The following is a 55451-nucleotide window of genomic DNA, read 5'->3' as shown; positions in this document are numbered from 1 at the left end:
AATCAACGATTCAATCAAGGGTGGCGGGTGAATCCATCCGGAGCCCTTAGCGGGCCGGGACGCCTTCGCGGAGGCCGACTTCCTTCAGCGCCGCGGCGAGGAAGCCCACGGTGCGGTCGACGTTGTGCAGCTTCTCAAGGCCGAAGAGGCCGAGGCGGAAGGTCATGAAGTCCGGGCCCTCGTCGCACTGGAGGGGCACGCCGGAGGCGATCTGGTAGCCGGCGGCCACGAACTTCTTCCCGGACTGGATGTCGGGGTCGGTGGTGAAGCTGACCACGACGCCCGGGGCCTTGAAGCCCTCGGCGGCGACGCTGGGGAGGCCGCAGCTTTCCAGCAGGTGGCGGGCCTTGGCGCCCAGCTCGGCCTGCTCGGCGCGCAGCTTCTCGAAGCCGTAGGCTTCCATCTCCTGCATGACGGCGCAGTCCTTGGCCAGGGCGTCGGTGGGCATGGTGGCGTGGTAGGCGTGGCCGCCCTTGAGGAACGCGTCCATGATGGACGACCACTTCTTGAGGTCGCAGGCGAAGCTGGAGCTGGTGGTCTCGGCCATGACGGCCTTGGCCTTCTCGCTCAGCATGACCATGGCGGCGCAGGGGCTGCCGCTCCAGCCCTTCTGGGGGGCGCTCACGATCACGTCCACGCCCAGGGCCTCCATGTCGACCCACATGCAGCCGGAGGCGATGCAGTCCAGGACGAACAGGCCGCCCACGGCGTGGGTGGCCTCGGTGACGGCCTTGATGTAGCCGTCGGGGAGGATGATGCCGGCGGCCGTCTCCACGTGGGGGGCGATGACGACGGCGGGCTTCTCGGCGGCGATGGCGGCGACCACCTCGGCGATGGGCGTGGGCGCCCAGGGGGACTGCTTGTCGGTCCCCATCCGGTGGGCCTTGAGCACCACGTGGGAGGAGGGGATCGCGCCCATGTCGAAGATCTGGGACCAGCGGAAGCTGAAGAAGCCGTCGCGGATCACCAGGGCCTTCTTGCCGGCGCAGAACTGGCGGGCCACGGCCTCCATGCCGAAGGTGCCGCTGCCGGGGACCAGGGCGACGCCCTTGGCGTTGTAGACGAGCTTGAGGATGCGGTCCATCTCGCGCATGACGAGCTGGAACTTCTTGGACATGTGGTTCAGGGCGCGGTCGGTGTAGACCACCGAGAACTCCATGAGTCCATCGGGATCGATGTTGGGAAGCAGTGCGGGCATGGGAGTCCTCCTTGGAACTAGAGCCAGTTGATGTCGGTGCCGGCAGGGAGATGGGGGGTGAAGATCGAGAGGTACTGGAGGTTCTCCTCCAGGGCGCGGGTGTCGTGGACGATCCCCCGGGGACAGACGTGGACGTCGCCCATCTTCACGGGCTTCCACTCGCCGTTGACGAGGATCTCGCCCTTGCCGCCCACCACGATCACGTACTCGTCGCAGACGGTGTGGAAGTGGGTCCCCACCTGGGTGCCCTTGACGGCCGTGCGCACCATCAGCTGGGTGCGGGGGCAGTCGTACGCCACCACGCTGTCCACGCCCTTCTCGGGCAGGGTGCGCTTGGCGTATTCGTCGCGGAGGTGGAGGAGGATGGACTCGGCCGGGGTCGAATCGATCAGGCCCTTGAGCGTACCGGGTTCATAGGCGGTGAGGGTCATGGCGGTCTCTCCTATGCGGGGAAGGTTCGATTCTACCGCTTAAATGGCGGCGGGAGCGGTGGGGAGGATGGCGGGGATGACGAAGGCCTGGAGCAGCACCAGGACGATCACCATGCACAGCAGGATCATCGAATACTTGAGCGTCTTGCGGAAGATGTCGGTCTCGTGCCCGACCAGGCCCACCGCGGCGCAGGCCACGGCGATCGACTGCGGGGAGATGAGCTTGCCCATGACGCCGCCGAAGAGGTTGGCGCTGGTGGTGAGGACGGGATTCAGTCCCAGGTGCACCGCGGTGACCTGCTGCAGCTTGCCGAACAGGGCCGCCGAGGAGGTCACGGAGCCGGTGAGGAACACGCCCACGAGGCCGATGACGGGCGAGAAGATGGGGAACGCCATGCCGGTCAGCTGGGCGAAGGCCAGGCCCAGGGTGAAGGACATGCCCGAGTAGTTGGCCAGGAAGCCCAGGCCGATGACCGAGGCCAGGGTGATGAGCGCGAAGCGGAGCTGCTTGAAGGTCTTGAAGAAGACCCGGGTGCCCGTGGCGGGGCTGATGCCCAGGACAACCATGGAGATCAGGGAGGAGATGAACATGGCGGTGCCGGGGGCGATGAGCCAGTCCCAGCGGTAGTTGGCGCCGTACATGGCGGGCTTGGCGACGATGGGGGCGGACTTGAAGACCACGCCGTTCAGCCAGGGCCAGCTCGGGACCATCACGAACCAGTGGTGGGCCTTGGTGCAGTAGGCCTTGAAGGCGGGGGTGCCCCAGAGGCCCATGACCACCATGAGGATGAGGAAGGGGGACCAGGCCTTGAAGATCTGGCCGGCGGAATAGGTGCCGGAGGCCGCGGCGTGCGAGGCGGCGGTGTCCTCCTCGAAGGTCCAGGTGGTCGCGGGCTGCCAGAAGCGCAGGAAGATCACGAGGCAGAGCAGCGACACGACGGAGGCCACGATGGCGGGCAGCTCGGGCCCGAACCAGGTGGAGATCGCGAAGGAGGCCGCGGCGTAGCTGACGCCGGCCACGAGGCAGGCGGGGATGACTTCCTTGGCGCGCTTGAAGCCCACCATGACCACCACCATGAAGAAGGGGATGATCAGGGCCATGAAGGCCATGTCGATGCCGACGGCGCGGGCCATGGTGGTGGCGGGGATGCCGGTCACCGTGGACATCATCATGGTCGGCACGCCCACGGGCCCGAAGGGCACGGGCGGGGTGTTGGCCACGAGGCAGATGACGGCCGCCGGCAGGGCCGGGAAGCCCAGGCCGATGAGCATGGCCGCGGCGACCGCGACGGGAGCGCCCTGGCCCGCCACGCCCTCCATGAAGGCGGAGAAGGAGAAGGCGATGAGCAGCGCCTGGATCCGCCGGTCAGGGGACAGGGAGGAGATGGAACTCTTGATGATCTCGAACTGGCCGCTCTCCACGGTCAGGTTGAAGAGGAACACGGCGGTGAGGATGATCCAGCCGATGGGGAACAGTCCGGTGACCATGCCGAGCGCCGAGGCCGACAGGGCCGCGCTCACGGGCATCCGGTACACGAGGACGCTGATGACGATCGTGATCAGCAGGGTGATCGGCCCCGCCACATGGCCCTTCATGCGCTTGACCGCCAGGGCCCAGAACAGGAAGAAGATGGGGATGGCCACCACCAGGGCCGTCAGGAGCAGGCTCCCGTTCAGGGCGGAGTAGTTCTGGTTCCACTGCATGGTTCAGTCCTTTCACTCACAGGGTTTGGACAGTCCGGTGGAAGGCCCCGCGAGCGGGGACGGAGCCGGAGGTTCGACGAAGGGTCACGAGGCCTCGCAGGAGTGGGTATCACTAATTGATGCACTAGCAGGGATGCGGAAATTAGAGACCCGTAGGTCTTTTGCGTCAAGTCGTTATATTTATAAATTTATAAATGCCGCGGCGAACGCTTGGCCCGTCTTGAGAGCCTATTAAAATACCGACCACCTGGTTGGTGCCTGCCCGGAGGCGGAGCCCGGGTCCGGTATTCTCTGGGGGATGTCCCCTTCCACCCCCCGCCCGCACAGTTTCCGCACCACGGCCATCATCATCGCCTGCGCCCTCTTCATGGAGCAGCTGGATTCCACCGTGCTGGCCACCGCCCTGCCCACCATGGCCCGGAGCTTCGCCGTCTCCCCCCTGCACATGAGCGCGGCCCTCACCGCCTACCTCCTGGGGCTCGCCATCTTCATCCCGGCCAGCGGCTACTTCGCGGACCGCTACGGGGCCCGGCGCATCTTCCGGCTGGCGATCCTGGTGTTCACGGCCGGCTCCATCCTGTGCGGCCAGGCCGGCAGCCTCCTCTTCCTGGTCTGCGCCCGGTTCCTGCAGGGCATGGGCGGGGCCATGATGGTCCCCGTGGGCCGCCTGGTGCTGCTGCGCACCGTGGCCCGCAAGGACATGGTCTCGGCCATGTCCTGGTTCATGGTGCCCGCCCTCATCGGCCCGGTGGTGGGGCCGCCCCTGGGGGGCTTCCTCGTCACCTACCTCTCCTGGCGCTGGATCTTCTACATCAACGTGCCCATCGGGATCCTGGGCATCTGGCTGGCCACGGTCTACATCGAGGACATCAGGGAGCTGGACCCCGGCCGGTTCGACGTGACGGGCTTCCTCCTCTCCTGCATCTCGCTGTCCTGCCTGATGTACGGCCTGGAGATGGGCAGCCGCGGCGGCGGCATCTCCCTGGGCATGACCCTCCTGATCATCGGCGTCGGCCTGGTGGCGGGGGCGGCCTACGTCCTCCACGCCCGGCGCGCCGCCAACCCCATCCTGGACTTCGGGATGATGCGCATCTCCACGTTCGGAATCTCGGTCATCGGCGGGTCCCTCACCCGCATCACCGCGGGCGCCCTGCCCTTCCTGCTGCCCATGATGATGCAGCTGGGCTTCGGCATGTCGGCGGCCCGGAGCGGCCTCATCACCTTCAGCACCGCCGCCGGCTCCTTCCTCATGAAGATCGCCGCGCCGCCCATCCTGCGCCGATTCGGCTTCCGCAACACGCTGATGTGGAACAGCCTGATCTCCTCGGCCTTCCTGGCCGCGTGCGCCCTGTTCCGCCCCGGGTGGCCGGTCCTCCTCATCCACGGCGTGCTGCTTCTGGGGGGGTTCTTCCAGTCCCTGCAGTTCACCGCCCTCAACACCGTCGCCTACGCCGACATCTCCCAGCCCCGCATGAGCTCGGCCACCAGCTTCTACTCCACCTTCCAGCAGCTGATGCTCTCCATGGGCATCTGCATCTCCTCGGCCATCCTGGCCCTGGCCATGGCGGTCTCCGGCCACGCCAGCCCCCAGCTGTCCGACTTCTCCGCCGCGTTCCTGGTGGTGACGGCCATCTCCTTCATGGCCTCCCCGGTGAGCGCCCGCCTGCCCCGCAACGCCGGGCACGCCATGAGCGGGCATTCGGACGGGGACGAGGCTCCGCTGGGGATGGAGACCTAGCTTTCTCTAAACGAGAAGGCTGGGTTTCCCCATTTGTTCTTCTTTCGCAGGAGGGAGGCCCCCATACTTCTCCGCATCCAGGAGAACCCCATGACCGCAACCCCCAGCGCCCTTTCCGGCCTGCGCGTGATCGAGCTGGGCCAGCTCATCGCCGGCCCCTTCGCCGCCAAGATGCTGGCCGAGTTCGGGGCCGACGTGATCAAGGTGGAGCCCCCCGAGGGCGGCGATCCGCTGCGCGCCTGGCGCATGATCAAGGACGGCACCTCCCTCTGGTGGCAGGTGCAGTCCCGCAACAAGCGCTCCGTGGCGCTGGACCTGCGCAAGGCCGAGGCGCAGCGGATCGTGCGCGACCTGGTGAAGGAGGCCGACGTCGTCATCGAGAACTTCCGGCCCGGCACCCTCGAGGGCTGGGGGCTGGGGTGGGAGGAGCTGCACGCCCTCAATCCCAGGCTCGTCATGCTGCGCCTGTCGGGCTACGGCCAGACCGGGCCCTACCGGGACCGGCCGGGCTTCGGCGTCATCGGCGAGGCCATGGGCGGCCTGAGGTACCTCACAGGCGAGCCGGGACGGGTGCCGGTGCGCTGCGGCGTCTCCATCGGGGACACCCTGGCGGCCCTGCACGGGGTCATCGGCGTGCTGCTGGCCCTGCGCCACCGGGACGCCGCCGGCGAGGGCCAGGTGATCGACGTGGCGCTCTACGAGGCCGTGTTCAACGTCATGGAGAGCCTGGTGCCGGAGTACAGCGCCTTCGGCGCCGTGCGGGAGGCCACGGGCAGCGCCCTGCCCGGCATCGCGCCCACCAACGCCTACGCCTGCGCCGACGGCTACGCCCTCATCGCCGGCAACGGGGACGGGATCTTCAAGCGCCTGATGGAGAAGATCGGGCGCCGGGACCTGGGCGAGGATCCGGGCCTGGCGGGCAACGCCGGCCGCGCCGCCCGCGCCGCGGAGCTGGACGCCGCCATCGGCGCGTGGAGCCGGGAGCGCAGCCTGGACGAGGTGCTCCAGGCCCTGGACGACGCCCGGGTGCCCTCGGGCCGGATCTACACAGCCAAGGACATCTGCGCCGACCCGCACTACCGCAGCCGCGACATGATCCTCACCACCGCGCTGCCCGACGGCACCCCCCTGGAGGTGCCCGGCGTGGTGCCCAAGCTCTCCCTGACCCCGGGCACCCTGCGCACCCCGGCGCCGGCCCTGGGCGAGCACACCGAGTCCGTGCTGCGCGAGGCGGGCGTCTCCGAAGCGGCCCTGGCCGAGCTGCGCGCCAAGGGGGTGATCGCATGAGCGCCTGGGAAGGCGCCGGAAGGCGCGTCCACCTGCAGGAAGTGGGCACCCGCGACGGCCTCCAGGCCGAGAAGGCCTTCGTCCCCACCGAAGCCAAGATCGCCCTCATCGACGAGCTGTCCCTGACCGGCCTCACCAAGATCGAGGTCTCCTCCTTCACCTCGCCCAAGGCCATCCCCGCCCTGGCCGACGCCGACGCCGTGATGCAGGGTATCCGGCGAGAGCCAGGGGTCGTGTACAGCGCCCTGGTGCCCAACGTGCGCGGCGCCGAGAGGGCCATCCTGGCCCGCACGGACGAACTGAACCTGGTCATGTCCGCCAGCGGGACCCACAACCTCACCAACCTGCGCATGACCCGGGACCAGTCCTTCGCCGCCTTGGCCGAGGTGGCGGCCCTGGCCCGCCCGTCCGGGACCGCGGTGAACATCTCGCTGTCCTGCGCCTTCGGCTGCCCCATGGAGGGGGAGGTGCCCCCGTCCTCCGTGCTGGACTGGTGCGCCCGCTACATCGGGGAGCTGGGCGTGGACCACATCACCCTCTGCGACACCACCGGCATGGCCTTCCCCGGGCAGGTGGCCGGCCTCGCCGGCGCCTTCCGCCAGAGGTGGCCCCAGGCCGAGCTGACCCTGCACCTGCACAACACCCGGGGCCTGGGCCTGGCCAACGCCCTGGCCGGGCTGGACGCCGGGGCGGACCGCTTCGACGCCTCCCTGGGCGGCATCGGCGGCTGCCCCTACGCCCCCGGCGCCACCGGCAACGTCTGCACGGAGGAACTGGCCCACGCCCTGGAACTCATGGGCTTCCAGACCGGCCTCGATCTCCCCCGGCTCATCGCCGCGGCCCGCCGGCTTCCGGGTATGCTGGGCCACGAGGTCCCCAGCCAGATCGTCAAGGCCGGCCGAAGGCTGGACCTGCACCCGGTCCCCGCCGATTTCGAAACCATCCGCCAGCGGGCCCTCGCCCGCTAGGTCCGAAGCGAGGAGCGCCACGATGGCCAACGTCTACGTCACCCGCATGCTCCCCCAGGAACCCCTCGACGCCCTGCGCCGCTGCCATGACGTGGACATCAACCCCCACGACCGGCCGCTGACCCGGGAGGAGCTGCTGCGGGAGGTGCGCGGCCGGGACGCCGTCATCACCCTGCTCACCGACACCATCGACGGCGAGGTGCTGGACGCCGCGGGGCCCCGGTGCCGGATCTTCGCGAACTACGCGGTCGGCTACAACAACTTCGACGTGGACGCCGCCACGGCGCGCGGGGTGATCCTCACCAACACGCCCAAGGTGCTGGACGAGGCCACCGCCACCCACGCCTGGGCCCTGCTGCTGGCCGCCGCCCGCCGCATCCCCGAGACCGAGCGCTTCCTGCGCTCGGGCCAGTGGGCCGGCTGGGGGCCCCTGCAGTTCCTGGGCCGGGACGTGGACCACATGACCCTGGGCGTGGCCGGCGCGGGCCGCATCGGCTCGAAGTTCGCGGCCAAGGCGGCCGCCTTCGACATGCGGGTGATCTACCACGACCTCCAGCCGTCGCCCGAACTGGAGCGGACGTGCGGGGCCACCTTCGTGGACAAGGCCACCCTGCTGCGCGAATCGGACTTCCTCTCCCTCCACCTGCCCCTGCTGCCCGCCACCCGCCACTTCATCGGCGCCGCCGAACTGGCCGCCATGAAGCCCACCGCCGTCCTCGTCAACACCGGACGCGGCCCGCTGGTGGACGAGGAGGCGCTCGTCGCCGCCCTGAGGGACAAGGTCATCTGGGGCGCGGGCCTGGACGTCTTCGAGAACGAGCCCCGCCTGACGCCCGGTCTGACAGGCCTGGAGAACGTGGTCATCGTGCCCCACACGGCCTCGGCCACCTTCCGGACCCGGCTGGCCATGGGCATGACGGCGGTGGACAACGTCCTGAGCGTGCTGGCGGGCAAGCCCCCCCAGACCTGCGTCAACCCGGCCGTGCTCTAGGAGGGTGCCCGCCATGAACGTCCCCCGCGTTGACCTGGCCTCCCTGTCGCTGTTCACCCTGGTGGCGCGCACGGGCAGCATCAGCAAGGGGGCCGGGCTGGCCAACCTGGCGGTGGGGGCCGCCAGCAAGCGGCTGTCCGACCTGGAAGCGACCCTGGGCGCCGAGCTGCTGAAACGGTCCTCCCGGGGCGTGGCCCTCACGCCCGCCGGCCAGTCCCTGCTCCAGCACGCCCACCGCGTCCTCAGCGACGTGGACCTGCTGGTGGCCGACCTTTCCGACTACGCCTCGGGCAGCCTGGGCGTGGTGCGGCTCTGGGCCAACATCTCCGCGGTCACGCAGTTCCTCCCGGGCGACCTGGCTTCCTTCGCCGCCGCCAACCCCGGCATCCGCATCGAACTGGAGGAGCAGAACAGCTCCGAGATCGTCCTGGCCCTGCTGGACGGCCGGGCCGACCTGGGCATTTTCGCCGACCGCACCCCCGCCCTGGGGCTGCAGGTGCTGCCCTACCGGGAGGACCGCCTGGCCGTAGTGGTGCCCCGCGGCCACCCCCTCGCCCGCAGGCGCTCCGTGCGCCTCGAGGACCTGGTGGACTACGATTTCGTCAGCCTGCCCCGGGCCACGTCCCTGGCCAAGCGCATGAAGACCGAGTCCGAGGCCATGGGCCGCACCCTGAAGCTGCGCATCCAGGTGCGCAGCTTCGACGCGGTGTGCCTGATGGTGGCCGCCGGCATGGGCGTGGCCGTGCTGCCCCGCAACGCCGTCAAGGCCATGGTTGCGTCCCTGGACCTGCGCCTCGTCACCCTCGCCGAGCCCTGGGCTGAGCGCCACCTCCTCCTGGGCCTGAGGGATGTGCGCGCCGCCGCCAAGCCCGTTCGGATGCTCCTGAAGCACCTCAATCCACGATGAAGAGCCTCGCCCCGGAAGGCGCCGCGGACCGGTGGGCCTCGGCCTGGTCCGCCACCTGGTAGCTCATCCCGGGCCGCAGGACGAACCTCCGTCCGTCCTCCAGTTCCGTGTGCAGCTCCCCCTCCAGGCAGAGCAGCACGTGGCCCTTGGAGCACCAGTGGTCCGCCAGGTAGCCGGGGGAATACTCCACCATGCGCACCCGGATGGCGCCGAACTGGCGGGTGCGCCAGAGGGCCCGGCCGGTAACGCCGGGATGCTCGGTGGGTTCCACCTGGGACCAGTCGGTGGCGGCGAAGGGGATATCGGTCATTTGCATCGTCGGTCTCCTTGTTCCATTCTCTGCCTGGAGGAGCTTTTTCATGCATGTCCTGCTCATTTTCGCCCATCCGCGCCGGGCTTCCTTCACCGGGGAGGTGGCCGCGGCCTTCGCCGAGGGCCTGCGGGAGGCCGGGCACACCCTGGAATTCGCGGACCTCTACCAGGAGGGCTTCGACCCCCTCCTGGCCGAGGCCCAGTTCGGGCTGGAGACGGCCCTGGACCCGGCGGCGCTTCGCCCGGCGGACGTGGTGGCGGAGCAGGCGCGGCTGGACCGGGCCGAGGGCCTGGTGTTCTGCTACCCCTTCTGGTGGTCCGACGTGCCCGCCATCCTCAAGGGCTGGTTCGACCGGGTGTGGACCTACGGCTATGCCTACGCCTACGAGGCCGACCGCAGCCGCACCACCCGCCTGCCCGTGCGCAAGGCCCTGGCCCTCTGCCCGGCGGGCCACACCGACGAGAAGCTCGACGCCCTGGGCCTCCGGGAGGCCCACCACCGCGTGATGGTGGAGGACCGCCTGCTGGGCGTGGGCATCCCGGAGGCCCGGCTGGAGCTGCTGGGCGGCCTGTCGGGGAACGCGCCCGAGGTGCGGGCGGAGCTCCTGCTCCGGGCCCGGGAGACAGGCCGGACGTTCTGACCGGAACGGTGGCACAATCGTCCTATCCCCGGAGGCGACCATGAATCGGTTTGAGCAGTGGCTCATGCGGTGCCTGGGTTCCGCCCTGGGCATCGCCGTGGTGAGCTGCGTGGGCGGCACGCCCGCCTACGGGGCCCCCGTCCCCACCTATGGCACGCCGTCGGCCACCTACAGGGTGGGCGGCACCGTCACCGACGCCGCCACGGGCCTGCCCGTCCCGGGCATCCGGGTGGACTTCCAGGGCGCCACGGCCAGGTCGGGCGCGGACGGCGTCTTCTCCTTCACCTGGACCGGCTGGTACTGCCCGTCCTGCCCCCTGACGGCCACCGATGTGGACGGCGCCGCCAATGGCGCCTACAGCCAGGCGACGGTCACCCTGAACCTCGTCCAGACCGCCCCCGGGGACGGCAGGTTCTTCTATGGCGCCTGGGAGCAGGAGGGCCTGGCCATCAAGCTGGCCAGGCCGTGAGGCCCTGGCTCCGGCGCGCCCTGCTGCCGTCCTTCCGGCGCCTGGAGGCGCGGCACCATCGCCTCTCCTACCTCTTCGTGGAGCTCACCCGGGCCTGCAACCTGGCCTGCCGGCACTGCGGCAGCGACTGCACCCGCGACGCCACCGCGCCGCCCCTGCCCCGGGAGGCGGTGCTCCGCGCCCTGGAGGGCATCGCCGCGGCCCAGGACCCCCACGGGGTCATGGTGGTCCTCTCCGGGGGCGAACCCCTCTGCTACGCCGGCGTCTTCGACCTGGGCGCCGCCATCCACCGGCTGGGCTTCCCCTGGGGGATGGTCACCAACGGCCTGGCCTGGGGCCCGCAGGCCTTCGCCTCCGCCAAGGCCGCGTCCATGGCCAGCGTCACCGTGAGCCTGGACGGCTTCGAGGAGGACCACGACTGGCTCCGGGGCCGGGAGGGCTCCTTCCGCGGGGCCCTGGCGACCCTCAAGGGCCTGCTGGCGGACCCCTTCTGGCAGGCCCTGGACGTGGTGACCTGCGTGAACCCCCGCAACCTGCCCCGGCTGGAGGCCTTCCGGACCTTCCTCATGGAGGCCGGCCTGAAGCACTGGCGCATCTTCACCATCGACCCCATCGGCCGCGCCGCGGAGGACCCCGCCCTGCTGCTGGCGGCGGAGGAATTCCGGACCCTCATGGAGCGCATCGAGGGCTTCCGCGCGCGCGGAGGCCTGGACGTGGTCTACGCGGAATCCGGCTTCCTGGGCCGCTTCGAGTGCCGGGTGCGGGACCAGCCCTACTTCTGCCGCGCGGGCATCAACATCGGCGGGATCATGGTGGACGGGGCGGTCCTGGCCTGTCCCAACATCGACCGCCGGTTCGCGCAGGGCAACATCCACCGGGACGCCTTCATGGACGTGTGGAACACCCGCTTCCAGGCCTTCCGCGACCGGAGCTGGATGCGCCAGGGGGACTGCTCCGCGTGCGGGGAGTGGGGCCTGTGCCAGGGCAACGCCTTCCACCTGTGGGAACCCGGGGGGCGGGCGCCGAAGGTCTGCCACCACCGGAGGTTCGGGCTCGACTAGTGTAGGCCGCCAGAAGAACAGGTAACACCTTGTCCCCCCCCTTCGCCTCGGGTCCAGTTCAGGGCTTGGTGTTGACGAGTCGCTTGGTGCCCCCGTCCTTGAGGGGCCAGTTATGAAAATTGATCAGCAGGCCCACTTCGAAATTTGCAAAGTGGAGGCAGCTATTCAGTTGGGCGAAGTCGGCATCCGAAAACTTCGCAATGGCCTTCGCCTCGACGACCACCTTGTGGTCCACCACGATATCCATGATGTAGGCATTCGCGACGCACAATTCCTTGTAGGTGATGTCGAGGTGAACCTCGCGTAGGGCCTCGTGTCCGGCCAACCTGAGTTCATGGGCGAGGCAAGCCTTGTAGGCATTTTCCAGGAGTCCAGGCCCCAGAACTATCTGCACCCTGATGGCAGCGAGGATGATGGCTTCGGTGATATCTCGATGGGGATAGTTGTCGCCCCAATCTTCGCCCCAATGCCGACCCATGACTTCCTCCTTCGGGTCAGGAGTGCGCTCAATCACGCCGGGACGTTCAGGCCAGAATTCTTTCCTCGGTATCCTCGGCCTCCTCGGCGCCTCGGCGATGGGCTTTTCGACGGGTGCTTCGGCGCATGTAATCTTTGCGCCGACTGATACTTGAGAAAGCCATCGCCGAGGCGCCGAGGAGGCCGAGGATACCGAGGAAAAGAAAAAGGCAGGTTCGCCGTCAACCCTTGGCAGAGGCCGTCCGAATGGCCGCGAGGGCCTGCCGTGCTCGTGTCACCTTGGCGAGGATATCGTTCGCGGACGCGGTCCAAACAAATGGTTTCGGAGCGGCATTGTGTCTCGCGATATAGGTGTGGATCGCTGCTTCGAGTTCCGGGACGGATCTGAAAATACCCCTTCGGATGCGGTTCTCCGTGATGTCTCGGAAAAATCGCTCCACCATGTTCAACCACGATGAACTGGTGGGGGTGAAGTGAACGTGGACCCTCGAATGGCCTTTCAACCAGCTTTTGACCGCCGGATGTTTGTGGGTGGCGTAGTTGTCGCAAATGATGTGCAGAGCGAGTCGCTTCGACGTACCCCGCTCAAGCCGCTTGAGGAACTTCAGCCACTCCTCATGGCGATGACGTGGCATCGTGGCCGAGATCACCGTACCATCCAGCGTGTTCATGGCCGCAAAGAGGGTGGTCGTTCCATTGCGCTTGTAGTCGTGCGTCATGGTGCCGCAGCGACCCTTCTTCATCGGTAGGCCAGGCTGAGTCCGGTCCAGGGCCTGAATCTGGCTCTTCTCATCTACGCTCAGCACGATGGCATGCTCCGGAGGGTCCAGATACAGGGCCACGATGTCCACCAACTTCTCTTCGAAATGAGGATCGTTGCTTAACTTGAAACCAACGGTGCGGTGCGGCTTGAGGCCATTCTGACGCCAAATGCGTCCCACCGTGCTCTCGCTCACCCCGGTGGCCTGCGCCATGGAGGCCCGGCTCCAGTGCGTGGCATTGACGGGCTGTTCCTGCGTCGTCTTATGGAGCACCTCTTGCCCCTTCAAAGCAATCACCCAAGACTTCCGGCCTCGACCTGGGCGTTCCCTCTCGAGGCCATCGAAGCCCGCTTCCTCCCATCGCTTGAGGCATTGCCAAGCAGTCCGATGATCACAGCCCAAAGCCTGGCCGATGTCACGAAAGGACTCGCCAGAAGCTCGATGAAGAACAATCTTGGCCCGCAGGACGCTGCGCGCAGGCAAGGTCCGGCTCCGCGCCATTTCCTCAAGGCGTCTGAATTGCTCCACAGTTAGATCAACTCGCCCCACTTGCGCCAAAGTTCTCACCTGCCGCTTGGATGCGACGAGCTGTATTGGCGTTACAGGTATTTCTGGCGGCCTACACTAGCTAGGTGTGGGCGATTTCCGCCACGACGCAGTTGCCGTTCCCGAGGTACTCCACCCGGTCGAAGGCCTCCCACTTGGCCAGGAGGATGCCCCGCCCGTGGCTGTCGAACATCCGGCCCGGGTTGACGCCCTCGAAGTCCTGCCAGTGAAACCCTTCGCCCATGTCCTGGATCCGGATCCGGGTGGCTGCGGCCAGGCGCGTCAGGGTGACCTCCACCCGCCGCTTGCGGTTCCGGGGAAGCTCCTGGCGGCGCTCGATCTCGCCCGCCCATTCGTGGGAGGCGATGAGCTCGGTCTTCTCCTCGTAGGTGATCCCCAGGTTGCCGTGCTCCACGGCATTGACCAGCAGCTCCAGGATCCCGGTCACGGAGCGCCTGGGATCCGGGCAGGCCTTGGCCAGCAGCGCGGCCAGGTCCCCGCACTGCTCGAGGGTGTGCACGTGGAAGACGCCCCGGCGCACCAGGCCCATGGCGGCGCGGATGCTGTCGAGTTCGGCGTAGAGCTTCTTCCTCGTCTCGAATTCCCGCACCGCCGAGTCCACCACCTGGACCACCATCCGGGGGTCGAGCGGCTTGACCAGGTAGTGCAGCGCGCCGGCCTTCAGCCCCTCCCGGATGTCCCCTTCGCCGTCCAGCGCCGTCTCGAGCACCACGGGGATGTCCTTGAACCCCGGGGTGGCCTTCATCCGCTTGAGGACCTCGAGCCCGTCCATGCGGGGCATGAGGCGGTCCAGGAGCACGGCGGCGAACCCGGAATCGTCGCCCAGGATGTCCAGGGCCGCGAGCCCGTCGCCGGCCAGGGTGATGTCGTAGCCCTCCCGCGCCAGCGTGCCCTTGAGCAGGGACGAGGTGAGGTCGTCGTCTTCCACGATCAGGATCTTCGGACGGGGCATGGAACTCCTCCGGGGAGCGGAGTGGGCGGCCTTGGATGTGGAAGGACCGAGTCGACGCCCATCATCGCAGAGGCTGGCCCCTCCAACGGGGAAAAGGGACCTGTCCGGCAGGACGGCCGCAGGAGCCGCCCCGATCCACGAATCAACACCGTGGACTTCGATCGGTCGGCTAGGCAAAGAACGCGCCGTAGGCGATGATGTCCGGTATTGCACAACCCAGAAGCTGTTGAGGCACTTCGATCAAGGAGTGGCCGGTTCCCAGTCTGACATCCGTTCGGGAGAAACAATGCATCGCAGCCTTCCTCTCCTTTCCGTCCTCCTCTGGGCTCCTCTTCTCGCGGGATCCCAGCCTGAAGTCAAGGCGCCTTCCGCCGCATCCGGATCGACCTATTTCAAGGACCTCTCGGAGACCCGGGGCTTCACCAACGGGATGCCCGTTCACGCGACCCTGACCCCCGACGGCAAGTCGGTCCTTTTCCTGCGCAGCGGCCCCCGGGACACCCGGCTTTGCCTGTTTGAGATGGACCTCGCCACGGGCCGGACCAGGGAATGGCTCAGCCCGGAGACCCTCCTCAAAGGTGCTGCCGAGAAGCTGAGTCCCGAGGAGAAGGCCCGCCGGGAGCGTATGCGGGAGACGCGAAGTGGAATAACGTCCTTCCTGCTTTCCGGGGACGGGAAGCGCGTTCTCCTGGGGCTTTCGGGACGTTCCTACGTGGCCGACCGCGCCACGGGCGAAGTCGTCGAACTCCCCGGGAGCGGGTGGATCGATCCCAGGTTCTCGCCGGACGGAACCCGGGTGGCCGCGGTGCGGGCTGGTGACCTCCATGTGCTGGAGGTGGCCACCGGAACGGATCGTTCCGTGACCACCGGGGCCACCGAAACCCTCACGCGCGGGCTCGCCGAATTCGCCGCGCAGGAGGAACTTGAACGCGAGAGCGGCTACTGGTGGGCCCCCGACTCCAAGCACCTCCTCTTCGAGGAGGCGGATACCTCGGACGTCGAGAGACTCCATTTCCCGAACTTGTCCGATCCTTTCAGTCCTCCAGAGGTTGCCCGCTACCCCAGAGCCGGTAGGAACAATGCCAAGGTCCGCCTGGGCATCGTCGAGGCGACAGGGGGACCGGTCCGTTGGGTGCAGTGGGACTCCGAACGCTATCCCTACCTCGTGCGGGTGAAGTGGGCCGGCAGGGCCCCGCTGACCCTCCAGTTCCTCACACGGGACCAACGGGAAACGACCCTCCTGAAAGTCGATCCCGCCAATGGCGCCACCACGGGCCTGCTGATCGAGAAGGACCCAGCCTGGGTCAGTTTCGAGGGCTTCGGGGAGATTCCCCACTGGTTGCCGGACGGAAGCGCCTTCCTCTGGATCACCGACCGGAACGGCAGCAGGCAGCTGGAGCTTCATGGCGCGAACGGGGCGTTCCAGCGTGCCCTCACGCCTCAAGGATTCGAAGTCACGGGGGTGGAGGATGTGGATCCGTCCTCACGGACGCTGGTCCTGTCCGGGGGGGCAGATGCTCGGGAAAGACACCTCTTCCGCCTGTCCCTGAATGGGGGCACACCCGTCCAGTTGTCCCGCGGAGCGGGTCGCCACACGGGTGCCTTCGCGCAGGATCATGCGGCCTGGATCGACTGTTTCGACCTGATGGACGGGTCCCAGGGCGCGCGGGTCTGTGATGCCATGGGCAGGTCCCTGGCCGAGCTTCCCTCCGTCGCCGAAAAGCCCCCCTTCCTTCCCTCCCTGGAACTGCCCACTGTGGGGGAATCGAGAACCTTCGACGCATACCTGGTCCGCCCGAGGGATTTCAAGCCTGGCCGGAAATACCCGGTGATCCTCCGTGTCTACGCGGGCCCCTCGGCAAAGGTCGTCCGCGCCACGCCCAGGGCCTACATGCATGACCAGTGGCAGGCGGACCAGGGTTTCATCGTGGTGGGCCTGGACGGCAGGGGAACCCCGGGCCATGGAAGGGATTGGGAGCGTGCCATCAAAGGCAACCTCATCGACGCCGCCCTGGAGGACCAGGTTGCCGGGCTCCGGCTGCTGGCCAGGAAATTCCCGGAAATAGATCTGGGCCGGGTGGGGGTCATGGGGGCCTCCTTCGGCGGGTACTTCACGGCCATGGCCACCCTCCGCCGCCCCGACGTGTTCCGGTGCGGCGTCGCCATTTCCGCCGTCACGGACTGGCTGGACTATGACACGGCCTATACGGAGCGGTACCTGGACCTGCCCTCGGCGAACCCGGAGGGCTACGCGGCCAGCAGCGTGATGACGTACGCCGACCAGCTCTCCCGCCCCCTGTTCATCATCCATGGGCTGGCCGATGACAACGTCCTGATCCTCCACAGCCTGAAACTGATGGATGCCCTCTTCCGCGCGGGAAGGCCGTTCGAATTCCTGCCCATGGCCGGGACCCACCTTGCCGGGTCCGAGAACCCGCTGCTGGCGATGCGGGAGGCCGAGAGGATCATGGCATTCCTGAAGCGGAATCTGCTCGATTGACGACCGGACCCCCATGAAGATCCTTTGCGCCTCCGACATCCACCTGGGCCGCCAGCCCAGCATGAAGGCCTTCCCCGGCCGCGCCCTGACCGCCCGGTCCGCCTGGGACTTCGTGGTCGACAGCGCCATCCGGGAGCGAGCGGACCTCCTCGTGCTCGCGGGCGACGTCGTGGAGCGGGACAACCGCTACTTCGAGGCCTGGGCCCCCCTCAAGGCCGGCGTCCTCCGCCTCCTCCAGCACGGCCTCACCATCGCCGCCGTCGCCGGCAACCACGATTCCGAGATCCTCCCCAGGCTCCTCGACGACCTCCGGCGGGACCTGGACCCCGCCCAGACCGCGCGTTTCCTGCTCCTGGGCCGGAAGGACGGGGTCATGGGCGTCTGGACCGAGGCGGCCGTCACCCTCGGCGGGGAATCCCTGCGCCTCGTGGGCTGGTCCTTCCCGGCGCCCCTCCATTCCGCGGACCCCTTCTACGCCTTCCCCGCCGTCCCCGACGACCTCCCGACCCTGGGCATCCTCCACGGCGACCTGGACAGCCCCCGGAGCCCCTACGCCCCCTTCACGTCCGCCGCCCTGCGTTCCCGGCGCATCGACCGGTGGGTCCTGGGCCACATCCACGCCCCCAGCGCCCGGGACAAGGCCCCCTTCTACTGCGGCTCCCCGATCCCCCTCCGGGCCAGCGAGACCGGCGCCCACGGCTGCTGGACCCTGACCCTTGCCGGCGGCGCCTTCTCCAGTCCCGTCCTCGTGCCGGCCCCCATCCGCATCGAGGCGCTGGAGGTCGCCCTCACCCGGGACGACGCCAGCGAGACCGCGGTGCAGTCCGCCATCCTGCAGGGCATGCGCGAACGCATCGGGCGCTGCCGGGAAGCCGATCCGCGCCTGGAAGGGGTGCTCTTCCGGGTGCGCCTGACGGGGGAATCCGACGCCCCCGCCCCGCGCGCGCCCGAGGAGTTCACCACCACCCTCGACGGTGTCCAGGCCGCCATCCATGGCGACGTGGAGAACCTCGTGCGGCGCCCGGCGAGCCTCGAGGCCTGGCTCACGGACAAGGGCGCCCGGGGCATCCTGGCGCGCCTGATCCAGGACCTGGACAAGGGAAGCGTCCCTCCCGGCGAATGGGGCGGCCTCCTCGACGAGGTCCTCCAGCTCGAACGGGAAAGCCGGTCCTCCGGGGCCTACCACGGCCTGGACGCCCGCTGGATGGACGAGACCACCGCCGCCCCGGACTGGCACCTCGCCCTGCTCCAGCGCGTCTGCCTGCGCCTGTTCAACGGGATGATCCCCGCGGAGACCCCCCATGCCTAGCTTCCGCTTCGAACGGGTGGACCTGGACGCCTTCCGGGGATTCGCGGGGATGGGCTTCACGGTGGAGCGCCTCGCCCCGGGCATCGTGGTCGTCCACGGCCCCAATGGCGCCGGGAAGAGCTCCCTGCTCCAGGCCATGGAGCTCCTCCTGTGGGACCAGGCCAAGGCCCCGGAAGGCACCATCCTGCATGCCCAGGTGCGCCTGGGGGACCTGTCGCAGGAGCGGAGCCGCCTCCAGGACCGCCTGGTCGCCAAGGCCGGCGCCCTGCCCGCGCAGCCCTCCCCCTGGACCGGGGCCTCCACCCGCGAGCGCTACCGCCTGTCCCTGTCCGACCTCCTCCAGAGCAGGGAGGCCAACCAGGCCTTCGGCGAGCAGCTGCGCCAGGAGATGCAGGGCGGCGTGGACTTCCAGAAGCACCGCGCCGACCTCAAGCCCCTGGCCGCCTTCTCCCGCAGGGCCGGCGCCACCGAGGCCTTCGAGCAGGCCAGGGCGGCCCTCCAAGAGAAATCCAGGGAACAGGGGGCCCAGGAATCGCTGGAAGAGGAGATCCGGGCCCTGGAGGCGGAGGCCGCCACCCTGGACGCGCACGCGGACCGGGAACGCGCCCTGGCCGCCCTCGACCAGGCCCTGGAATCCCTGGAGACCCTCCTGGCCCAGGATGCCGCCCTCGAGCCGTTCCAGGCCCGCGAAACCCTCCTCGCCGGCCTCCGGGAGCCGGACGAGACCGCCTTCCGGGACCTGCGCGCCTCCCGCGACGCGGCCGCCACCCAGGTCGCCAGCCTCCAGGACCAGTTGGAGAAGGTGGACGGCGGCCTCGCCCCTCTCGACCTGCCCCCCGGCCTCCGGAAGGACCACGCCGAGGCCGCCCGGAACCTCGCCGGCGCCCTCAAGGATGCGCAGACGGAAGCCAGGGACCGCGGCCGGGCCCACCGCGAGGCCGCAGCCGCCCTGGACGACTGGCGGCAGGCCAACCCCTGGCTGGGCGCCCCGGTGGACCAGCTCCCGTCCCTCTCCCCGGACGTCCTGGAGCGCACCCGGGCGTTGGCCCGGAAGTTCGAGCGGAGCCAGAGCCTGCTCCATGCCCTGGACCAGGTCGCCTCCACCCTCGGCCCGGAGGAGACGGCCCTGTCCGCCGGAACCCTCGCCTCCGCCACCCTGATCCTGGAGCAGTGGCAGGACAAGCGCGCCACCCTGGAGGCCCTGGCCAGGCTCCCGGACGGCAAGGGACGCTGGGGCGCCTTCGCCTGGGCCCTCATGGCGGCCGGGCTGCTGGCCGGCGCCGCGGCCCTCGTCCTCGCCCGGGGCGCCCCGCCCCAGGTCCTTTCGATCGCCGCGGCCCTGCTCCTTCTCGCCCTCGCTGCCATCGGCCTCCGGACCCCGGCCTCCCAGGCCGAGAACCCGGACGCCCTCCGGCAGGGCCTGGCGACCCTGCAGGACCAGTACCTCGCCCTCGGCCTGCCCGGCCTGACCCCCGCGGCCTGGGCCCCGGCGGACATCGCCGTGCTCGCCCGGAAGGTCCGGGACGAGGCGGCCAAGGGGACGGGACTCGCGAAGCTGAACCTGACCCGCAACCAGGTCCGCGCGAACGCCGAAACGGAGCGGGGAACCTGGAAGGCCCTTCTCGCCGAGGCGGGTGACCTGGCCCGCCAGCTCAACCTGCACCCCGAACCGACCGACGCCTTCGGGGGCTACCTGGAGATCCTCGCCCGGCGACTCGAGCAGGGCCTGGCCCTCCGCGGAACGGTGGCGACGGCCGGAGAGCTGGAAGCCGAGGCTTCCCGGCAGCTCGCGTCCCTCCTGGCCAAGGCCGCCACCCTGCTCGAGGCCTTCCGCCGCACCCCCGGCCCGGATCCCGCGGCCGCGCTGGCGGTCCTCGCGGACGACCTGGACACCGCCCTGCGTCTGCACGGCGAACGCCTCACCCTCGAGAAGGCGCTGGACGCCTTGGGGCGTAGCTCCCCCCAGGCGGACCTGGACGCCTTCCTCGCCGCCCGAGGCCTGGCCGAGCACACCTTCCAGGAGGCCTGGGACACCCGCCGGCTCTGGCACCCCCTCATGACGGCCCGCCTGGGGCAGCTCAGCCTCGTGGAGACCCTCTTCAAGCGCGATGGACACTGGACGCCGGAATTCCAGGCCATCGCCGACCGGCGGGAAGCCCCCCTCGCCGACCGCAGGGACCGCCTCGCCCGGGCCCGCGCCCAGGTCCGGACCGACCTTGCGGCCGCCCGCGAGACCCTCCGGAAGATCGCCGCGGCCCGCGAAGCCGCCCTCCTCAAACAGGCCACCCTGACGCGCCTCACGGGCGAAACCACCCTGGCCGCCCTCATCCTCGCCCGGGACCAGGCCGCCCAGAGACTCGAGGATCAGCGGATCAGGGACCTCGAAGGACGGACCCTGGCCAGGCTCATCGACCGCCTGGAAGAGCGCGGCGCCGACGAGGACCTCAAACCCCAGCTGCGCCGGGCCTCGGACCTCTTCCAGGCCTTCACCGGGCACCGCTATGCGCTGCGGTTCGAGAACGCCGCGTTCGTGGCCCGGGAGGGCGACCGCACCCGCACCCTCGACCAGCTCTCCGAAGGCACCCGCCTCCAGCTGCTGATGGCCGTGCGCCTGGCCTACGTCGAACACCAGGAGGGTCCGGACGGCATTCAGCTGCCCCTCTTCCTGGACGAGGTCCTGGCCAATTCCGACGACACCCGCGCCCAGGCCATCCTCGAAGCCATCCAGGTGATGGCCGGCACCGGCCGGCAGATCTTCTACTTCACCGCCCAGCAGGACGAGGTCGCCAAGTGGCGGCACCTCGGGCCCCGAGGCATCCAGATCCTCGATCTGGCCGAGGTGCGCAACCTCGGGGCGCGCCGTCTGGCCCCCCTTCCCGCCGTGGACCTCACCCGGCCGCCCATTCCCGACCCCGGGGAGGACAGCCTGCTGGGCTACGCCAGGCGCCTGGGCGCCGCGGGCCCATCCCTGTGGACGCCACTCAGTCAGCAGCACGCCTGGCTGGCCTTCGCGGAGGGCCAGCAGCGGTCCCTGCATCTTCTGCTCCAGGGCGGGTTCGAGACCGTCGGGCAGGTCAGGAACTTCCTGGGCACCCCAATCACGCCGGAGAAGGTCGCCCTCCTGACGACGATCGAGATCCTGGAACAGGCCCAGGCTGCCCTCCAGGCGGCCCGCCCCAGGCCACTGTCCCCTGCGATCATCGAAGCCGCGGAGATCCCGAGGTTCGGCGACATGGCCGGCGTGGCCGCCGTCTTCAGGGAATGCGGGAACGACCCCCGGGCCCTTCTGGACAGCGTCATTCCGGGCGTCGGCCCGGCCCGGAAGGAAAGCCTCAGGGACTGGCTGCAGAAGGGCGGCTACCTTGTCGACGCCGAGGAACCTGCGGAGGAGATCCTGGCCCGGTTGAAGGGTCGGTACGCCTCCCGCCTGGGCCTGGAGGAGAGGGGCTGGAGCGCCGTGGAACGGTTCCTTCTTGCGCAATCCCCGCACCGGGAGGCCGGGGCTCCTTGACCCGATCCTCATCTTCCCTGTCTGGAAGGCGATTGGGGCTCCGGACCTTCTGCCGTCGCGGTCCCGCCGAAGCTGTCCGCCGGGTGCCCTGGGCGGAATCCGGGGCGATCAGAATGCGAGGTGGACGCGGAGGGCAGAAAGCGTCACGGGCCCCCGGTCGGCGTTGTAGCCCGGGTTCCAGCACCGCTGAAGGTCCAGGCTGGCGGTGCAGTGCGTGCCCATGGCAAGGGCGTAGGTCGCCTCGGCGATGCGCTCCGGGTTGTAGGTGAGCCGGCCATCGCCCAGCAGGAACCCGAGTCCGCCCGCAGCAAGGTAGGCGCGGTGGTCCGGACTCAGCCCATTCTGGACAAAGGCCAACCCGAAGCGGTCCCGGGGGCGGCCCCAGCAGGTGCCCCTCTGGGAAAGCCCGGCGGAGAGGGATCGGTCCGCCTCCGTGAAGGCCCAGGACTCGGTGCGGCCATCCGACCAGCTCCAGCGGGCGAAGCAGCCTACGTCGGAAGTGACGGCCTGTTCGGCGTTGAGACCCCAGCCCCGTTTCCTCCGGCCATTTGCCCGGGTTGCGGTGATGTCCGGGGGGTTGGCCTCGGCCAGGCTCATCCGGTAGTCCCCCATGTGGGCGGTGTTCCGGAAGACCATCCCCCGAAGGGCTCCGGGAAGGCCGCCGAGGGTGTGGTCGTGCTCCACCTCCATGGCATCGCCGTGGGCACGCGCAAGGGCGTGGTCCATCTCCAATTGATTGGCCTCCAGGGGTTCGGCGAAGCGGCCATAGCGGACCGCCCACGCGTCCCAGAACAGTTCCACCGCACCGCCCCAGGTGTAGCCACGGGTGTCGGCGGGGTAGTCCCAGGCCCCATGGCCCATGAGGGTCCAGTTCAGGAACTGGGTGCGGGGGTCATGGGCGTAGGTGTTGTTGTCGAAAAGATCCATGACGCTTACCTTGCCGGCGTGCAGCACCAGACGGCGGGAAGAGCGGGAGCCGGGAAGCTGGTGGGCGTCGTCCTCCACCTCCTGAGGCTCCCCACCCAGGTCGAGGGTCTGGCGCACCAGGAAGCGGGCCACGGAGGCCCGGAACTGGGGGTTGCCGACCCGGTAGGTTTCGCCGTTGGGGGCCCCGGCCATGCCCAGGACACTGCTGACCCCCTTTCCGGCGGCACCTTCCACGTCCAGATAGAGCTCGGTGCCCTTGAGAGGCCGCCAGCCGGTCATGAGGGTGGTGGTGAAGGACGTGGCCCATTCCCGCCCCGGGCGGAGGGAATTGGGGCCCCGGTAGGGGGAAGGGAAGTCCCCATGGGTCTGGGTGACGGCGGTGGCCTGGGCATGAACCTGCCAGGCACCGGGGTCCCCGGCGATCAATCCGGGCAGCGAACAGCAGAGGGCGAACAGGAACTTCATGGGCGCTTCCGTGATCTGGGATCAGCTCCCGCGTGGAGCCGATGGAATGGGCGGTGCTGCAACCGGGCCCAGGGCCGCGGGGGTTCCGCGATCGAAGGGCAGCTCAGAATCGCAATTTCCCTTCCGGAGTCCAACACGTCAGCCTAGCCCGCGTCTCCTCGGGCCGGCCAGTTAAGATTCCGTCAAGGATCCAGGTCAAACCCCTGCGCTTGGCGAACTCGATGCGGTACGAGATCGTGGGAACTTCATTTTCGATTCTGAAAGCGCGCGATGCCCCGAACCGCCATCCTCTGCTTCTGCCTGCTCGCCTTGGCGTGCAGGTCCCCGCTTGCCACCTTGAAGGCCGTGGAGGGCGGTCCATCCATCCGCCTGGCAAGGGTCTCGGTGGAAGATCACAGCCGCCAGCTCAAGCGCCTGAAGCGGCAGGGGCCCGAGGAGGCCAACACTCCGGAGGCACGGCGCAAGGCGCTGGACGACCACGGCCTGTGGCTGGAATCGACCTTCCGGGAGGAAGCTGCGGCGTGCGGCATCGCGGTCCGGCCGGACGCGCCCTATCGCCTGGAACTCGTCGTGACCGACCTGGGCGAGATCCGCACCACGTACATCCTCTACGGCATCGCCTCCGGAGTGGCCTGGGGAGTCGGCACGGGCCTGCTGGTGCACAACACCCGCCTGGCCGTGGGGCTCGGCGGTTACGAGCTGCTGGAGGAAAGCGCCTTCTGGATCGGAGGGAGCGCCCTGTTCGGTTCCTTCTCCGCGCCGGCCGTGCTCGAAGCCAGGCTCTTTGCCCCGGGTGACGTGAAGCCCTTCTGGACGGAAACCTACTACGTGCTATCCGGACGATCCCTGATCCGGGAACTGCCCGAGCCGGCAAGGGCCGACCGCGCCATCCAGCTCAGGGCTTCCCTCCAGAAGGCGATCCTGAAGCTGCTGGAGGATCTCGAAGCCATCCCGGGATTTCCCGCCCGCACCCGGGACCACCTGACCGGCGGACCCGCTTCATTCATCAGGCAGGCCCTGGTTCCGGAAAAGCCCCCGGCGCAACCACCCGCACCTTGACCGGCCGGACGTGGCAGGGCCAGGGCCCGCCCTGGACCGCCATCAGCAGGGGAGGCAAAGGATGCGACCGGGAGGTTCCGGAGCTTGTACTGGAGGGTCGCCGGGTCCCCATGATCCGCGAGGGTCGGGAACCCCTGCCGGACCGGGTCCCATCCACGGTGGCCGCGCAGGAACAGGAAGGCCCCCGGAACCGGCGGGGGCCTTTTCCTCCTGGAACTGGCGGAGAGTGGGGGATTCGAACCCCCGATAGGCTTTGGACCTATACACGATTTCCAGTCGTGCTCCTTAAACCACTCGGACAACTCTCCTGCGGTGTTTCCCTACTTGCGCGGGACTTGACAGGCTAACACGGGGACCGCCCTGGGCCAACCCTGGAATGTGGAGGGGAGGCCTCCGGACGGGCGCAATAATTATTTTATCCATACTTTTCCCAGTCCCGAGCCTCCCCTGGCCTCCATGTTCCCTGGCCGCAGGGGGAAGTGCGGTATGCTCTCGTGAACGCAATACGCCGGGAGGTAGTGTGGCCAAGCTCGATCTGGTCATGTTCGAGGAAGAGTACAAGCAGCTCCAGGAGATCATCGGCCGCCTCCAGGTGGACTCCAGCAGCAAGGTCGTCTTCCTCGTCGACAAGAATGGACAGCAGATCGCCGCCAGCGGCGATGTGCGGAGCATCGACGCCACCAGCCTCGCCTCCCTCACCGCCGGCAACGTCGCCGCCACGGACGGCCTCGCCAAGTTGATCGGGGAAAAGGAGTTCAGCCTGCTCTTCCACGAGGGGGAGAAGGACAACCTGCACATCTCCATCGTGGGCAAGCGCGGCATCCTGGTCGTCATCTTCGACCAGTCCTCGAGCCTCGCCCTGGTCCGCCTGCGGGTCAAGAAGTCCAGCCGGGAGCTGGCCGAGATCTTCGAGAAGGTCGAACAGCGCGCCCAGGCCACAGCCGATGAATCCTCCAATTTCGAAAGCCCCTTCTCCGAGATCACGGATGAGGACATTGATAAACTGTTCGGCGACTGAGCCAGGCCCCCTCGGACACCCACGATGACATTCATCAATTACGCATCCAGAGAGATCAACTGCAAGATCGTGTACTACGGTCCCGGTCTCTGTGGCAAGACGACGAACATCCAGTGGATCCACGAGCAGGCCAACCCCGAGAAGCGGGGCAAGCTCGTCAGCCTGGCCACGGAGACCGACCGGACCCTCTTCTTCGACTTCCTGCCCCTGGACATGGGGATGGTCAAGGGCTTCAAGGTCCGCTTCCACCTCTACACCGTGCCCGGCCAGGTCTTCTACGACGCGTCCCGCAAGCTCATCCTGCGGGGCTGCGACGGCGTGATCTTCGTCGCCGACAGCCAGAGGCCGCGCCTGGAGGCCAACATCGAGTCCATTGCCAACCTCGCCACCAACCTCAAGGACAACGGCTTCGACATCCGCACCATCCCCTACGTCCTCCAGCTCAACAAGCGGGACATGCCCACCGCCGCCCCCCTGGGGGAGATGGAGGACCTCCTTCGCTTCCGCAACGAGCCCATGATCGAGGCCGTGGCCAGCAGGGGCCAGGGCGTGATCGAGACCCTGAAGGCCTGCGCGAGGCAGATCCTCATGGAGCTACAGAGGAGTTGATTCCTGGCTGGGATTCTGTAAAATATAATTTCACGCTTTCCGGCGTAGCTCAGTGGTAGAGCAATCGGCTGTTAACCGATGGGTCGGGGGTTCAAATCCCTCCGCCGGAGCCAAAAAAATGGGCCCAATGGGCCCTATTTTTTTGGCTCCGGCGGAGGGATTTGAATCACTGAATTGCTGGCAGGTAGGCGCCGGGAATGCCAGCCCGGGGGGCTGTCCTTCCCGATCAGCGCCGCGCCAGCCATTCGTGCGGGAGGCCGCCCCAACCCGATGATACCTTCCCGGGGGCCACCCTTGGGTGCAGGGGGGCGGTGAATCCCGGATGATGGAATTCCGAGCCCGAATGAACGGGATCATGGTTTGCCGTCCAAACCGGCCCGGCAGCGCCTCCGGAGGCCGGGGTCCGTCGTCATCCGGCATGCCGCACGTGGACGTGCTGCACGGTTGCTGTCATTTTCTAGGTTCAAGGTCCTGATGTATTATTCAGGGAACTGTCTCAACCTAAAGGGAAGGGGTGGCGACATGGGCTTCGCTTCCAGGTTCATGCTTTGCACTTGCGTGCTTGCATCACTATCCTGCCAACCTGTTCACGTTGAAACCCGGAGCAGGCAGGACACCCATCCGGAGGCGCGGACATTCATGGTTGGAGACGACACCTGGGTGGAAATCAAGATCAACTCGTCCGGCGAGGCATCCCTGGTCTCCTTCGACGCGGGGACACCGGATTCGCTCCAGCATTCCGTTGAAGATCCCTATGACGTCCTCAGATGGAAAATCAAGGCCGGCAGGAAGGGCGCCCTTGCGACCCCGAACTACGTTGCGACCCTGACCTACAAGCAGTCCTCCAAGAAAATCGAGATCCAGCTCCGGTCCCAACTGGCAAATGCCTTGTCCGAAACCATGAGGGTCATCGTCCACCTTGTTCCCTTGTGATTTCCGGGGGACGCCTCCGGATCCTTCCAGGCCCGCGCGGAGGGATCAGGGCCTAAGGAGTCAGGCATACTGGAGTGAATTCCCGTTTCCCAGGTGGCCCATGCTGCGTCGATTCCTCCTCCATTCCCTGTCCGCGGCCCTGGTGGCGGCGGTCCCGGGCCAGCGCTGGCTGGACCACTTCAACCAGGACCTGCTCCCCTTCTGGAACGTGCCCGCGGCCTGGGGGACGCCCCGGGGGGACTTCCCGACGTTCCGGTGCAACGACGGCAACCTCTTCAATGCGGCCAGCCCCTGCCCCGAGATCGGCGACGCCCCGGGGTGGATCAAGGCCAGCGCCGGCATGGAGTTCACCCGCATGAAGTCCCGGCAGACCTACTTCTACGGGGCCGCCTATCACCTCACGGGGGACCCGGCCATGCTGGCGCTGGCCCGGGACGGGGTGCGGTTCCTGCGGACGAAGGCCCTGGACAGGGCCACGGGCAGCGCGGTGACGTACTGGGAGAAGGGCGTTCCGGGCCCCGCGACGCTGGAGCGCACCACCCAGGACCTGGCCTATGCGGAGCTGGGCATGGCGATGTACTACTACCTCACCCGCGACCCCGAGGTGCTGGCCGACATCGTGCGCCTCAAGGACCACATCTTCGGCCAGTACTGGGACAAGGACTGGGGGATGCTCCGCTGGGCCGCCAAGGGCCCCAGGGAGGAGACCGGCCGCCAGGAGCTGGTGGCGCAGCTGGACCAGGTGAACGCCTACATGCTGCTCCTGACCCCCATCCTGCCCGAACCCCTGCGCACCCAGTGGAAGGGCGACCTGGTCAAGCTGGCCCGGGTGATGGTGGACAAGTATCACGCCCCCGGGCGGCACCTCTTCTGGGGCACGCTCCACGAACCCAAGGCCCTGGGCACCCGCCACACCGACTTCGGGCACACCGCCAAGGCCCTGTGGATGATCGGCCGCATCGGCCGGCTCGCCGGGGACGAGGCCCTGGTGCGCTTCGCCGACACCGAGGGCGCCGCCGTCCTGGGCATGGCCCTCCTCCCGGACGGCACCTGGGGCTCCAAGCTCCGGCGGGACGGCACCGTCGAGGCCTCCAAGGAGTGGTGGATCTACGCGGAGCTGGACCAGCTGGCCGGGACCCTGGCCCTGACGGACCGGACCTGGGCCAAGAGCCTGGACTCGACCGCCGCGTTCTGGCTCACCTCGATGGTCGACCACAAGCGCCACGAGGTGTGGGGCTGGGCGGGGCCCAAGGGCGAGACCTACGAGGATTCCCCGAAGATCCACCAATGGAAGAACGGCTACCACTCCGCCGAGCACGCCCTGGTGGGCTACGTCACCTGCCGCGCCCTGGAGGACAAGCCCGCGACCCTGTACTTCGCCCTCCCGGACCCCAAGGCCCAGGTGGACCCCTACTTCTTCACCGGGAAGGCCGGGGAGAGGCGGATCTCGCCCCTGCCGGGCTTCCCGGGCCTTTGCAAGGTCGAGGTGGGCTTCACGGGAATCCGCTAGGTCCTGAACTGCCGCGCCAGGGCCGCGAGGCCTTCGGCGGTGTGGGCCAGCTCGTCCGAATGGGTGCTGATCGTCTCCACCGTGCTGGACAGCTGGACGCTGGCGCTGGCGTTCTCGGTGGCCTTGGCGGCGCTGCGCTCCACCTGGGCGGCCACCTCGGCGCTGGCGGTGGACTGCTCCTCGGCGGAGGCGCTGATTTCCATGGCCATGGAGGTCACCTGGCCGATGTGCTCCCGGATGTCCCCCAGGGCGTCCACCGCGCCCTGCACGGTGGTGCGGCCCTGCGTCACGGCCTCGTTGCTCACCTCGATGAGGCTGGCGATTTCCCGGGCGGACTGGGCGCTGCGCTCGGCGAGCTTGCGCACCTCCTCGGCCACCACCGCGAAGCCCTTGCCCAGGGACCCGGCCTTGGCGGCCTCGATGGCGGCGTTGAGGGACAGGAGGTTGGTCTGGCGGGCGATCTCCTGGATCACGCGCACGGCGTGGACGACCTTGGTGGTGGCGTCCTCCACCTGGGCCATGGCGGCCATGGCCGCTTCGCCGGACCGGTCCCCGGCCTCGGTGGCCGTGACGGCCTCCACGGCCTGGCGCTGGCTGGCCTTCACGTTGGATGCCACTTCCTGGATGGAGGCGGACAGCTCGGTCATGGCCGAGGCCATGCGCTCCACGGAGATGCGCTCCTCCTCGGCGTTGCGGGCCAGTTCGCGGCTGGTGGCGGCGATCTGATGGGTGGCGGCCGAGAAGTTCTCGGCCGTCTCGGTGACCCGCGTGCCGTCGAAGCGGATGCGGTTGACCATGCCCTTGAGGTTGGACTGCATGGTGCGCAGGCGGGCCAGGAGGCTGGTGGTGTCCCCGGGGGGCGTGTCGATCTCCACGCGCAGGTCCCCGAGGGCGATCTGCTGGACGACCCCGATGGCCGTCTCGGGCTCGCCGCCCAGCTGGAGGCGCTGGGCCCGCAGGAGGAGGGCCAGGATGGCCACCCCCGCCAGGATTGCCGCGAGGCCGCCCAGCCCCAGGAGCCAGACGCCGCTGTCGGCCAGGGCGCCGATCTCCGCGAGGCCCTTCACCGCCGCGTTGCTCTCCTGGATCCCCTTGACCCCGGCGCCGACCTTCAGGAAGGTGGCGATGTCCAGGGCCGTGACCACGGCCACGATCCCGAGGAGGGCCGCGAACCCCGCTCGCATGCGCGAGCGCGAGGTCCAGGAGCGCAGGGGCATCCAGGGCTGGACCGTGGCCTCGGCCAGGGACTTGCCCGCGTTGAGGAGCTCGTACATCCGCTCCGCCTCGCGGATCTGGGCCTTGGACGGCCGACTCCGGATGGAGACGTAGCCCGCCACCTGCCCGCGGTCCATCACCGGGGTCACATTGGCGTCCACCCAGTAGAAGTCTCCGTTCTTGCAGCGGTTCTTCACGATGCCGAACCAGGGCTTGCCGGCCTTGGCCGTGGCCCACAGATCGGCGAAGGCCGCCGCCGGCATGAAGGGATGGCGCACGAGGTTGTGGGGCTGGCCCATCAGCTCCTCGACGGTGAACCCGCTCATGCGGACGAACTCGTCGTTCACGAAGGTGATCCGGCCCTGCGGGTCCGTCATGGAGACGATGAACGCGCCTTCCTTGAGGTGGTGTTCGACCGCGGTGACCGGTTGGTTGTTGCGCATGGGCGGACCTTCAGGAGGGCGGGTTGGAATGATTCACTGATTAAATTATTGCAAAAATTAAAGTAAGGAGGTTGCAAAAATTCGGTAAAGGCGCCGCGGAAGCAGAATGGAGGGTTTCCCAGTCATTATTAAATAATTAATACACATGGGCTTCGACCCTTCGGCCGCCAGCTATGCATTCTCCCGGCAGGCCGCGACGTAATGCCCCAGCACCCGCCGAACGGCATGCAGGACGATGGCTCGTCCGTTGGGCTCCAACTCGCCGTCCAGGACCGAGTCCAGGGCCATGGGCAGGTGCCGGCTCAGGAGCTGGCTCGGGAGCGGGCCCGCGGTGGCGGCCAAGAGGCGCTCGACCTCCTCCTCCACCTCCGGGTCGGTCCAGTAATAGCGGGACCGGTCCCGGTAGCTGAAAAGCCGGGTATAGGACCGGTCCGGACCGTGGTGGTGGTCCTTCCAGTGCGCGGGATCCTTGCGCATGGCACGGTCCAGGACCACCCGGAGCTCGATCGCGGGCCCCGACCCGCGCAGTTCCCGGGCCACGTCCTCCAGGGAGAAGAGGGCCTCCCGGAAGGCGAAGGTCAGCCAGGGACCGACCTTGAGGATCCCCGCCCCGTCCTGCACCAGGTCCCGCAGGACGCCGGGATGCTGGAAGTCGGTGGCGTGGGCCTCGAACATCCCGGGCCTGCGGCCCGCGATGGCCTTGGCCAGGGGCCGGGCCTTCTTGCGGTCATAGGGGTGCACCGCGGTCTCGCTGAACGCGACGCCGGGCTGGACCACCAGGGCGACGACCCGCTCCCAGGCGGAAGCCGCCCCCTCCCTGGCCAGGGCTTCCTGGAAGAGGTCCAGGGAACGGTGGACATCCTGGGCCGGGGTGACCCGCGGCCCGGACTCCGGGGAGGCGTCCAGCCCCAGCACGTACACCGGCGGGTGGCCTTCGGGGCGCACCTGCCAGGTCTGCTCGGCCAGCAGGCAGAGCGACGCGGCCCGCCGGGCGGCGGTCTCGGGGGAAACCACCGGCCCGTCCCCGGCGCAGGCCACCGCGGTGTCCAGGTGGAGCTTTCGGAACCCCGCCGCCACGCAGGCCTGCGCCAGGGCCCCGGCCTTGGCCATGGCCTGGGCGGCCGGCTGGAGGCGCCAGGGGCCCGGCCCCAGCCGGTCGCCGCCGAGGATGAGGCGGGAGGCTTCGAGGCCGGCTTCGGCGGCCAGGCCGAGGACCAGGGCCCGGAAGTCCTCCGGGGTCATCCCCGAGTAGCCTCCCAGCTGGTTCACCTGGTTGCCGGAAGCCTCCACAAGGAGCGGCCCCCCGGCGGCCAGGGCTTCATCCATGGCAGCCCGCAGCACCAGAGGGTGGGCGGAGCACACGGCCGTGATGGCCCGGGATCGGCCCTTCCGCCGGCTGTCGCAAAGTTCCAGAAGCCGCTCAGGCATGCAACCCTCGAGCCCGGACCGGCATGTCCAAAGGGAATTCCATCAGGTGATTCCTCAACTACAAGATTACCTTTGGTTATCGGCGGCGTCCCCGGGAAAGTTGCCTGCCCCGGCCCATCCGTGGCTAGAATTCCAGCATGACGCCGAACCCAGCCGAACCAACGAACGAAGCGGCTGTCATCCGCCGGATCCGGGGGTCCAGCTTCCCCATGAGCGTCGCGGCGGCGCGGACCACCCTGGGCGAGGACGCCTGGCGGGCCCTGCTCGCGGACCTCTCCCCCGGAGCCCGGGATCTGGCGGCCGCCCCACCCGCCTTCGAGACCTGGATCGACGCCGGTCTGGTGACCGAATGCTGGACCGCGTTCCGGCGGGCCGGCAACCTGGGCCCGGTGCCCGGCGCGCTGGGAGCGGAGACGCTGCGCGCCCGGCACCCCGGGGCTTTCCAGGGGCCTGCGGGGCTGGTGGAGGCCCTGCCGGGCTTCTGGCGCGGATCCGTGGAAGGGGGGGTGATAACGGTCGAGCTGACGAGCTCCCAGTCCGCGGTGGTGCGCATCTGGGCCGTTTGGCCGGTGCCCTGGTTTTTCGATCGCCACGTGCCGGCCTGGTTCACCCACGGCCTCCAGATCGCCGGCGCGCATGGCGCCGCCGTGCGGCACATCCCCCCAGCGGACCCCGGCGGCACCCTCCATGCGTACCACCTTCTCTGGAGTTGATTGGTGCACAATAATATGTTCAATTGTTTTTGATTAGCATTCATTCCCAGGCGTGGAGACACTAGAGCAGGCAACCGCTATCTTGCACAACCCGAGCAGGTCCCCAAGGAGCCTCTTTCGTGGCCTCTGTTCATCCAGATCCGGAACCGAATGAAATGCTCTTGAAAGATATGGAAGCCTCGGAACTCGTGGAGCACCTGGCGAAGGCCCGGACGGAAGTGGCCCAGCTCAAGGCGCAGCTGGAGGGGCTCCGGGACCAGGACCCGCTCACCGGACTGCCCAACCGTTTCCGCCTGGCGGACCGCACCGGCCAGGCCATCCTCATGGCCCACCGGCAGGGGAACATGGTGGCCGTGCTCTTCATCGAACTGGACCGCTTCAAGTCCATCAACCAGACGCTGGGCTTCGCGGATTCCGACGACCTCTGCCTGCAGCTCACCCGGCGCATCTCCGTCCTGCTCCGCCCCGGGGATACCCTGGCCCGGGTGGGCAGCGACCAGTTCGCCGTGCTGCTGCCCGAGGTGCGGGATCCCCTGGAGCCGCTGCGCATCGCCCAGGGCATCCTGGACGCCCTGTGCATCCCCTACCGCGTCTCCAAGCGCGAGGTGCGCCTCACCGCCAGCATCGGCATCAGCCTCTCGCCCCAGGACGGGGACAACGCCTCCACCCTCCAGAAGGAGGCGGAGAACGCCTGCAACCGCGCCAAGGGCAGCGGCGGCAACGCCATCCAGTGCACCACCCTCACCCTCAGCGAGGCCGCCTTCGAGCGCCAGCAGATGGACGCCTTCCTGGGCGAGAGCCTCGCCAAGAACGAGATGCGGATCTTCTACCAGCCGCAGTTCAACATGGAAGGCCACATCATCGGCATGGAGGCCCTCCTGCGCTGGCAGCACCCGGTGCTGGGCGCCGTGCCGCCCTCCAAGTTCATCCCCCTGGCCGAGGAGAACCTCTTCATCCACACCCTGGGCGAGTGGGCCCTGAACAACGCCTGCCGCCAGGCCGCGATCTGGCAGGCCCTGAGCCCCCGCCCCATCAAGCTGGCCGTGAACGTCTCGCCGGTGCAGCTGGCCTCGCCGCGCCTGGTCGACTACGTGGCCCGCACCCTGCGGGAGTCCAGGCTCAGCCATTCCTGCCTGGAGCTGGAGATCACCGAGAGCAGCCTGCTGAAGAACTCGGACCCCCGCCACACGCCGCTGCACGACCTCAAGGCCCTGGGCGTGCGCATCGGCCTGGACGACTTCGGCACCGGGTATTCGAGCCTCTCCTACCTGCAGCAGCTGCCCATCGACACCCTGAAGATCGACCAGGCCTTCGTGCGCAACATGCACCCGGACCGCCCCGGCGTCATCTCCTCCAATCCCATCGTGCAGACCATCGTGAACCTGGGCAACAACCTGGGGCTGAGCCTGGTGGCCGAGGGCGTGGAGACCCAGGCCCAGAAGGAGACCCTCCACGGCATGGGCTGCCACGCCTTCCAGGGCTACCTCATGGGCCGTCCCATGGAGGCCGCGGCCATGGGCATCCACCTGGAGACCCAGATCAACACGGCCTTCAATGCCCTGCTGGGCCCCCCGATGCAGGACCGGGCCGTCTAGAGGAAGAGCAGGAATCCGTTGATGAAGTAGAGGATTCCCACCGCGCCCACCGCCAGCCCCAGCCACCACACGGGCTGCTTCTTCAGCAGGGCCGCGATGGACGAGAGCAGGATGGAGATCTGCAGGTAGATGACGGCGATGCCGAAGGCCGCGGAATGCTTCTGGGCCTCCTCCCGCACCTTCTCGAGGCGCCGGGCCTCGGCCTGGATCGCGGCCTTCTCCTGGTCGTAGGCGGCCACCTTCTTCGCCCATTCCGACGCCTTCGACTTCAGGTCCGCGGCCCGCTCCCCGGAGGCGCCCGCGGCCTGCAGCTCCAGCTGCTGGACACTGATCTCGTAGAGGTTCGACTTCATGCTCTTGGCCTGGTAGAAGGCCCACTGGTCCGAGGCCTGGGCCTGGCTCATGACCGAGCGCGTGGAGTAGCCCCCGCCCTTGAAGGTGGCCATGGTGGCGCACACCGCCAGGATGACCGTGGTCAGGGCGAGGAAGTTCAGCCAGGGTTCCTTCTTTTCGTCAGCCATGGGGGTGATTTCAACGGAAGAGGGGGGGCCCCGTCAAGGCCTACCTGGGCAGGTGGAGGTCGTCGGCGCCGGTGAGCACGCACCCGGCGGGGATCCGGATCTGGGCGCCCAGGGTCACGGTGCCCTTGCCGCGAGGCTCCACCGGCAGGGTCCAGGCGCGAACCCCGGGCACGGAGGCTTCCCGGCTGGGGGTGGCCTCGGGCAGGGGCGTGATGCGGACCTTGTCGCTGGAGGCCCTGACCTCCCGGTCCAGGAGCTCCACCTGGACCGCCTCGGCGGTGTCGTTGGACACCTCCATGCGCTCCCGGAGCGTCCACTGGATGTCCTTGGTGAAGGTGCCCACGGCCTCCTTCAGGGCCTCCACCTGGCGCAGCTCAACCCGCACGCCCCGGTAGGGGCCGAACCCGAACTGGAAGGGCGCGCCGGGCAGCGGCATCTCCAGGGCGGTCTGGCCCACCCGCTGGGTCCCCGCGAAGTGCACCACCGCCGCGCCCGGGAAGAGCGGGATCCCCGCGGGCACCGGGAAGCGCGCCACCCGGTGGACCGTTGGGTCCAGGCGCGGCGTGGCCACCAGGGCCAGGGACGGTTCCTGCTCCCGGCCGAGGATGCGGAAGCGGTGGGCCTCGTTGTCCGCGGGGATGTCCTTGAGGCCCTCCAGGGCCCAGGTGGCCGCGATCCCCCGGGCCTCCTCCAGGGGCTGGGCCTCGGCGGCGTCCATGGTGAGATTGGCCGCGGCGACCTCCACCACCCCACGGGCAGGCGGGAGGTACAGGTTCTGGGCGATGCCGGGCGTGAGGCCGCCTTTGCTCTTCATCTGCCGCTCCGCCACCTGGAGGGCCGGGAGCACGGAATCGATGAGCCGGGGCCCGCCGTACTGGGCCAGGGCCAGGCTGCGCCCGCTGCGGGCATTGGTGATCTCCACCTGCACGCCCTTCCAGTCCTCCCCCGTCCCCTGGCGGATGGTGGCGAAGATCGCCAGCTCGAGCTTCCTGCCGTCGCCCGCGAGGCGGGCCTCGTACGTGGGCACCCAGCCCGCGCCGCGGATGCGGTAGGTGAACTCCACCTCCACCTCCCCGCCCCGGTCGGTGGCCACTTCCACGGTGGCCTGGGCGGGGCTGGAGGTGCGCTCCGCGGCGCGCTTTTGCAAGTCCTCGTCCAGGCGCCGGAATTCCTCCTTCACCTTCTCCAGTTCCCTCCGGCGCCGGCGCTCGCGGGTGAGGACCTCGCCGAAGCGGCCCTGGAGGCCCTTGCTCAGCTCCACCACCGCGGCCGCGCCCGGAAGGGCGCCGGTCATGCGGGCTGAGATCTCCTTGTCGTAGCCCGCCTGCAGCCCGGACAGGAAGGCCAGCTCCTTGGCGATGGATTCCCCTTCGGCCTCCAGGGCATCCTGCCGGTCGCGAACGCCTTCCCACTCGGCCTTCAGGGCCTTGTACTCGGCCGTCTCGGTGACCTTGCGTGGTTCGGCCCCGACGCTCAGGTCCCCCAGGCGCGAGCCCTGGGGCCCCCTGGCCGCGACCCGCACGTCGTCCAGCTCCAGGCCCTGGGGCAGGTCCTTGAGCAGGAGGCGGTGCACGCCGGCCCCCGCGAACTTCGCCTGGCCCACCCGGGTGACCCAGGCCTCGTCCGGGTGGAGCCGCACCTTGCGGATGGGCGCGGCCAGCCCCACGGGGGACTCGGCGGCCAGGGTGAGGGCAAGGCAGGGCAGCAGCCATTCGATTCGCATGGGCACCTCGGAATTTGACCAGTCTATCCCACCCCGGGGCCGGAATCGGGCAAAGTAGTTACAAGAACCGGGAGTCCCATGCGCCTGCCCATCCTGATCCTCTGCGCCCTGACGCTGCCCCTTGCCGCCGACGGCCTCGACGCCCTCAGGGCCCGCCTCCAGAAGCCCGCCGGCGCCGAGGCGCTCAAGGCCTCGGTGCAGCTCGAGAGCTGGAACCGCAGGGGCGACGAGAAGAAGCCCGTCATCAGCCAGGGCAGGGCCACCGCCTGGGCCGAGTGCGGCCCCCAGGGCATCCGGCTCTCCTGGGGCCGGGACCTCCTGGCCCAGGCCCTCCAGGAGGCCCGCCTCCGCACCGAGGACCCCGAGAAGACCACGCCCACCCGGGAGGCCATGGCCGGCCTGGACGCCCTCAGCCTCCAGAACTACTTCGATCCCGGCCCCCAGCTCCTCCAGGACCTGGACAAGGCCACCCTGCTCGAGGAGCGCCCCGACACCCTGGACGGGCGCGCCCTGAAGCTCCTCTCCCTGAAGCTGGAGCCCCGCATGGGCGCCCGGGACCGGAAGTACGTCAAGGAGCTGGACGCCACCGCGAAGGTCTGGGTGGACGCCGAGGGCCTCCCCGTGGCCGCCGAGACCCGGGTGAAGCTCCGCGGCAAGGCCCTCCTGGTGATCAGCTTCAGCTCCGAGCAGCACGACGCCTACCGCTTCGCGCGGGTCGGCGGCAGGCTGGTCACCGTCCACCACCTCCACGAGAGCAGCGGCTCCGGGGGCGGGGAGTCCGGCCAGTCGCGGCGGGTGACGACGCTGGCGTTCAGCGGGTCCTAGGAGCCTGTCTACGTAATAGGAGGCCCCGCGACGGCGCCCAGAAGCGTGATTATCGAGCGCAAGGCCCGCAGGAGGATTAGGTCAATCCTTCAAGGGACTTGCACACGATAAGCGCGCTTCTGGGCGCCGCCCTTCGGGTGATGGCAGCGGGGCCAGCAACTCTGCGTCAGGCTCGTCAACCGCAGTCCCGCTGCGGCTTTCCTCGCCTTCCTTGATTTGCTAGCCCCGGTGCCATCATCGCGGGGCCTCCTATTACGTAGACAGGCTCCTAGCTCCCCTGCGCAACGCCGGATCCGCCGCGAGGGCCGCCGCCATCCCCAGGGGCAGCGCCGCCATCAGGAGCAGCGCCGCCAGGGCGCCCAGGGTCAGGGCCAGGGACACCAGGTGCAGCACCGGCACGAAGAGCGCCACCGGGACCACCGCGCCGGCCAGGGCCAGCCAGGGCCGCCCGGTCAGGTCCGCCAGGACCAGGGACCCGAAGGCCGCCAGCAGCGGCACGGAGAACAGGAAAGCCGCCCCGGGCATCACCCGCGCCAGCGCGGCCAGGACCAGCAGGTTGAGGCCCATGGCGCCGATGAGGGCCGAGCGCCCCGTGCTCCTGCGGGCCAGCGCGTAGGCCGCCAGGGCCACCAGGAACAGGAGGACCCAGGTGATGGGCCGCTCCAGCGGCACGTTCGGCATGTAGGTGAACCGCCAGGGAATCCCGGTGACCCGCGAGGCCAGGAAGCTGGTGCCCGCCCCGGCGGCCAGGGCGGCCGCGGCCAGGCCCGTCCAGGCCAGGAACCATCCCGCGATGGACAGGATCCGCGCGCGGCCCCGGGCCAGGTTCCAGACCATCACCCCGTGGAAGCACAGGACCAGGAATACGCACAGGGCCCGGTCCCACCCCATGGGCCAGGACACCAGCACCCCGGGCAGGCACGGGAAGTAGACCATGTCCTCCCTGGAAGCGAAGGCGTCCTTCCCGGCCAGGGCGGGGTCCGCCGCGTAGGCCCTTACCATGGGCAGGATCTGTTCCCCGTAGTGCTGCAGGGAGGCCATGGAGACGTTGCCCGGGTTGTCCCGGGGGGTGTGGTAGAAGGAGAGGTCGTCGAGCACCGCGAAGTTCATCCCGGGCAGCCCCGCCCGGCTGAAGACCGTGAAGTCGGTGCCGTTGGGCATGCGCCGGTACACCTCGGGCGCGAAGGAGTACCCGAAGGGCCAGCGGGCCTTGCGGAAGAGGCGGATGGTCGCGAGGTTCCTCGGGCCCGTCTCGAACATCACGGCCGGCCCCCGCACGCCCCGGGCCTCGAGGTTGATGACCAGGTTCACGTCCCGGTAGAGACCGGGGTTGCGCTCCATCTCGGCGCGCGCGCCCAGGAGGCCGGATTCCTCGGCGTCGGTGAAGAGGAAGCGCACGCCGTTCTCCAGGGGCTCCGGGCTCCGGGCCAGGAGGCCCGCGATCTCCAGCATGGCCGCCACGCCCAGGCCGTCGTCGGCGGCGCCCAGGGACGCGGGCGCCGCGTCGTAGTGGGAGACCAGCAGCACCGAGGAGCCGCTGCGTCCCGGAATGCCGGCGGCGATGTTCTCGAGCGGGTAGCGGTGCCCGGAGCGGTCGGTGACCTCGGGGTGGCGCAGGGTCCCGGGCTTGAGCCCCAGGCCCTCCAGGCGCCCGCGGATGTAGTCCCGCACCGGGGCGAGGGAGGCCTGGTCCCGCACGGAGTGGGGCGCCCGGGCGAGGACGTCGAGGTGCGCCCGGGCCCGCAGGGCCGAAAAGCCCGGACCGGGCGGCGCGGGCGCGGGCAGGACCAGGACGGCCAGGCCCAGCAGGACGCCGGCGGCCAGCGCCCCCAGGGCGGCGAGGTGGCGCCTCACGGGAGCACCTCGACGGCGTCGCACCGCGCGTCCAGGTCGCCGGGATTCCCGGGCACCAGGTCCACGCCGCTGCGCTCGCGCACCTTGGCCAGCGTGGTGGCGTAGGACATCCAGGCCGCGGCCTCCAGGCCCTCCTCGTGGGGGATGATCCAGGCGCAGGCCCGGGTGGCGCCCGCGGGGGTGATCCAGATGACGGCCTTCCACAGGGCTTCGGGCACCGCGATCTCCCTGGCGCCGATGGTGGCGCCGCCGCCGAGCACCGGCCCGGTGTAGACCCAGATCTGCGCGGACCTCCCGGTCAGCCCCGGCCGGAACCCGCCGCCCGTGCGGGAGCCGCTCACGGCCTCCTCCAGGCGGGACCAGATGCCCCCGTTGTGCTTCTGGAGCTGGGGGACCATGTTGGCCATGGAGAAGGTCTCCCGGGCGGCGTCCCGGCCGAAGGCGTAGGCGATGGCCGCGAAGGGGGTCATGTGGCCCCGGCTGTAGCCCGACCCGGCGTAGTCGCGGGTGGTCACCCGCGCCTGGGTGGCCTCCTCCGTGAAGAACGGCATGCCCTTGCGCGCGACCGCCTCCGGCTCCCCCTGGGGCCCGGTCACGGTGTACACGCTCCAGAGGGGCACCTTGCCCTTTTCCGAATAGCCGACGGTGTAGGCCGTGTAGGCCACCACCGTCACGGGTTCCGGGCTCCGGGGCTGGACCCCCCCGAAGAAGACGTCCGCGGCGAAGGCGCCCAGGGCGGCCAGCATCAGAAGCGCGATGCGCAGAACTTTCACGGGTACTCCATCCGCCGGACGCCGGCGGTCGCAGGGCTGTAGAATTGGTTCCATGAAGGTTATCACGCAGTGGAACGCATGAGCCGGCCCCGCGAACTGGGTCCCGGCCCGATCTTCGCCATGGCCTGCGCGTGCGGGATCGCGGTGGCGAACATCTACTACAACCAGCCCATGCTCGGCCTCCTCCGCCGGACCTTCCCCGGGGGGATGGCGGTGAGCCTCATCCCCACCGTCACCCAGCTGGGCTACGCCGTGGGCCTCTTCTTCCTGGTGCCCCTGGGCGACCTCCTGGAAAGGCGGCGGCTGATCACGGTGCAGTTCATGGGACTGGTGCTCGCGACCCTCATGGCCGCCGCGGCCCCCAACGGCTGGGCCCTGGTGGGCGCCTCGCTCCTCATCGGGGTCGGTTCCACCGTCGCCCAGCAGATCCTCCCGGTGGCCGCGTCCCTGGCCTCCGACCACCGCCGGGGCGCGGTGGTGGGCGGCGTGATGAGCGGCCTGCTCACCGGCATCCTCCTGAGCCGGACCCTGTCGGGCTTCGTGGGGGCCCACTGGGGCTGGAGGTCGGTGTTCTGGCTCGCCGCCCCCATGGCCCTCGCCGGCGCCGCCATCATGCGGTTCCTGCCCCCAAGCCTTCCGGCGGCCTCCATGGGGTACGGCCGGCTCATGGGTTCGCTCCTCCACCTCTGGCGCGGGGAGCCTCGGCTGCGCCGCGCGGCGTCGACCCAGGCCCTGCTCTTCGCGGCCTTCAGCGCCTTCTGGACGACCCTGGCGCTGCACCTGGAGCAGCCCCCCTTCCTCCGGGGCGCGGGCCTGGCCGGGCTCTTCGGGGTGATCGGGGCGATCGGGATCCTCGCGGCCCCCCTCGCCGGGCGCATGGCGGACCGCCGGGGCCCGGGCCCCGTGGTGATGGCCGGCACCTGCGTGGTGCTGGCCGGGTGGCTGGTGCTGGTGGCCTGGAATTCCCTGGCGGGCATGGCGGTGGGGGTCGTGCTTTTGGATTTCGGCGTGCAGAGTGCCCTCATCGCCCACCAGCAGCTGGTCTTCGGGCTCCGGGCCGAGGCCCGCAACCGCCTGAACACCCTGTTCATGACCGGCATGTTCCTGGGCGGCAGCGTGGGCTCCAGCGGCGCGATGCTGGCGTGGAGGACCCTGGGCTGGACAGGCGTCGGCGCCTTCGGCGTCGCCCTGGGGCTGGCGGCGGCCTGCCTCCAGGTCCGCCCCATTCGTATGAATTCAAAATGAAAGCGTAGCCTTTTCATTTTGATCGCCGAACCCCTCAAGGCAGGGGGATTGTTTTTGTAAATATTTTACTTACAACAATTCAGATAGGCATGCGGGTTGCTCTGCTTTCCAGGGTTCATCAGGCTGGGCGGCAGGACCACCCCATCCGGCCGCGTCTCATCGGCTCCAATGCCCATGCGGGGCTCCCCTTCCTCCCTCCCACAGGTCCAGCCGCAATGAAGTCCATCCAAGGCACGCCCACGAACCCAACCCAAGGAGCCAGGATGCTTGATAGACGCAATTTCTACTCCATCGTTCCCCAGTATGGCAACCAGCCGGCCTTCCAGATCCGGAACCGCCGCGATGAGGAACGCCGCCGGCACCATGGCTTCGGCCGCATCCTGTTCATCGACCTGGCCGCGGCCTGGGGGCGGTTCATGGCCCGGCGCCAGAGGTGCCGGTTCAGAATTCAGCCACCAGCACCGCCCGCACGGGAGAACCGTCCCCGCCCTCGATCCTGAGCGGCAGCGCAACCAGGGTGTAGAGCCCCGGCGCCACGCCCTCCAGGCGCAGGCCCTCCAGGCACCGCATGCCGCATCCGAAGAGGGCGTGGTGGCTCTCCAGGGCGATGGAATCGAAGGGGTCCACCGAAGGCGTGTCGAGGCCCGCGAGCACGCAGCCCTGGTCCCGGAGGTTGTGGATCAGCTCCGGGGACAGGGCGTTGAAGGTCCCGGCGAACCGCTCGGGATCCGCGTAGGAATTCGTCCTGAACAGCACGCGCGGGGCCCGGACGGGGCCGGCCAGGTGCCGTGGGTGGATGCGCTCCCCGGGCGGCAGGGTCACCTCGATGACTTCGCAGGGCCCCAGGTAGGGGGCAAGATCCACGGCGTCCATGGCCTGGCCCCCCGGGAGGATGTGGCCGGGGGCGTCGGCGTGGGTGCCGGCGTGGAGGGTCGTGGTCATGGCGCTGCAATCGGCGGCGCCCCCGTCCTCCAGGCGCGCGAGGATCTCCCGGCTGAAGCCGACGTCCCCGGGCCAGACCGCGAGGCGCGGGGAGAGGACGGCGGTGATGTCGATGATCCGGGTCACGGGCGGGCTCCTGGGCTCCAGCCATTAGACCACCTCGGGCCAGGGGCGTGGAATCCTGGCATCCCCTGAGCGCGCCCATGGTCCTGGAAAGCAGGCCTGCGCCGATGGTGGCGATGCACGTGGGGGGACCGGGTGGAGGCCCTGCGGGAGGCCTTCCGGGAGGCCCTCGGCGCGGGGGGAGCCTGATATCATCCAGGGAATACCCCGGAGAGACCATGAGCGGAGCCTGGAGCTACATCCAGAATGGAGCCACGCAGGGCCCCGTGCCCCAGGAGGCCCTCCAGGACCTTCTGGCTTCGGGCAAGGTGGGCTGGGACGCCCTGGTCTGGCGCCAGGGACTCGCCGATTGGACCCAGGCGGGGGCCCTCCCCGAGCTGCGCGTGGTCCCGCCGCCGCCCCCCGCCCCTCCGGGAGCCCTGGCCCCTCCCCGGGAGGGCGGCGCCGTCCAGGCCGCCGTGGTGGACGCCCTGCGCGCCACCCGCCCCTGGGTGCGCTTCATGGGCGTCCTGGGCATCCTCGGCACGATCCTCCTCGTCGTGGTGGCCCTGGTTTTCCTGGGCATGACCCAGGGGCCCCTGCGCGGCATGCCTGCGGGGATGCGCGTGGTGCTGCCCGGCATCTACCTCGTGATGGCCGCGTTCCAGGTCCCGCCCGTGCTCTTCCTGAACCGCTACGCGAGCCGCATCACCGACCTGCTCCGGGACGGAAGCCCCGAGGCGCTGGCCGAGGCCCTGCGCGCCCAGAAATCCTTCTGGCGCTACGTGGGCATCATGACGCTGGTGGTCCTTTGCCTCTATGCCCTGGTGGCCGTGGTGGGCATCGGCGCGGCGGTCTTCATGGGCGGCATGCGCAGGTTCTGAGGCCGGAGGCCCCCGGGGCCAGGATCTCCTGCCGCTCGGCGCTCCTCGGTTTCCTCGGCGTTAAAATTTGGTTCTTCACGGATTTCCGGGGAAGGCCGCACGGATCTTGAGGAAGAAGTAGGCCTCATCCCGGTACCCATAGGCGATCCGCTTCAGGACCTTGATCTTGTTGTTGATCCCCTCCAGGATGCTGGTGTTCAGGTGCCACCGGCAGTGCGAGAGGATGTCCTCGATCCGCTTGGCCAGGTTTTTCGCAAAACGTACCAAAGGCGGCAGGCCGCTTGAGGTGGCCATGGCCAGCCAGTTCTCCCAGGCCTTCCGGGCCCAGCCCTCTCGCTTAAAGCCCCACAGGGCCTTAAGGGCGTCCTTCATGACGTAGGCCGTCATGAGGGCTTGGTTCGCCTCCAGGAGCGCGTTGAGCCTGGTCTTGCTCTCCCGGTTGGGCAGGTTCTCCCAGTTGCCCAGCAGGAGCCACTTGGCCCCCTTGATGAGTTCCCGGGCGGCCTTGTCGTCCCGGCACCGATTGGCCTCGTTGACCCGGATTCGGTCGAGCACCTGCTTTCCGAAATTGGCCAGGACATGGAACTGGTCCAGGACGATCTCGGCATTGGGGCAGTGTTGGCGGACTTCCGCTTCGAAAGTGGGGGACATGTCCATGGCCACCGCCGCGATCTTGCGGCACCGCCGCTTGCCGAGCCATTCGAAGAAGGGCCTGATATCCGCCTTGCCCCGGCCTTTGCCCACCCAAAGCACTTGGCGGGTTTCGGTATCGACGAACACCGTGGCGTAGCTCTGCCCCTTATGGAGGGCGAACTCGTCCATCATGAGCAGCCGGACCTTGCCTGGTCTGGCTGGCTCCAGCGTGCGCTCCAGATAGGCCTTGTCGATGTCCTTCACTGTGCCCCAGTGGAGGCCATAATGCTCGGCAACCCGCTTGATGGGCATGACCTTGCACATGCGGGCCACACTCTCGGCCATGCGGTTGGTGACCCGTGCATAGGGTTCCAGCCAGTCCAGGGCCTCCAGCTTGGGTCCGCAGGCAGGGCAGGCCACCCGGGCACGCCAGACCACCAACACGGTATCCGCGTCGAACACGGGCAGGTCCCGGATCTCTCGCTGGGACCAGTCGTGCACCGCTGAAACCTTGCGCTGGCAGCCGCTGCAGGTCCGAGGGTGGACACCGAAGCCGAGCAACTCGATCCAGACCTGGGCGCGGGTACCCTTCTCCCCCGGTTCGAACCTTTCCACGGTTCCGACGCGATGCCCTTTCCATCCGCCCAAACGGGCAATAAGCTCCTTGGTAGGCAGCAGCGGCCTCCTCTCATCCTGGTTTCTCGACAACTCCAAGATGCCTGAAGTCCACTGCTGCCGACCTGTTACCCGATGAATCCGGCAATCTCGATCGAAGGGCCTATCGCCGAGGCGCCGAGGAGCCGAGGATCGCCGAGGAATAAAAAGAAGATCTTTTCTCGGCGAACCTCGGCCCCTCGGCGCCTCGGCGATAAGCTTTTCGTTTCAACTTACCTGGATGACGGGCTCAGAACGGCCCCTATCGACCGGACCCGGCCTCCTCGTCAGCACCAAGCTAAAGTGAGTGTGGGTCGGCGCCACCCCTCAAATCCGTGAAGAACCTAAAATTTACCCGAATTATGCCGGCGCAAAGATGGCTCCCGCCGGGGGGATGCAAAGCTGGCACCCCAGTTAGCGCCGATCAGACCGAAAGGCCCCCTTCCTTCAGGAACCTGGCGTACTGGAAATCCATCTGCTGGATGTGGTGCGTCAGCCAGTCCCCCAGGAACCGGGCCACCTCCATGGGCCTCACGGCGGCGGCGTTCCTCGACCATTGCTCCTTGAAGGCCGCCACCTCCTCGAGCAGGAGCTGGTGCTCCGAGCGGTGCGCCTTGAGGCCATCGAACCTGTGCAGCTCCATGAAGTCCTCTTCGGTCTTAAAGTGCCTGACCGTGTAGGTGACGAGGAAATCCAGGGTCCGGGCCAGCTCCTCCCGGCCGCGTCCCGTCACGAGCCCCTCGTGGAAATCGTTGACGGTCTGGAAGAGCGTCTTGTGCTGGTCGTCCACGGAAGGGATGCCGGTTGCGAAACGGTCGTGCCAGGCGATGAGGGCCATCGGGAAACTCCAGAAAAGGTGTCTGTTACATATTCCATCATAATCGGCCCGGACCTTCCTTGTGGCCCTCCCCTCGCCGGGACAGAATGGGGAGCCGATTCCAATCCAGGTCCAGCCTGGCAGGCCCTCCAGGAGACGCACCCACCATGAGCGGATCGAAGCAGGACACGTACCTCAAGGAGTGGCAGGCCCAGGAGGCCACGGCCGAACGGATGCTGCCGGTCATCGGGAGCCTCTACCGCGACAAGAACGTCGTCACAACCGTCTACGGCCGCTCCCTGGTCCACAGCACGGCCATCGACATCCTCAAGGCCCACCGCTTCGCCCGGCACACCCTCGACAACGAGCTGTCGGTCACCGATTCCTGGCCCCTGCTGGAGGCCATGAGCGCCCTGGACCTGGCGCCGGCGCGCATCGACCTGGGCAAGCTGACCTACCGCTTCCGCGCCGAAGGCGGCCGAAGCGCCGGGGCCTTCGTGCGCGCGGAACTGGCCGGGGTCGCCACGGGCGGAGGCCCCATCCTGGAGGAACCCCAGGACATCGTCCTCTACGGCTTCGGCCGAATTGGTCGACTGCTTGCTAGGCTCCTCATCGAAAAGGCCGGCAGCGGCGAGAAATTCCGCCTCAAGGCCGCCGTCGTGCGCAGGGGCTCCGCGGACGACCTCCTCAAGCGCGCCAGCCTGCTGCGCCGGGATTCGGTGCACGGCCCCTTCAACGGCATCATCACCATCGACGAGGAAGAGAACGCCATCATCGCCAACGGGAACATGATCCGCATCATCTACGCGGACAGCCCCGAGAGCGTGGACTACACCCAGTACGGCATCCGCAACGCCATCCTCGTCGACAACACCGGCAAGTGGCGGGACCGCGCCGGCCTGGGCAAGCACCTCCTGGCCCCGGGCATCGCCAAGGTCCTCCTGACCGCCCCCGGCAAGGGGGACATCCCCAACGTGGTGGCCGGGGTCAACGAGGACCTGATCACCGGGGGGGAGCGGATCTTCTCCGCCGCCAGCTGCACCACCAACGCCATCGTCCCCGTCCTGAAGTCCCTCAACGACCGGTACGGCATCACCCACGGCCACATCGAGACCTGCCACTCCTACACCAACGACCAGAACCTCATCGACAACTACCACAAGGCCGCCCGGCGGGGCCGCAGCGCGCCCCTGAACATGGTCATCACCGAGACCGGCGCCGCCAAGGCCGTGGCCAAGGTCATTCCCGACCTGGCCGGCAGGCTCACCGGCAACGCCATCCGGGTGCCCACCCCCAACGTCTCCCTGGCCATCCTCACCCTGGAGCTGGGCAAGCCCGTGACCGTGCCCGAGCTCAACGGCTACCTCCGCGCCATGTCCCTGGAGTCCCCCCTGCAGAACCAGATCGACTACACCAATTCGCCGGAAGTGGTCTCCAGCGATTTCGTGGGCTCCCGGCACGCCGGCGTGGTGGATTCCCTGGCGACCATCGCGGATGGGAACCGGTGCGTGCTGTACGTGTGGTACGACAACGAGTTCGGCTACAGCTGCCAGGTGGTCCGGATGGTGCAGAAGATGGCCGGCCTGGAGCTGCCGTCGGTGCCCTAGTTTTTTCGCTTCCTCCGGGAAGGTTCCGGTAATCTGGATCAAACCTGGAACATTCATGCATACTCCCCCCTGGAAGCCGCTGCTTTCCATCCCTGCCCGGGGCCTGAACCTCCTTGCGGACCTGGGCGCCGCCGTGCGCTTCTACGGGACGGACTGGATCACCCTGCTGCGCAGGGTCGTCCGGCTCCGCTCCCGCGGCGGCTTCCGGCCCCGGGAGGCCCTCCAGGGCGGCCTGCTCGATCCGCGCCTGCCCGAGTCCGCCCTGGCAGCGACGATCTCGAAAGCCGCGCTGGTCCGGCTCCAGGCGCGCGTGAACCCGGACAGGTTCGATTGCCTGACGGAGGACAAGGCCATCTTCTACGCCTACTGCCAAGGCCTGGGACTGCCCGTCCCCCGGCTTCTGGGGGTTGCCTCCCGCCCGGCGGGTTTCACGGCCGAGGGCGGGCCCCTTCTGGGCCCGGAGGACTGGCGGGCCTTCCTGGCGGGCCTCCCTGCCGAGTTCGTGGTCAAGCCCAGCCGGGGCGCCTATGGAAGGGGCGTCGAGATCTTCCGGCGCGAAGGTGGGGACTTCATCGGGTCCCTGAGCGGCCGGCACCCGGAGGAGACCGCGGGCGCCGCCTTCTTCACCGACCCGGGGTACGCGTCCTTCGTCATCCAGGAGCGCCTGCGCGCCCACCCGGTCATGGAGGGCCTGAGCGGCACGCCGTACCTCCAGACCGTGCGGATGGTGACCGACGTGGACGACCAGGGGACGGCGCGCATCGTCTTCGCCATGCTCAGGGTCATTGCCGGCGAAGCCACGGTCGACAACTACGCCGAAGGCGCCAACGGGAACCTGCTAAGTTTCATCGACGTGGCCGAAGGAACCCTCGTCCTCGCCGTCGGCATGCGCCCGGGCGGGATCGGCACCGTGGACGTACCCGAGCACCCCAGGACGGCCGTGGCTTTCCGTGGGTTCAGGTTGCCGGACTGGGAGGCGGCGTGCGCCCTGGCGCAACGGGCCGCCCTCCTCTTCCAGCCCATGCGGACGCTCGGCTGGGACATCGCCCTGACGCCCGGCGGACCCCGGATCGTGGAAGTGAACAAGCGCTGGGATCCCTGCAACGAGATCGCCTTCACGGCCCAGAGGCCCGGGATGACGGACGCCCTGGTCGCGCTGCTCGCGGATCTCAGGAAGGGTTGAGCTCGCGGTCCTCATCCTTGTTCCGGAGGCTGCCGAGGGTGATCGCGTACTCCCGGGTGAACTCCGCGCCCAGGAAGAAGATCTGGGCGGAGTAGTAGACCCAGATGAGGAGCACGGCCAGGGACCCCGCGGCCCCGAACGTGGTGCTGATCCCGCCGCTCCTCAGGTAGGCGGCGATGGCGTACTCGCCCAGGCTGAACAGGGTGGCCGTGCAGAGCGCGCCGACGGCCACGTCGCGCCACGGCAGGGACACCTCCGGCAGCATCCGGTAGATCACCGCGAACAGGCAGGCGATGACCGCGAAGGTGAGCAGGGTGGAGAGGCTGCTGAAGATCCAGAACGAGCCCGCCCAGACCCGGGCCCAGAAGCCGGCCAGGAGGGCCAGGGTGGCATTGACCACCAGGGAGGTGAGCAGGAGGAAGGACAGGGTCATCACCAGGCCGAAGGAGAGCAGCCGTGCGCGCAGCACGGCCAGGATCCCCGTGGGCACCGGCACCTGGTGGTTCCAGATCTCGTCCAGGCTGTCCTTCAGTTCGGCGAAGACGCTGGTGGCGCCCACCCCCAGGAGGGCCACGGCGAGGGCGGTGGCGGCGCGGCCCGAGCCGGGCACCTGGGCGCCCGCCAGGAGGTTCTTGAGCGCGGCGGCGCCCAGGGGGCCGACCCATTCCCTCAGCTGCTCCAGAACCGCGCCCTGGGCGGCCTGGGTCCCCAGCAGGAGCCCGGCCCCCGCGATGACCAGCACCAGGATCGGCGCGATGGAGAACAGCGTGTAGAAGGCCAGGGCTGCGGCCTTGCTGGCGGCCCGATGGGTCAGGCAGGCCTTGAGCGCGGCCATGAACACCTTGGCCAGCGCCCAGGCGAACCGGGCGATGCGGGGGGCTCCCGTTCTAGTCGGAATTGTAGTCGATCCACAGAAGCCGCGTGCCCATGGGGGCCTGGACCTCGCCGTTGGCTTCCGCGGTCACGAACAACTGGAAGGCTTTGAACGGAGTGACGGTCTTGATCTTGCCCTCACGGTCCTTTTCGGTCTTCAGGGCGCCGACGTTCTGGGCGGGCGAATCCTTGTCCCTGCTGACCCAGACCACGTAGGTGGCCGCGGGCGGCCGCAGCTTCTGGGGATCGGCCAGGTACCTCACCGACAGGTGGATGGAGATGTTCCCGTCATCCGTCCTGCCGAACTTGACCTCGCCCTTGGCCGCGGGGATCTCCGGGGATACGTTCATGGCGGTGGCATGCTTGAACATATCGGGCATGGCGAAGGCCGTGATGGGCGAAAGCGCGAAGGCCAAGGCCACCAGGGTGTTTCGAGTGTTTCTCATTTATCGGCTCCGTTGGGTATCGCCTCCGGGACTCCAACAGCCCAGGAATGCGACCCGGCACTTGTGCAATTCCCGGACCATCGAGTAACACGAACATTTTTTACAGTTACATTGGCGCCTGCCCACGCCGGGACATACATCAATCAAATTGGATGGGCTTCTCGATCATTTTCCACTGCGCCGTTACCGGCGGAGATCCTCCGCGAGCCGATTGGATACCGGGCCCCTTGGACAGTTCCTTTCAACCGTAGCCATTTCACTGCAACCGGGCCTGTTCGATGCATTCAACCGGCCTGGCGTTTCGCCCTGCGTCATTGGCCCGATACATGCCTAGTCCTCCTGCCCCCCCTCATGGTGAAGGGGCCCCGGAGGTTCCCATGAACAAGATCGCCCTGCTCATCGTTGCCGCATCCCTTCTCACCCCCGCCCTGGCGGACGAACCCAAGAAGGAGACGGTCACCAAGAGTGAAACCGTTACCAAAACTCCCAACAAGATCAAATCCGTCAAGACCGTGGTGAAGGAGGAGAAGACGGCGGCCAAGGGCGAGGCCCCGGCAGAGACCAAGACGACCAAGACCGAGAAGAAGGTCGTGAAGACCGGCGCCAAGGACGCGGTCCCTGCCAGGACCACCACGACCGAATCCAAGGAAGTGAAGTCCGAAACCAAGGGCAAGACCAAGGTCGTCAAGAAGGAAGTGAAGGAGGAGACCAAGAAGGCCCTCGTGGCCGACGACAGGAAGGCCGACGCCATCGAGAAGAAGGCCAAGGCCGAGAAGAAGGCCGACGCCGCCAAGGCCGCGGCCGAGGAGAAGGCAACCGCCGCCGCGGTCGCCGCGGACAAGAAGGCTGCCAAGGTCCAGGCCGAGGCCGACAAGAAGGCCGCCAAGGCTGACGTCAAGGCCAAGGCGACCGCGAAGACGACCAAGGCGAAGGCCGCCGAAAAGGCCGCGGACGAGAAGAAGTAGCCCCCACATTCCTTCCACCCGGGGCGGGTCACCCCCCGGCAGCCCAGAGCGCCTGGAACGGCAGGGTCCAGAACCCGGGCCCGGCGCTCCGGCGTCCGGGCCGGGTTTCAGCCGTTCGGCCGAATTCCCGACCTAACCTATCACGGTTATGGTTCCGATCATGATTCCGGACGATCCTTGCACTTGAACACACCTTCGCCCATCCCGCCAGGCGGAGGACCCGGACCCGGCGGTTCACCCGGCATCATCCAGGCGCCCGCCAGGGTTACCCCTGGACGCACGGATCGAAGCTCCCTTCCCCCCCTGGAGGTCTCATGGAAAAGCGTGACGTCACCGCCCTGTCGGCCCTCCAGGACCTGGCCGAATCCTTGAAGGCCTGGAACGCGCTGCAGACGGAGAAGGCCCGGCTGACCAGCCAGATCTCGGCCGTCCTGCGCCGCCACTTCCCTGCCCCGAAGGGCACCCTCGCTCAGGCGGGCTGACTGGGGTTCGCCCCGGCACGAACGGAAGGAATCAAGCGCGGCCGTTCCGCCCGGCGCCTGCGTATAATCGGGTCCAACAACACGATTGTCTGGGGCCCATGCGGATTCTCCTGGTGGACGACGATGCCAGCTTGGCCGGAATCCTTGCCGATTCCCTGACCCTCCAGCGCCCGGACTGGGAGGTCCGGGTGGCCCTGGACGGAGCCGCCGCCCTGGAGATCCTGCGGGCGGAGGCCATCGACCTGCTGGTGTCCGACATCCAGATGCCCTCCATGGACGGCATCGCCCTGCTGCAGAACCTGCGGGCGGATCCGCGCCTCGCCGGCCTTCCGGTCATCCTGGCCTCGGGCCGCAACGAATGGGGCCAGGTCCGGGAAGGCATGTGCTCCGGAGCCGACGACTACCTCGTCAAGCCCTTCTCGGGCAGGGAACTCATCCAGGCCATCGAGATCCGGCTCCAGCGCCTGAGGCCGCCCCAGGCCGCCCCGGAAGTCCCCCCGGGGCCTTCCCTGGCCCCGCTCACCGAGCGGGAACGCGACGTGCTCGCCCTGATCGGCAAGGGCCTGGTGACCAAGGAGATCGCGGAACGCCTGGACCTCAGTCCGCACACGGTCGGCGTCCACCGCTCCAACATCATGCGCAAGCTCGACCTCCACACGTCCGCGGCCCTGGCGGCCCTGGCGGTGCGGGCCCGGCTCTCCTGACCGCGGGCGCGCCCGCGCGGCAGGCTCCTCCCCGATCCGGTGAGGCACCCGGCCCCGGTCCTCCGCAGGCTTCGGTGGGAGCGGCCCTGCTCCCGGAAAGGGAGGGTTCCCATGGCGGATATTGGATTCAGGCGGTCTTCCGTGATCCTCGCGCTATCCCTGGCCTGCTTTCCGGCTTGCCGGGCGGTGGGGCAAGGGCCCACCCCCCAGACCACCCTCGACGGCCCCCAGGGGGGCCGGATCGTCTTCGGCGCCGTGGCGGGGGCCACCACCCAGCCGGCGGCCATGGCCAAGGTGCTGGGCGGCGTCCAGGCCCAGTGCGGCGAAAAGCCGCAGATCGGCCGCGTCTTCCGGTTCCGAGGCACCAGCTCGGTGGGGGTGTTCTTTTCCGTCACCAACCACCCCCAGGGCGGCAGGCAGGTGGCGGGCCTGGTCATCGCCAGCGCGACCGGTCCCGGGCAGGTGGAGGCGGCGCTGCTCACCGACGAGGCCGCGAGCTTCGGCAGGACGGTGAACCCCATGCTCAGGCACCTGTTCGGCGTCTGGAACCCGGATGCCAGGGCGGCGTCCGCCGGCCCAGGCTCGGCCATCGCCCCGGTCCCCGCGCTGCACAAGGTCACCCTGCCCGACCGCACCGCCTGCGTCGGCCTTCCCTCCGGCTGGCAGGTGGATCCCAAGAGCGGCGGCGGAACGATGCTCATCCACGGCCCCCAGGGCGAGGTGGTCATCCTCAACAGCATGTTCCTGGCCCAGGATCCCCGCGGGCCGGCCTACCGCAACGCCCAGCGCATGGGCATGCGTCCGTTGCGGGGGACGGTCATCTTCCCGGCCGATGCCGATCTGGTGAAGAACTTCGGGCCGATCATCGAGCAGCTGAGCCGGGCGAAGGGCTTCGTCCCCGCCAGCCTTGGGATCGATTTCGCCGAGCCCCTGCCCTCGCCGCCCCCGGGCTGGGCCCTCGACGGCGCGAGCTACGCGCTGGCCACGGGACAGATCGATCCCGACGGCAAGGGCATGCAGCGCATGTTCAGGGTGATCGGCGCGGCCGCTCCCGATCGCTACGGCGACTTCAGCTATCACGACTTCGTGGCCTATTTCCCCCGCGCCGGCGCCGCCGAAGCCAACGCCATCGCCGGCGCGGTCTTCTCCAGCTTCCAGGTCGATTTCGCGCTGGTGGCCCAGCGGGCCAGTGCGGAGGCGGCTCCCCACATCGCGCGCCTGAAACAGGTGGACGCCGCCCAGCGCCAGGCCGTCCAGGCCAACGCTGCCCGGATCATCGGCAACATCAACCAGATCGGCGCCAACGCCACGGCCCGGATGAACGCAGTGGGAGCCGCCAACGACGCCCAGCATGCCCAGTGGCGGGCGGGCCAGGACGCCAATGCCCGCAACGGCCAGGGCTTCAGCAACTACCTCCTGGACCAGACGGTCGTGCAAGACAACAACCTGCACGGCACGGGAACGGTCGGCCACGGCACGGTCTGGAACGCCACGGCCGATGCGCTGGTGAAGGCCGATCCCAGGCGCTTTGAATATGTCGATATGCCCAATTACTGGCGGGGGACGGATTATCGGCCCTGAGGGGCAGTCCCCCCGCCTCAGTCGGCGTACTTCACGGAGCAGCCATACGGACGGGACGTCGGAACGCTCACGGGCTTCCCGTCCATCGCCTCGGTGAGCGCCTGCGCCACATAGTTCTTCGCTACCGCGAGGCTGGCGGGGTCCGGGGTCGGCTGGTCATCGATGGCGCCGTTGTAGATGAGCGTCCCCTTGGGATCGATGATGAACATGTGCGGGGAGGTCTTGGCGTCGTACAGATGGCCCAGCTGGCCGGTCGGATCGAGCAGCACGGCCGCCGGTGCCGCGTCCATCTTCTTGAGGTAAGCATTTTCCTCGCTTCCCGTCACGTGGCCCTGCTTGCCCGGCGCGGAGGAGATGACGGTCAGCCATGCCACGCCGCGGCCGGCCCACGCCTTCTGGAGCTTCTGCATGCTGCCGCTGTCGTAGAACTTCTTGACGAAGGGGCAACCCTGGTTGTGCCATTCGAGGACCGTGATCCTGCCCGCGTACTCGGAGAGCGAATGCTTCACGCCGTTGCTGTCGACCGCCGTGAAATCCGGGGCCTTCTCCCCCACCCGCGCGGCCCGTGCGGGCGCGGCCAGGGACGTCGAAATCAGGATCGCCGAAAAGAGAGCCAGCTTTCTCATGGGACCGACCTCCTTGAGGATGACGCCTGCCCATCCCGGCCGGCAGGCCCGGGCATTATACAACCGCCCTGTTCATGGGCTGATCGCCCGGACGGGAACCGACACGGCATAGGCCTCGCCCGACCCCAGCTTCAGGACGCCCTCAAGCCTGGCGGGCGTCCTCGCCAGCTGCACGGACTTCCTGAGGGTCAGCCGCAGGCCGTCCGGGAGCGCCGTGGCGGTCTGGGGCGCGGCATGGTCGATCTGGTCGCCTTCGAACGGAAAGAACCACGCCTTCGCCTCCCCGGCGCCCCGGATCGTCATCACGAAGACCTCCCCCTCCGGGACCGCCTCGGCCTTCCAGCCCGCCGGCATGGGCCTGGGCAGGCGCCGTTCCGCCTCCTGGAACAGCGCGTGGGACCCCGGCGCCGGCCCCGGGGTCAGGCGCACGGGCAGGGAAAGCGTCAGGTCCGCCCGGCCCGGCACGCAGAGGTCCCTGCAGGCGAGCCAGCTGACTTCGGCGGAAAGCGTGACGGTGGAGCCGGCCTCAAGCGTGGCCGCCGGCGTCTGGATCTCGACCGGCAGCAGGACCGATTCCGGGTAGCCGAAATCGATCACCGAGCCCGAACCCAGCCGCTCCGGCGCGGGCCATTGGACGTCTCCGGCCCGGAAGCCCGCAGGCAGCTTCCACCGCACCTGGGGAGGCATGCCGGAATCGCCGGGATTGCTCCAGTAGATGTGCCAGTGGTCCTGCAGCTCGAACCGCAGGCCGACCCGAAGGGGCCTTCCCGGCTGAACGGAATCCGTGTCGGAGATCAGCCGGACCTTCACCGCGGGGCCGGCCCAGGCGGACAGGGCCGCCAGGGCAAGGAGGATGGAAAGGAGCCCGGTTCGGATGGGCATGAAGCACCTCCAGCAGCGTCTCGCCCCGGGGCGCGGCCATGGAAAAGAAGCCGGCCGGTTCGCCCAAGGCGAGATGATAGCGCCGGCCGGCCGCGGCGGCCAGATTCCTCCGGGATCGAGGATGGCCGCCGCCTGGGCCGCTGGCTATCATTGGTCGTGCGCCGTGCCGACCGCCTGTTCCAGATCGTCCAGCTCCTGCGCCGCGACCGCCTTTCCACGGCGAAACGGCTCGCGGAAGAGCTGGCGGTGTCGGTTCGAACGGTCTACCGGGATGTGGCCGACCTCCAGAAGTCCGGCGTGGCCATCGAGGGCGAGGCCGGAGCCGGCTACCGCCTGGGCCGCCACGCGGAGCTGCCGGCCCTCGGCTTCACCGAGGATGAGCTGGAGGCCCTGATCGCCGGGGCCCGCATGATCCAGGCCTGGTCGGACCCCGCCCTGAGGGAGGCGGCCTGCTCCGCCCTCCTCAAGGTCGAAGCGGCGGCCTCCCCGGAGGTGCGGCGGAGGCTGGCCCACTCGGAGATGCACGCGCCGGGTTTCCTGGCGGCAGGGGGCGGTGCCCGCTTCATGGGCGAACTGCGGACAGCCATGCGCGGCCGCCGCAAGGTGCTCATGAGCTATCGGCGGGCGGACGGAACCTGTTCGGAGCGGACCGTCTATCCCCTCGGCCTCTTTTTCTGGGGACACACCTGGTGCCTGGCGGGATGGTGCGAGCTCAGGGACGAGTTCCGCACCTTCCGGCTGGACCGAATCCAATCCATGGACGTGCTCCAAGGGACCTTCGAACCGGTCGAGGGCCACACCCTGGCGGACTACATCCGGAAGGCGGAGGATGACCGCTGGGACTCCTGACAGATCCCTGGCAGGAGCCCCTGCCAGTCTTCCATCCAGGAAGCCGCCTCGCATGGAGGCCCACGTCTTCCGCCGCGCCCCGCCGGGGTGGCGGCACCCCCACCCCGTTCCCTTCCAAGGAGTTCCCATGTTCCGACGCCTCGACGACTTCCGCGCCTCCTTCGCCCACGCCCGGGAGAGCTACCTGAAGATCCTGGACGCCATCCCCCAATCCGCCGCGGACACGGCGGTGGCCGACGGCCACCGCACCCTTCGCCGCATGGCCTTCCATCTGGTGGAGACCCTCATCGAAATGCCCGCCCGCACCGGCCTCGAACTGCCCCACGGCAAGGCTTTCCTGGCCGACCAGCCCCTCCCTCTTCCCGCGACGATGGCTGAGATCCGCCAGGCCTACGTGGATGCCGCCGAGGCCCTGCAGAACGCCCTGGAGGCCTGGGACGACGCCACGCTGGAGGTCTCGGACGACATGTACGGCCAGCGGTGGAAGCGGGGGGAGACCCTGGGCATCCTGCTTACCCACCAGACCCACCACGTCGGCCAGATGACGGTCCTGATGCGCCAGGCCGGCCTGCGCGTGCCAG

The 55451-nt window shown here is 68.7% G+C and carries 50 protein-coding genes and 2 tRNA genes (1 of these 52 only partly in view); 30 read left to right on the top strand and 22 right to left on the bottom strand.

Features of this window, described 5'->3' with window-relative positions; translation table 11 throughout:
* Positions 1-46: 46 nt before the first annotated feature.
* The 3 genes from ACZ5MC_RS04485 to ACZ5MC_RS04475 are packed head-to-tail and all read right to left on the bottom strand — an operon-like array spanning position 47 to position 3333.
* Complete coding sequence (locus tag ACZ5MC_RS04485; RefSeq protein ID WP_464517124.1) at positions 47-1198, bottom strand: aminotransferase class V-fold PLP-dependent enzyme; 1152 nt, start codon at positions 1196-1198, stop codon at positions 47-49.
* 17 nt (positions 1199-1215) lie between these two features.
* Positions 1216-1629: a cupin domain-containing protein gene (locus ACZ5MC_RS04480; protein WP_306599106.1), complete on the bottom strand. Its 414-nt coding sequence runs from the start codon at positions 1627-1629 to the stop codon at positions 1216-1218.
* A 39-nt stretch (positions 1630-1668) separates the two neighbouring features.
* Positions 1669-3333 carry an L-lactate permease gene (locus tag ACZ5MC_RS04475; protein WP_464517123.1) on the bottom strand — a complete coding sequence of 555 codons (1665 nt, stop codon included), beginning with the start codon at positions 3331-3333 and terminating at the stop codon, positions 1669-1671.
* Between the two features lie 298 nt (positions 3334-3631).
* Here ACZ5MC_RS04475 and ACZ5MC_RS04470 point away from each other — a divergent pair, with 298 nt between their 5' ends.
* The 5 genes from ACZ5MC_RS04470 to ACZ5MC_RS04450 all read left to right on the top strand — a co-directional run bounded on the left by ACZ5MC_RS04470 (position 3632) and on the right by ACZ5MC_RS04450 (position 9224).
* A complete protein-coding gene (locus ACZ5MC_RS04470) occupies positions 3632-5071 on the top strand; it encodes an MFS transporter (protein WP_306599104.1) in 1440 nt (479 codons plus the stop codon).
* A 90-nt stretch (positions 5072-5161) separates the two neighbouring features.
* Positions 5162-6358 (top strand): CaiB/BaiF CoA transferase family protein, encoded by a 1197-nt coding sequence (locus ACZ5MC_RS04465; RefSeq protein ID WP_306599103.1) that lies wholly within the window; start codon positions 5162-5164, stop codon positions 6356-6358.
* A complete protein-coding gene (locus ACZ5MC_RS04460) occupies positions 6355-7326 on the top strand; it encodes a hydroxymethylglutaryl-CoA lyase (protein ID WP_464517122.1) in 972 nt (323 codons plus the stop codon). Before ACZ5MC_RS04465 ends, ACZ5MC_RS04460 begins: the two co-directional genes overlap by 4 nt.
* A gap of 22 nt (positions 7327-7348) precedes the next feature.
* Positions 7349-8317: a 2-hydroxyacid dehydrogenase gene (locus tag ACZ5MC_RS04455; RefSeq protein ID WP_464517121.1), complete on the top strand. Its 969-nt coding sequence runs from the start codon at positions 7349-7351 to the stop codon at positions 8315-8317.
* Positions 8318-8330: 13 nt separating this feature from the next.
* Positions 8331-9224: a LysR family transcriptional regulator gene (locus ACZ5MC_RS04450; protein ID WP_464517120.1), complete on the top strand. Its 894-nt coding sequence runs from the start codon at positions 8331-8333 to the stop codon at positions 9222-9224.
* Here the strand turns inward: ACZ5MC_RS04450 and ACZ5MC_RS04445 are convergent.
* Complete coding sequence (locus ACZ5MC_RS04445; RefSeq protein ID WP_306599099.1) at positions 9211-9540, bottom strand: DHCW motif cupin fold protein; 330 nt, start codon at positions 9538-9540, stop codon at positions 9211-9213. The two genes, ACZ5MC_RS04450 and ACZ5MC_RS04445, sit on opposite strands and share 14 nt — an antisense overlap.
* A gap of 43 nt (positions 9541-9583) precedes the next feature.
* Here ACZ5MC_RS04445 and ACZ5MC_RS04440 point away from each other — a divergent pair, with 43 nt between their 5' ends.
* From ACZ5MC_RS04440 to ACZ5MC_RS04430, 3 genes are read left to right on the top strand one after another with little or no spacing between them, the layout of a single operon-like run.
* The gene (locus ACZ5MC_RS04440; RefSeq protein ID WP_306599097.1) at positions 9584-10177 is read left to right on the top strand and encodes an NAD(P)H-dependent oxidoreductase; all 594 of its coding nucleotides are present in this window, start codon (positions 9584-9586) and stop codon (positions 10175-10177) included.
* 40 nt (positions 10178-10217) lie between these two features.
* A complete protein-coding gene (locus ACZ5MC_RS04435) occupies positions 10218-10646 on the top strand; it encodes a radical SAM-associated putative lipoprotein (RefSeq protein ID WP_306599096.1) in 429 nt (142 codons plus the stop codon).
* Positions 10643-11707 (top strand): radical SAM protein, encoded by a 1065-nt coding sequence (locus tag ACZ5MC_RS04430; RefSeq protein WP_464517119.1) that lies wholly within the window; start codon positions 10643-10645, stop codon positions 11705-11707. The genes ACZ5MC_RS04435 and ACZ5MC_RS04430 overlap by 4 nt, the downstream gene beginning before the upstream one ends.
* Before the next feature lie 58 nt (positions 11708-11765).
* Here the strand turns inward: ACZ5MC_RS04430 and ACZ5MC_RS04425 are convergent, their stop codons facing one another.
* From ACZ5MC_RS04425 to ACZ5MC_RS04415, 3 genes are all read right to left on the bottom strand, one after another.
* Positions 11766-12185 carry a GxxExxY protein gene (locus tag ACZ5MC_RS04425; protein WP_464517118.1) on the bottom strand — a complete coding sequence of 140 codons (420 nt, stop codon included), beginning with the start codon at positions 12183-12185 and terminating at the stop codon, positions 11766-11768.
* A 220-nt stretch (positions 12186-12405) separates the two neighbouring features.
* Positions 12406-13446 carry an IS630 family transposase gene (locus ACZ5MC_RS04420; protein ID WP_306597910.1) on the bottom strand — a complete coding sequence of 347 codons (1041 nt, stop codon included), beginning with the start codon at positions 13444-13446 and terminating at the stop codon, positions 12406-12408.
* 127 nt (positions 13447-13573) lie between these two features.
* Positions 13574-14464, bottom strand: a complete 891-nt coding sequence (locus ACZ5MC_RS04415; RefSeq protein WP_306599094.1) for a response regulator — start codon at positions 14462-14464, stop codon at positions 13574-13576.
* A gap of 286 nt (positions 14465-14750) precedes the next feature.
* Between ACZ5MC_RS04415 and ACZ5MC_RS04410 the strand changes: the two genes are divergently transcribed.
* Genes ACZ5MC_RS04410 through ACZ5MC_RS04400 form a run of 3 tightly spaced genes read left to right on the top strand, consistent with a single transcriptional unit; the run spans position 14751 to position 21784 of the window.
* Positions 14751-16964 (top strand): DPP IV N-terminal domain-containing protein, encoded by a 2214-nt coding sequence (locus ACZ5MC_RS04410; RefSeq protein ID WP_464517117.1) that lies wholly within the window; start codon positions 14751-14753, stop codon positions 16962-16964.
* A 13-nt stretch (positions 16965-16977) separates the two neighbouring features.
* Positions 16978-18273, top strand: coding sequence for a metallophosphoesterase family protein (locus tag ACZ5MC_RS04405; protein ID WP_464517116.1), 1296 nt, complete (start codon positions 16978-16980; stop codon positions 18271-18273).
* Positions 18266-21784 (top strand): AAA family ATPase, encoded by a 3519-nt coding sequence (locus ACZ5MC_RS04400; protein ID WP_464517115.1) that lies wholly within the window; start codon positions 18266-18268, stop codon positions 21782-21784. Before ACZ5MC_RS04405 ends, ACZ5MC_RS04400 begins: the two co-directional genes overlap by 8 nt.
* A 108-nt stretch (positions 21785-21892) precedes the next feature.
* Here ACZ5MC_RS04400 and ACZ5MC_RS04395 read toward each other — a convergent pair whose 3' ends face one another.
* Positions 21893-23176: a carbohydrate porin gene (locus ACZ5MC_RS04395; protein WP_464517114.1), complete on the bottom strand. Its 1284-nt coding sequence runs from the start codon at positions 23174-23176 to the stop codon at positions 21893-21895.
* A gap of 270 nt (positions 23177-23446) precedes the next feature.
* Between ACZ5MC_RS04395 and ACZ5MC_RS04390 the strand changes: the two genes are divergently transcribed.
* Positions 23447-24235: a hypothetical protein gene (locus tag ACZ5MC_RS04390; RefSeq protein ID WP_306599090.1), complete on the top strand. Its 789-nt coding sequence runs from the start codon at positions 23447-23449 to the stop codon at positions 24233-24235.
* Positions 24236-24452: 217 nt separating this feature from the next.
* On the opposite strand, the gene ACZ5MC_RS04385 is transcribed toward ACZ5MC_RS04390, so the two are convergent.
* Positions 24453-24543 (bottom strand) — tRNA-Ser (locus tag ACZ5MC_RS04385).
* A 212-nt stretch (positions 24544-24755) separates the two neighbouring features.
* Here ACZ5MC_RS04385 and ACZ5MC_RS04380 point away from each other — a divergent pair.
* The 5 genes from ACZ5MC_RS04380 to ACZ5MC_RS04360 all read left to right on the top strand — a co-directional run bounded on the left by ACZ5MC_RS04380 (position 24756) and on the right by ACZ5MC_RS04360 (position 28305).
* Positions 24756-25253 carry a roadblock/LC7 domain-containing protein gene (locus ACZ5MC_RS04380; RefSeq protein ID WP_306599089.1) on the top strand — a complete coding sequence of 166 codons (498 nt, stop codon included), beginning with the start codon at positions 24756-24758 and terminating at the stop codon, positions 25251-25253.
* A 24-nt stretch (positions 25254-25277) separates the two neighbouring features.
* On the top strand, positions 25278-25862 hold the full coding sequence (locus ACZ5MC_RS04375; RefSeq protein ID WP_306599088.1) for a GTP-binding protein: 585 nt from the start codon (positions 25278-25280) through the stop codon (positions 25860-25862).
* 38 nt (positions 25863-25900) lie between these two features.
* Positions 25901-25975: transfer RNA gene (locus tag ACZ5MC_RS04370), tRNA-Asn, on the top strand.
* A 547-nt stretch (positions 25976-26522) separates the two neighbouring features.
* Positions 26523-26795 carry a hypothetical protein gene (locus ACZ5MC_RS04365; protein WP_464517113.1) on the top strand — a complete coding sequence of 91 codons (273 nt, stop codon included), beginning with the start codon at positions 26523-26525 and terminating at the stop codon, positions 26793-26795.
* Positions 26796-26895: 100 nt separating this feature from the next.
* Positions 26896-28305, top strand: coding sequence for an AGE family epimerase/isomerase (locus ACZ5MC_RS04360; RefSeq protein WP_464517112.1), 1410 nt, complete (start codon positions 26896-26898; stop codon positions 28303-28305).
* Here ACZ5MC_RS04360 and ACZ5MC_RS04355 read toward each other — a convergent pair.
* Both ACZ5MC_RS04355 and ACZ5MC_RS04350 read right to left on the bottom strand, forming a co-directional pair.
* The gene (locus ACZ5MC_RS04355) at positions 28302-29963 is read right to left on the bottom strand and encodes a methyl-accepting chemotaxis protein (protein WP_306599083.1); all 1662 of its coding nucleotides are present in this window, start codon (positions 29961-29963) and stop codon (positions 28302-28304) included. The genes ACZ5MC_RS04360 and ACZ5MC_RS04355 overlap by 4 nt on opposite strands.
* A gap of 171 nt (positions 29964-30134) precedes the next feature.
* Positions 30135-31391, bottom strand: a complete 1257-nt coding sequence (locus tag ACZ5MC_RS04350; RefSeq protein WP_306599082.1) for a class II D-tagatose-bisphosphate aldolase non-catalytic subunit — start codon at positions 31389-31391, stop codon at positions 30135-30137.
* A gap of 209 nt (positions 31392-31600) precedes the next feature.
* Here ACZ5MC_RS04350 and ACZ5MC_RS04345 point away from each other — a divergent pair, with 209 nt between their 5' ends.
* Entirely contained in the window at positions 31601-32104 is a 504-nt protein-coding gene (locus tag ACZ5MC_RS04345) for a hypothetical protein (RefSeq protein WP_464517111.1), read from the top strand.
* Between the two features lie 155 nt (positions 32105-32259).
* The gene (locus tag ACZ5MC_RS04340) at positions 32260-33699 is read left to right on the top strand and encodes a putative bifunctional diguanylate cyclase/phosphodiesterase (protein ID WP_306599079.1); all 1440 of its coding nucleotides are present in this window, start codon (positions 32260-32262) and stop codon (positions 33697-33699) included.
* Here ACZ5MC_RS04340 and ACZ5MC_RS04335 read toward each other — a convergent pair.
* Both ACZ5MC_RS04335 and ACZ5MC_RS04330 read right to left on the bottom strand, forming a co-directional pair.
* The gene (locus tag ACZ5MC_RS04335; RefSeq protein ID WP_306599078.1) at positions 33696-34220 is read right to left on the bottom strand and encodes a DUF4337 domain-containing protein; all 525 of its coding nucleotides are present in this window, start codon (positions 34218-34220) and stop codon (positions 33696-33698) included. The two genes, ACZ5MC_RS04340 and ACZ5MC_RS04335, sit on opposite strands and share 4 nt — an antisense overlap.
* Before the next feature lie 40 nt (positions 34221-34260).
* On the bottom strand, positions 34261-35943 hold the full coding sequence (locus tag ACZ5MC_RS04330; RefSeq protein WP_464517110.1) for a mucoidy inhibitor MuiA family protein: 1683 nt from the start codon (positions 35941-35943) through the stop codon (positions 34261-34263).
* 78 nt (positions 35944-36021) lie between these two features.
* Between ACZ5MC_RS04330 and ACZ5MC_RS04325 the strand changes: the two genes are divergently transcribed.
* Positions 36022-36768 (top strand): hypothetical protein, encoded by a 747-nt coding sequence (locus tag ACZ5MC_RS04325; protein WP_306599076.1) that lies wholly within the window; start codon positions 36022-36024, stop codon positions 36766-36768.
* Between the two features lie 252 nt (positions 36769-37020).
* Here the strand turns inward: ACZ5MC_RS04325 and ACZ5MC_RS04320 are convergent, their stop codons facing one another.
* Both ACZ5MC_RS04320 and ACZ5MC_RS04315 read right to left on the bottom strand, forming a co-directional pair.
* Positions 37021-38622: a M28 family peptidase gene (locus ACZ5MC_RS04320; RefSeq protein ID WP_464517109.1), complete on the bottom strand. Its 1602-nt coding sequence runs from the start codon at positions 38620-38622 to the stop codon at positions 37021-37023.
* A complete protein-coding gene (locus ACZ5MC_RS04315; protein ID WP_464517108.1) occupies positions 38619-39395 on the bottom strand; it encodes a DNA/RNA non-specific endonuclease in 777 nt (258 codons plus the stop codon). Before ACZ5MC_RS04315 ends, ACZ5MC_RS04320 begins: the two co-directional genes overlap by 4 nt.
* 78 nt (positions 39396-39473) lie before the next feature.
* Here ACZ5MC_RS04315 and ACZ5MC_RS04310 point away from each other — a divergent pair, with 78 nt between their 5' ends.
* Complete coding sequence (locus ACZ5MC_RS04310; protein WP_464517107.1) at positions 39474-40640, top strand: MFS transporter; 1167 nt, start codon at positions 39474-39476, stop codon at positions 40638-40640.
* Between the two features lie 441 nt (positions 40641-41081).
* Here ACZ5MC_RS04310 and ACZ5MC_RS04305 read toward each other — a convergent pair whose 3' ends face one another.
* Entirely contained in the window at positions 41082-41708 is a 627-nt protein-coding gene (locus ACZ5MC_RS04305; protein WP_306599072.1) for a cyclase family protein, read from the bottom strand.
* 215 nt (positions 41709-41923) lie between these two features.
* Between ACZ5MC_RS04305 and ACZ5MC_RS04300 the strand changes: the two genes are divergently transcribed.
* A complete protein-coding gene (locus ACZ5MC_RS04300) occupies positions 41924-42568 on the top strand; it encodes a DUF4339 domain-containing protein (protein WP_464517106.1) in 645 nt (214 codons plus the stop codon).
* A 75-nt stretch (positions 42569-42643) separates the two neighbouring features.
* Here ACZ5MC_RS04300 and ACZ5MC_RS04295 read toward each other — a convergent pair whose 3' ends face one another.
* Together ACZ5MC_RS04295 and ACZ5MC_RS04290 are read right to left on the bottom strand one after the other, a co-directional pair.
* Positions 42644-43816, bottom strand: coding sequence for an ISL3 family transposase (locus ACZ5MC_RS04295; protein WP_464517105.1), 1173 nt, complete (start codon positions 43814-43816; stop codon positions 42644-42646).
* A 463-nt stretch (positions 43817-44279) separates the two neighbouring features.
* Positions 44280-44693 (bottom strand): bacteriohemerythrin, encoded by a 414-nt coding sequence (locus ACZ5MC_RS04290; protein ID WP_306599070.1) that lies wholly within the window; start codon positions 44691-44693, stop codon positions 44280-44282.
* Positions 44694-44839: 146 nt separating this feature from the next.
* On the opposite strand from ACZ5MC_RS04290, the gene ACZ5MC_RS04285 reads away from it, so the two are divergent.
* Together ACZ5MC_RS04285 and ACZ5MC_RS04280 are read left to right on the top strand one after the other, a co-directional pair.
* A complete protein-coding gene (locus ACZ5MC_RS04285) occupies positions 44840-46279 on the top strand; it encodes a glyceraldehyde-3-phosphate dehydrogenase (protein WP_306599069.1) in 1440 nt (479 codons plus the stop codon).
* Positions 46280-46334: 55 nt separating this feature from the next.
* On the top strand, positions 46335-47462 hold the full coding sequence (locus ACZ5MC_RS04280) for a sugar-transfer associated ATP-grasp domain-containing protein (protein WP_306599068.1): 1128 nt from the start codon (positions 46335-46337) through the stop codon (positions 47460-47462).
* Here the strand turns inward: ACZ5MC_RS04280 and ACZ5MC_RS04275 are convergent.
* Together ACZ5MC_RS04275 and ACZ5MC_RS04270 are read right to left on the bottom strand one after the other, a co-directional pair.
* Complete coding sequence (locus tag ACZ5MC_RS04275; RefSeq protein ID WP_464517104.1) at positions 47449-48297, bottom strand: YihY/virulence factor BrkB family protein; 849 nt, start codon at positions 48295-48297, stop codon at positions 47449-47451. The genes ACZ5MC_RS04280 and ACZ5MC_RS04275 overlap by 14 nt on opposite strands.
* Positions 48298-48349: 52 nt before the next feature.
* Positions 48350-48781 (bottom strand): hypothetical protein, encoded by a 432-nt coding sequence (locus ACZ5MC_RS04270; protein ID WP_306599067.1) that lies wholly within the window; start codon positions 48779-48781, stop codon positions 48350-48352.
* Between the two features lie 377 nt (positions 48782-49158).
* Here ACZ5MC_RS04270 and ACZ5MC_RS04265 point away from each other — a divergent pair, with 377 nt between their 5' ends.
* From ACZ5MC_RS04265 to ACZ5MC_RS04250, 4 genes are all read left to right on the top strand, one after another.
* Complete coding sequence (locus ACZ5MC_RS04265) at positions 49159-49746, top strand: hypothetical protein (protein WP_464517103.1); 588 nt, start codon at positions 49159-49161, stop codon at positions 49744-49746.
* 314 nt (positions 49747-50060) lie between these two features.
* Positions 50061-50228, top strand: coding sequence for a hypothetical protein (locus ACZ5MC_RS04260; RefSeq protein WP_464517102.1), 168 nt, complete (start codon positions 50061-50063; stop codon positions 50226-50228).
* Positions 50229-50326: 98 nt separating this feature from the next.
* Positions 50327-50932 carry a response regulator transcription factor gene (locus ACZ5MC_RS04255; protein ID WP_464517101.1) on the top strand — a complete coding sequence of 202 codons (606 nt, stop codon included), beginning with the start codon at positions 50327-50329 and terminating at the stop codon, positions 50930-50932.
* Positions 50933-51073: 141 nt separating this feature from the next.
* Positions 51074-52513, top strand: coding sequence for a hypothetical protein (locus tag ACZ5MC_RS04250; protein WP_464517100.1), 1440 nt, complete (start codon positions 51074-51076; stop codon positions 52511-52513).
* Between the two features lie 17 nt (positions 52514-52530).
* Here the strand turns inward: ACZ5MC_RS04250 and ACZ5MC_RS04245 are convergent, their stop codons facing one another.
* Together ACZ5MC_RS04245 and ACZ5MC_RS04240 are read right to left on the bottom strand one after the other, a co-directional pair.
* Positions 52531-53139, bottom strand: a complete 609-nt coding sequence (locus ACZ5MC_RS04245) for a redoxin domain-containing protein (RefSeq protein ID WP_306599062.1) — start codon at positions 53137-53139, stop codon at positions 52531-52533.
* A gap of 72 nt (positions 53140-53211) precedes the next feature.
* Entirely contained in the window at positions 53212-54021 is an 810-nt protein-coding gene (locus ACZ5MC_RS04240) for a protein-disulfide reductase DsbD domain-containing protein (RefSeq protein ID WP_464517099.1), read from the bottom strand.
* 156 nt (positions 54022-54177) lie between these two features.
* Between ACZ5MC_RS04240 and ACZ5MC_RS04235 the strand changes: the two genes are divergently transcribed.
* On the top strand, positions 54178-54870 hold the full coding sequence (locus ACZ5MC_RS04235; protein WP_464517098.1) for a helix-turn-helix transcriptional regulator: 693 nt from the start codon (positions 54178-54180) through the stop codon (positions 54868-54870).
* 127 nt (positions 54871-54997) lie between these two features.
* Positions 54998-55451: the 5' portion of a DinB family protein gene (locus ACZ5MC_RS04230; RefSeq protein WP_464517097.1), read on the top strand. It continues 62 nt past the right edge of the window; the window shows 454 of its 516 coding nt (coding positions 1-454); it begins with the start codon at positions 54998-55000; its stop codon lies beyond the right edge, outside the window.

This window comes from Mesoterricola sp. JemC181 (assembly GCF_055384585.1).
The sequence above is the reverse complement of the archived record's forward strand: the minus strand, read 5'-3'. Positions and strand labels throughout refer to the sequence as shown.

Excerpts from the sequence above, each read along its gene's own strand:
- ACZ5MC_RS04485 (WP_464517124.1), bottom strand. The coding sequence starts at position 1,198 with ATGCCCGCACTGCTTCCCAACATCGATCCCGATGGACTCATGGAGTTC.
- ACZ5MC_RS04480 (WP_306599106.1), bottom strand. The coding sequence starts at position 1,629 with ATGACCCTCACCGCCTATGAACCCGGTACGCTCAAGGGCCTGATCGAT.
- ACZ5MC_RS04475 (WP_464517123.1), bottom strand. The coding sequence starts at position 3,333 with ATGCAGTGGAACCAGAACTACTCCGCCCTGAACGGGAGCCTGCTCCTG.
- ACZ5MC_RS04470 (WP_306599104.1), top strand. The coding sequence starts at position 3,632 with ATGTCCCCTTCCACCCCCCGCCCGCACAGTTTCCGCACCACGGCCATC.
- ACZ5MC_RS04465 (WP_306599103.1), top strand. The coding sequence starts at position 5,162 with ATGACCGCAACCCCCAGCGCCCTTTCCGGCCTGCGCGTGATCGAGCTG.
- ACZ5MC_RS04460 (WP_464517122.1), top strand. The coding sequence starts at position 6,355 with ATGAGCGCCTGGGAAGGCGCCGGAAGGCGCGTCCACCTGCAGGAAGTG.
- ACZ5MC_RS04455 (WP_464517121.1), top strand. The coding sequence starts at position 7,349 with ATGGCCAACGTCTACGTCACCCGCATGCTCCCCCAGGAACCCCTCGAC.
- ACZ5MC_RS04450 (WP_464517120.1), top strand. The coding sequence starts at position 8,331 with ATGAACGTCCCCCGCGTTGACCTGGCCTCCCTGTCGCTGTTCACCCTG.
- ACZ5MC_RS04445 (WP_306599099.1), bottom strand. The coding sequence starts at position 9,540 with ATGCAAATGACCGATATCCCCTTCGCCGCCACCGACTGGTCCCAGGTG.
- ACZ5MC_RS04440 (WP_306599097.1), top strand. The coding sequence starts at position 9,584 with ATGCATGTCCTGCTCATTTTCGCCCATCCGCGCCGGGCTTCCTTCACC.
- ACZ5MC_RS04435 (WP_306599096.1), top strand. The coding sequence starts at position 10,218 with ATGAATCGGTTTGAGCAGTGGCTCATGCGGTGCCTGGGTTCCGCCCTG.
- ACZ5MC_RS04425 (WP_464517118.1), bottom strand. The coding sequence starts at position 12,185 with ATGGGTCGGCATTGGGGCGAAGATTGGGGCGACAACTATCCCCATCGA.
- ACZ5MC_RS04420 (WP_306597910.1), bottom strand. The coding sequence starts at position 13,446 with ATGGCGCGGAGCCGGACCTTGCCTGCGCGCAGCGTCCTGCGGGCCAAG.
- ACZ5MC_RS04415 (WP_306599094.1), bottom strand. The coding sequence starts at position 14,464 with ATGCCCCGTCCGAAGATCCTGATCGTGGAAGACGACGACCTCACCTCG.
- ACZ5MC_RS04410 (WP_464517117.1), top strand. The coding sequence starts at position 14,751 with ATGCATCGCAGCCTTCCTCTCCTTTCCGTCCTCCTCTGGGCTCCTCTT.
- ACZ5MC_RS04405 (WP_464517116.1), top strand. The coding sequence starts at position 16,978 with ATGAAGATCCTTTGCGCCTCCGACATCCACCTGGGCCGCCAGCCCAGC.
- ACZ5MC_RS04400 (WP_464517115.1), top strand. The coding sequence starts at position 18,266 with ATGCCTAGCTTCCGCTTCGAACGGGTGGACCTGGACGCCTTCCGGGGA.
- ACZ5MC_RS04395 (WP_464517114.1), bottom strand. The coding sequence starts at position 23,176 with ATGAAGTTCCTGTTCGCCCTCTGCTGTTCGCTGCCCGGATTGATCGCC.
- ACZ5MC_RS04390 (WP_306599090.1), top strand. The coding sequence starts at position 23,447 with ATGCCCCGAACCGCCATCCTCTGCTTCTGCCTGCTCGCCTTGGCGTGC.
- ACZ5MC_RS04375 (WP_306599088.1), top strand. The coding sequence starts at position 25,278 with ATGACATTCATCAATTACGCATCCAGAGAGATCAACTGCAAGATCGTG.
- ACZ5MC_RS04360 (WP_464517112.1), top strand. The coding sequence starts at position 26,896 with ATGCTGCGTCGATTCCTCCTCCATTCCCTGTCCGCGGCCCTGGTGGCG.
- ACZ5MC_RS04355 (WP_306599083.1), bottom strand. The coding sequence starts at position 29,963 with ATGCGCAACAACCAACCGGTCACCGCGGTCGAACACCACCTCAAGGAA.
- ACZ5MC_RS04350 (WP_306599082.1), bottom strand. The coding sequence starts at position 31,391 with ATGCCTGAGCGGCTTCTGGAACTTTGCGACAGCCGGCGGAAGGGCCGA.
- ACZ5MC_RS04345 (WP_464517111.1), top strand. The coding sequence starts at position 31,601 with ATGAGCGTCGCGGCGGCGCGGACCACCCTGGGCGAGGACGCCTGGCGG.
- ACZ5MC_RS04340 (WP_306599079.1), top strand. The coding sequence starts at position 32,260 with ATGCTCTTGAAAGATATGGAAGCCTCGGAACTCGTGGAGCACCTGGCG.
- ACZ5MC_RS04335 (WP_306599078.1), bottom strand. The coding sequence starts at position 34,220 with ATGGCTGACGAAAAGAAGGAACCCTGGCTGAACTTCCTCGCCCTGACC.
- ACZ5MC_RS04330 (WP_464517110.1), bottom strand. The coding sequence starts at position 35,943 with ATGCGAATCGAATGGCTGCTGCCCTGCCTTGCCCTCACCCTGGCCGCC.
- ACZ5MC_RS04325 (WP_306599076.1), top strand. The coding sequence starts at position 36,022 with ATGCGCCTGCCCATCCTGATCCTCTGCGCCCTGACGCTGCCCCTTGCC.
- ACZ5MC_RS04310 (WP_464517107.1), top strand. The coding sequence starts at position 39,474 with ATGAGCCGGCCCCGCGAACTGGGTCCCGGCCCGATCTTCGCCATGGCC.
- ACZ5MC_RS04300 (WP_464517106.1), top strand. The coding sequence starts at position 41,924 with ATGAGCGGAGCCTGGAGCTACATCCAGAATGGAGCCACGCAGGGCCCC.
- ACZ5MC_RS04290 (WP_306599070.1), bottom strand. The coding sequence starts at position 44,693 with ATGGCCCTCATCGCCTGGCACGACCGTTTCGCAACCGGCATCCCTTCC.
- ACZ5MC_RS04285 (WP_306599069.1), top strand. The coding sequence starts at position 44,840 with ATGAGCGGATCGAAGCAGGACACGTACCTCAAGGAGTGGCAGGCCCAG.
- ACZ5MC_RS04280 (WP_306599068.1), top strand. The coding sequence starts at position 46,335 with ATGCATACTCCCCCCTGGAAGCCGCTGCTTTCCATCCCTGCCCGGGGC.
- ACZ5MC_RS04275 (WP_464517104.1), bottom strand. The coding sequence starts at position 48,297 with ATGGCCGCGCTCAAGGCCTGCCTGACCCATCGGGCCGCCAGCAAGGCC.
- ACZ5MC_RS04270 (WP_306599067.1), bottom strand. The coding sequence starts at position 48,781 with ATGAGAAACACTCGAAACACCCTGGTGGCCTTGGCCTTCGCGCTTTCG.
- ACZ5MC_RS04265 (WP_464517103.1), top strand. The coding sequence starts at position 49,159 with ATGAACAAGATCGCCCTGCTCATCGTTGCCGCATCCCTTCTCACCCCC.
- ACZ5MC_RS04260 (WP_464517102.1), top strand. The coding sequence starts at position 50,061 with ATGGAAAAGCGTGACGTCACCGCCCTGTCGGCCCTCCAGGACCTGGCC.
- ACZ5MC_RS04255 (WP_464517101.1), top strand. The coding sequence starts at position 50,327 with ATGCGGATTCTCCTGGTGGACGACGATGCCAGCTTGGCCGGAATCCTT.
- ACZ5MC_RS04245 (WP_306599062.1), bottom strand. The coding sequence starts at position 53,139 with ATGAGAAAGCTGGCTCTCTTTTCGGCGATCCTGATTTCGACGTCCCTG.
- ACZ5MC_RS04240 (WP_464517099.1), bottom strand. The coding sequence starts at position 54,021 with ATGCCCATCCGAACCGGGCTCCTTTCCATCCTCCTTGCCCTGGCGGCC.